The 57,671-nt window shown below is 34.8% G+C and carries 52 protein-coding genes, 4 tRNA genes and 2 pseudogenes (2 of these 58 cut by a window edge); 45 read left to right on the top strand and 13 right to left on the bottom strand.

Annotated elements, in window-relative coordinates:
- Positions 1-584, bottom strand: the 5' portion of a protein-coding gene (gene yyaC / locus BLV40_RS19025; RefSeq protein ID WP_090692827.1) for a spore protease YyaC. The gene continues 13 nt to the left of window position 1, outside the view; the window shows 584 of its 597 coding nt (coding positions 1-584); its start codon is at positions 582-584; its stop codon lies off the left edge, out of view.
- Between the two features lie 326 nt (positions 585-910).
- Between yyaC and BLV40_RS19020 the strand changes: the two genes are divergently transcribed.
- The 25 genes from BLV40_RS19020 to BLV40_RS18900 all read left to right on the top strand — a co-directional run bounded on the left by BLV40_RS19020 (position 911) and on the right by BLV40_RS18900 (position 21,501).
- Positions 911-1,768 (top strand): mechanosensitive ion channel family protein, encoded by an 858-nt coding sequence (locus BLV40_RS19020; RefSeq protein ID WP_026592160.1) that lies wholly within the window; start codon positions 911-913, stop codon positions 1,766-1,768.
- 20 nt (positions 1,769-1,788) lie between these two features.
- The gene (locus tag BLV40_RS19015) at positions 1,789-1,986 is read left to right on the top strand and encodes a DUF951 domain-containing protein (protein ID WP_090692824.1); all 198 of its coding nucleotides are present in this window, start codon (positions 1,789-1,791) and stop codon (positions 1,984-1,986) included.
- Between the two features lie 115 nt (positions 1,987-2,101).
- Complete coding sequence (ychF, locus tag BLV40_RS19010) at positions 2,102-3,202, top strand: redox-regulated ATPase YchF (protein WP_026592159.1); 1,101 nt, start codon at positions 2,102-2,104, stop codon at positions 3,200-3,202.
- Positions 3,203-3,394: 192 nt separating this feature from the next.
- Entirely contained in the window at positions 3,395-3,685 is a 291-nt protein-coding gene (rpsF, locus tag BLV40_RS19005; RefSeq protein WP_026592158.1) for a 30S ribosomal protein S6, read from the top strand.
- 27 nt (positions 3,686-3,712) lie between these two features.
- Positions 3,713-4,216, top strand: coding sequence for a single-stranded DNA-binding protein (gene ssb, locus BLV40_RS19000; RefSeq protein ID WP_026592157.1), 504 nt, complete (start codon positions 3,713-3,715; stop codon positions 4,214-4,216).
- Between the two features lie 45 nt (positions 4,217-4,261).
- On the top strand, positions 4,262-4,495 hold the full coding sequence (rpsR, locus tag BLV40_RS18995; RefSeq protein WP_000918874.1) for a 30S ribosomal protein S18: 234 nt from the start codon (positions 4,262-4,264) through the stop codon (positions 4,493-4,495).
- 80 nt (positions 4,496-4,575) lie between these two features.
- The gene (locus tag BLV40_RS18990) at positions 4,576-5,514 is read left to right on the top strand and encodes a YybS family protein (RefSeq protein ID WP_090692820.1); all 939 of its coding nucleotides are present in this window, start codon (positions 4,576-4,578) and stop codon (positions 5,512-5,514) included.
- A gap of 362 nt (positions 5,515-5,876) precedes the next feature.
- A complete protein-coding gene (locus BLV40_RS18985; RefSeq protein ID WP_026592155.1) occupies positions 5,877-7,850 on the top strand; it encodes a DHH family phosphoesterase in 1,974 nt (657 codons plus the stop codon).
- Positions 7,847-8,293, top strand: a complete 447-nt coding sequence (gene rplI / locus BLV40_RS18980; RefSeq protein ID WP_026592154.1) for a 50S ribosomal protein L9 — start codon at positions 7,847-7,849, stop codon at positions 8,291-8,293. The genes BLV40_RS18985 and rplI overlap by 4 nt, the downstream gene beginning before the upstream one ends.
- A 27-nt stretch (positions 8,294-8,320) precedes the next feature.
- Positions 8,321-9,682 (top strand): replicative DNA helicase, encoded by a 1,362-nt coding sequence (gene dnaB / locus BLV40_RS18975; protein WP_026592153.1) that lies wholly within the window; start codon positions 8,321-8,323, stop codon positions 9,680-9,682.
- Positions 9,683-9,897: 215 nt separating this feature from the next.
- Complete coding sequence (locus BLV40_RS18970) at positions 9,898-11,187, top strand: adenylosuccinate synthase (protein ID WP_026592152.1); 1,290 nt, start codon at positions 9,898-9,900, stop codon at positions 11,185-11,187.
- Positions 11,188-11,340: 153 nt separating this feature from the next.
- A tRNA-Lys gene (locus BLV40_RS18965) sits at positions 11,341-11,416 on the top strand.
- Positions 11,417-11,429: 13 nt separating this feature from the next.
- Positions 11,430-11,501 (top strand) — tRNA-Glu (locus BLV40_RS18960).
- A gap of 21 nt (positions 11,502-11,522) precedes the next feature.
- A tRNA-Asp gene (locus BLV40_RS18955) sits at positions 11,523-11,598 on the top strand.
- Positions 11,599-11,640: 42 nt separating this feature from the next.
- Positions 11,641-11,713: transfer RNA gene (locus BLV40_RS18950), tRNA-Phe, on the top strand.
- 285 nt (positions 11,714-11,998) lie between these two features.
- Positions 11,999-12,706, top strand: a complete 708-nt coding sequence (walR, locus tag BLV40_RS18945) for a cell wall metabolism DNA-binding response regulator WalR (RefSeq protein ID WP_026592151.1) — start codon at positions 11,999-12,001, stop codon at positions 12,704-12,706.
- A 3-nt stretch (positions 12,707-12,709) separates the two neighbouring features.
- Entirely contained in the window at positions 12,710-14,545 is a 1,836-nt protein-coding gene (walK, locus tag BLV40_RS18940) for a cell wall metabolism sensor histidine kinase WalK (RefSeq protein WP_026592150.1), read from the top strand.
- Entirely contained in the window at positions 14,542-15,888 is a 1,347-nt protein-coding gene (gene yycH / locus BLV40_RS18935; protein ID WP_090692817.1) for a YycH family regulatory protein, read from the top strand. The genes walK and yycH overlap by 4 nt, the downstream gene beginning before the upstream one ends.
- On the top strand, positions 15,869-16,684 hold the full coding sequence (locus BLV40_RS18930; RefSeq protein WP_026592148.1) for a two-component system regulatory protein YycI: 816 nt from the start codon (positions 15,869-15,871) through the stop codon (positions 16,682-16,684). The genes yycH and BLV40_RS18930 overlap by 20 nt, the downstream gene beginning before the upstream one ends.
- A 6-nt stretch (positions 16,685-16,690) precedes the next feature.
- Complete coding sequence (locus tag BLV40_RS18925; protein WP_026592147.1) at positions 16,691-17,485, top strand: MBL fold metallo-hydrolase; 795 nt, start codon at positions 16,691-16,693, stop codon at positions 17,483-17,485.
- A 63-nt stretch (positions 17,486-17,548) separates the two neighbouring features.
- Entirely contained in the window at positions 17,549-18,733 is a 1,185-nt protein-coding gene (locus BLV40_RS18920) for a S1C family serine protease (protein ID WP_090692814.1), read from the top strand.
- Positions 18,734-18,787: 54 nt separating this feature from the next.
- Complete coding sequence (locus BLV40_RS18915) at positions 18,788-18,973, top strand: CxxH/CxxC protein (RefSeq protein ID WP_090692843.1); 186 nt, start codon at positions 18,788-18,790, stop codon at positions 18,971-18,973.
- A 59-nt stretch (positions 18,974-19,032) separates the two neighbouring features.
- Positions 19,033-19,512, top strand: coding sequence for a 23S rRNA (pseudouridine(1915)-N(3))-methyltransferase RlmH (gene rlmH, locus BLV40_RS18910; protein ID WP_090692810.1), 480 nt, complete (start codon positions 19,033-19,035; stop codon positions 19,510-19,512).
- A 566-nt stretch (positions 19,513-20,078) separates the two neighbouring features.
- Positions 20,079-20,282, top strand: a complete 204-nt coding sequence (locus BLV40_RS18905) for a DUF3955 domain-containing protein (RefSeq protein ID WP_026592143.1) — start codon at positions 20,079-20,081, stop codon at positions 20,280-20,282.
- Positions 20,283-20,613: 331 nt separating this feature from the next.
- Positions 20,614-21,501 carry a radical SAM/SPASM domain-containing protein gene (locus BLV40_RS18900; RefSeq protein ID WP_090692807.1) on the top strand — a complete coding sequence of 296 codons (888 nt, stop codon included), beginning with the start codon at positions 20,614-20,616 and terminating at the stop codon, positions 21,499-21,501.
- 103 nt (positions 21,502-21,604) lie between these two features.
- Here BLV40_RS18900 and guaC read toward each other — a convergent pair whose 3' ends face one another.
- The gene (gene guaC, locus BLV40_RS18895) at positions 21,605-22,588 is read right to left on the bottom strand and encodes a GMP reductase (protein ID WP_090692803.1); all 984 of its coding nucleotides are present in this window, start codon (positions 22,586-22,588) and stop codon (positions 21,605-21,607) included.
- A gap of 298 nt (positions 22,589-22,886) precedes the next feature.
- Complete coding sequence (locus BLV40_RS18890; RefSeq protein WP_090692800.1) at positions 22,887-23,960, bottom strand: DctP family TRAP transporter solute-binding subunit; 1,074 nt, start codon at positions 23,958-23,960, stop codon at positions 22,887-22,889.
- Between the two features lie 87 nt (positions 23,961-24,047).
- Here BLV40_RS18890 and BLV40_RS18885 point away from each other — a divergent pair, with 87 nt between their 5' ends.
- The 6 genes from BLV40_RS18885 to BLV40_RS18860 all read left to right on the top strand — a co-directional run bounded on the left by BLV40_RS18885 (position 24,048) and on the right by BLV40_RS18860 (position 30,609).
- Positions 24,048-25,649 (top strand): ATP-binding protein, encoded by a 1,602-nt coding sequence (locus BLV40_RS18885; protein ID WP_090692796.1) that lies wholly within the window; start codon positions 24,048-24,050, stop codon positions 25,647-25,649.
- Positions 25,639-26,337 (top strand): response regulator, encoded by a 699-nt coding sequence (locus tag BLV40_RS18880; RefSeq protein ID WP_026592138.1) that lies wholly within the window; start codon positions 25,639-25,641, stop codon positions 26,335-26,337. Before BLV40_RS18885 ends, BLV40_RS18880 begins: the two co-directional genes overlap by 11 nt.
- Positions 26,338-26,462: 125 nt before the next feature.
- Positions 26,463-27,740, top strand: coding sequence for a C4-dicarboxylate transporter DctP (gene dctP, locus BLV40_RS18875; protein ID WP_026592137.1), 1,278 nt, complete (start codon positions 26,463-26,465; stop codon positions 27,738-27,740).
- Between the two features lie 161 nt (positions 27,741-27,901).
- Complete coding sequence (locus BLV40_RS18870; protein ID WP_026592136.1) at positions 27,902-29,347, top strand: DEAD/DEAH box helicase; 1,446 nt, start codon at positions 27,902-27,904, stop codon at positions 29,345-29,347.
- A gap of 106 nt (positions 29,348-29,453) precedes the next feature.
- Positions 29,454-30,005, top strand: a complete 552-nt coding sequence (locus BLV40_RS18865) for a sigma-70 family RNA polymerase sigma factor (protein ID WP_090692793.1) — start codon at positions 29,454-29,456, stop codon at positions 30,003-30,005.
- Positions 29,995-30,609, top strand: a complete 615-nt coding sequence (locus tag BLV40_RS18860) for a hypothetical protein (protein WP_090692791.1) — start codon at positions 29,995-29,997, stop codon at positions 30,607-30,609. The genes BLV40_RS18865 and BLV40_RS18860 overlap by 11 nt, the downstream gene beginning before the upstream one ends.
- Positions 30,610-30,731: 122 nt before the next feature.
- On the opposite strand, the gene BLV40_RS18855 is transcribed toward BLV40_RS18860, so the two are convergent.
- Positions 30,732-31,292 (bottom strand): DUF1836 domain-containing protein, encoded by a 561-nt coding sequence (locus BLV40_RS18855; protein WP_026592133.1) that lies wholly within the window; start codon positions 31,290-31,292, stop codon positions 30,732-30,734.
- Positions 31,293-31,446: 154 nt separating this feature from the next.
- On the opposite strand from BLV40_RS18855, the gene BLV40_RS18850 reads away from it, so the two are divergent.
- On the top strand, positions 31,447-32,094 hold the full coding sequence (locus tag BLV40_RS18850) for a PAQR family membrane homeostasis protein TrhA (protein WP_090692787.1): 648 nt from the start codon (positions 31,447-31,449) through the stop codon (positions 32,092-32,094).
- Positions 32,095-32,237: 143 nt separating this feature from the next.
- On the opposite strand, the gene BLV40_RS18845 is transcribed toward BLV40_RS18850, so the two are convergent.
- Positions 32,238-32,651, bottom strand: coding sequence for a hypothetical protein (locus tag BLV40_RS18845; RefSeq protein ID WP_090692784.1), 414 nt, complete (start codon positions 32,649-32,651; stop codon positions 32,238-32,240).
- Between the two features lie 481 nt (positions 32,652-33,132).
- Here BLV40_RS18845 and BLV40_RS18840 point away from each other — a divergent pair, with 481 nt between their 5' ends.
- The 3 genes and pseudogenes from BLV40_RS18840 (at position 33,133) to BLV40_RS18835 (ending at position 35,145) form a co-directional block, all read left to right on the top strand.
- Entirely contained in the window at positions 33,133-33,723 is a 591-nt protein-coding gene (locus BLV40_RS18840) for an AmiS/UreI family transporter (protein ID WP_026592130.1), read from the top strand.
- 120 nt (positions 33,724-33,843) lie between these two features.
- Positions 33,844-33,977, top strand: a pseudogene (locus BLV40_RS28935) (epimerase); the annotation flags it as partial.
- A 97-nt stretch (positions 33,978-34,074) separates the two neighbouring features.
- The gene (locus BLV40_RS18835) at positions 34,075-35,145 is read left to right on the top strand and encodes a nitric oxide synthase oxygenase (protein WP_090692780.1); all 1,071 of its coding nucleotides are present in this window, start codon (positions 34,075-34,077) and stop codon (positions 35,143-35,145) included.
- A 105-nt stretch (positions 35,146-35,250) separates the two neighbouring features.
- Here BLV40_RS18835 and BLV40_RS18830 read toward each other — a convergent pair.
- Positions 35,251-35,421, bottom strand: a pseudogene (locus BLV40_RS18830) (MFS transporter); the annotation flags it as partial.
- 207 nt (positions 35,422-35,628) lie between these two features.
- Here BLV40_RS18830 and BLV40_RS18825 point away from each other — a divergent pair.
- The 4 genes from BLV40_RS18825 (at position 35,629) to msrB (ending at position 40,815) form a co-directional block, all read left to right on the top strand.
- Entirely contained in the window at positions 35,629-37,404 is a 1,776-nt protein-coding gene (locus BLV40_RS18825) for a sensor histidine kinase (RefSeq protein WP_090692777.1), read from the top strand.
- Positions 37,379-38,119, top strand: coding sequence for a LytR/AlgR family response regulator transcription factor (locus BLV40_RS18820; protein WP_026592127.1), 741 nt, complete (start codon positions 37,379-37,381; stop codon positions 38,117-38,119). The genes BLV40_RS18825 and BLV40_RS18820 overlap by 26 nt, the downstream gene beginning before the upstream one ends.
- Before the next feature lie 448 nt (positions 38,120-38,567).
- Positions 38,568-39,599 (top strand): AI-2E family transporter, encoded by a 1,032-nt coding sequence (locus tag BLV40_RS18815; protein WP_026592126.1) that lies wholly within the window; start codon positions 38,568-38,570, stop codon positions 39,597-39,599.
- Between the two features lie 250 nt (positions 39,600-39,849).
- Entirely contained in the window at positions 39,850-40,815 is a 966-nt protein-coding gene (gene msrB / locus BLV40_RS18810; RefSeq protein ID WP_090692775.1) for a peptide-methionine (R)-S-oxide reductase MsrB, read from the top strand.
- A gap of 25 nt (positions 40,816-40,840) precedes the next feature.
- Here msrB and BLV40_RS18805 read toward each other — a convergent pair whose 3' ends face one another.
- Complete coding sequence (locus BLV40_RS18805) at positions 40,841-43,957, bottom strand: efflux RND transporter permease subunit (RefSeq protein ID WP_090692771.1); 3,117 nt, start codon at positions 43,955-43,957, stop codon at positions 40,841-40,843.
- Positions 43,958-44,106: 149 nt separating this feature from the next.
- On the opposite strand from BLV40_RS18805, the gene BLV40_RS18800 reads away from it, so the two are divergent.
- A complete protein-coding gene (locus BLV40_RS18800) occupies positions 44,107-44,982 on the top strand; it encodes a TetR/AcrR family transcriptional regulator (protein ID WP_090692767.1) in 876 nt (291 codons plus the stop codon).
- 57 nt (positions 44,983-45,039) lie between these two features.
- On the opposite strand, the gene abc-f is transcribed toward BLV40_RS18800, so the two are convergent.
- The gene (gene abc-f / locus BLV40_RS18795) at positions 45,040-46,632 is read right to left on the bottom strand and encodes a ribosomal protection-like ABC-F family protein (RefSeq protein WP_081811029.1); all 1,593 of its coding nucleotides are present in this window, start codon (positions 46,630-46,632) and stop codon (positions 45,040-45,042) included.
- A 129-nt stretch (positions 46,633-46,761) separates the two neighbouring features.
- On the opposite strand from abc-f, the gene BLV40_RS18790 reads away from it, so the two are divergent.
- Both BLV40_RS18790 and BLV40_RS18785 read left to right on the top strand, forming a co-directional pair.
- Positions 46,762-47,334: a TetR/AcrR family transcriptional regulator gene (locus BLV40_RS18790; protein ID WP_026592121.1), complete on the top strand. Its 573-nt coding sequence runs from the start codon at positions 46,762-46,764 to the stop codon at positions 47,332-47,334.
- Between the two features lie 56 nt (positions 47,335-47,390).
- Positions 47,391-48,329, top strand: a complete 939-nt coding sequence (locus BLV40_RS18785) for an SDR family NAD(P)-dependent oxidoreductase (RefSeq protein WP_090692763.1) — start codon at positions 47,391-47,393, stop codon at positions 48,327-48,329.
- A 49-nt stretch (positions 48,330-48,378) separates the two neighbouring features.
- On the opposite strand, the gene BLV40_RS18780 is transcribed toward BLV40_RS18785, so the two are convergent.
- The 4 genes from BLV40_RS18780 to BLV40_RS18765 all read right to left on the bottom strand — a co-directional run bounded on the left by BLV40_RS18780 (position 48,379) and on the right by BLV40_RS18765 (position 52,253).
- Positions 48,379-49,200, bottom strand: coding sequence for a glycosyltransferase family 2 protein (locus tag BLV40_RS18780; RefSeq protein ID WP_026592119.1), 822 nt, complete (start codon positions 49,198-49,200; stop codon positions 48,379-48,381).
- 73 nt (positions 49,201-49,273) lie between these two features.
- Positions 49,274-50,728 (bottom strand): oligosaccharide flippase family protein, encoded by a 1,455-nt coding sequence (locus tag BLV40_RS18775; protein ID WP_026592118.1) that lies wholly within the window; start codon positions 50,726-50,728, stop codon positions 49,274-49,276.
- A 57-nt stretch (positions 50,729-50,785) separates the two neighbouring features.
- Positions 50,786-51,508, bottom strand: a complete 723-nt coding sequence (locus BLV40_RS18770; protein WP_090692760.1) for a LicD family protein — start codon at positions 51,506-51,508, stop codon at positions 50,786-50,788.
- Between the two features lie 232 nt (positions 51,509-51,740).
- The gene (locus BLV40_RS18765) at positions 51,741-52,253 is read right to left on the bottom strand and encodes an acyl-CoA thioesterase (RefSeq protein WP_026592116.1); all 513 of its coding nucleotides are present in this window, start codon (positions 52,251-52,253) and stop codon (positions 51,741-51,743) included.
- A 486-nt stretch (positions 52,254-52,739) separates the two neighbouring features.
- Between BLV40_RS18765 and BLV40_RS18760 the strand changes: the two genes are divergently transcribed.
- The gene (locus BLV40_RS18760) at positions 52,740-54,044 is read left to right on the top strand and encodes a glycosyltransferase family 39 protein (protein WP_090692758.1); all 1,305 of its coding nucleotides are present in this window, start codon (positions 52,740-52,742) and stop codon (positions 54,042-54,044) included.
- A gap of 143 nt (positions 54,045-54,187) precedes the next feature.
- On the opposite strand, the gene BLV40_RS18755 is transcribed toward BLV40_RS18760, so the two are convergent.
- The gene (locus tag BLV40_RS18755) at positions 54,188-54,826 is read right to left on the bottom strand and encodes a trimeric intracellular cation channel family protein (protein ID WP_026592114.1); all 639 of its coding nucleotides are present in this window, start codon (positions 54,824-54,826) and stop codon (positions 54,188-54,190) included.
- A 293-nt stretch (positions 54,827-55,119) separates the two neighbouring features.
- On the opposite strand from BLV40_RS18755, the gene BLV40_RS18750 reads away from it, so the two are divergent.
- Together BLV40_RS18750 and BLV40_RS18745 are read left to right on the top strand one after the other, a co-directional pair.
- Entirely contained in the window at positions 55,120-56,502 is a 1,383-nt protein-coding gene (locus BLV40_RS18750) for an O-antigen ligase family protein (protein WP_090692756.1), read from the top strand.
- A gap of 86 nt (positions 56,503-56,588) precedes the next feature.
- Positions 56,589-57,671, top strand: partial view of a glycosyltransferase family 4 protein gene (locus BLV40_RS18745; RefSeq protein ID WP_090692753.1) — the 5' portion only. The gene runs 21 nt beyond the window's last position; the window shows 1,083 of its 1,104 coding nt (coding positions 1-1,083); it begins with the start codon at positions 56,589-56,591; the stop codon falls past the right edge of the window.

Here is a 57,671-nt window from a genome sequence, read left to right as displayed (position 1 = left end):
GCTTTTTTCAATACGGATAATTTTTGGTCTGTTTCCTTTATGCTCTGGGCAATAACGCCTGCCATTTTCATAACTAGATTTAATCTCGTATTCTGTAAGACAAAAAATTCCATAAAACCGTTTAAATTTACGATACCATGTATGTGTAGCTCACCGATTGCTGGTAACTTTTTATTCATCGCTGCACCAGGTTTACTAGGTCCTTCACCAACAGTTATGGAACCGATGTTTTGGGATTTTCCAAGACAAGCATCGATTGCAATAATAAAAGAATCTGGTATAGAATTTTGTATATTCTGAATATTATCTTCGAGATTTAGGGCGTGAATAGGTTCGTCAAGTGTGCCGAATACGTGGAAGTTTTGAATGTTCATTTGTTCTAGTTTAGATCCGACTAATGGGCCAAGTGCGTCACCGGTTGAGCGATCTGTTCCAATGCAAATTATGCTGAGGGGTGTATTTTCATGAGTAGGTATGTGTGAGAGAAGAAAATCACTGATTATTGTACAAGCTTCTAAATCATGATGCATGACATTTTGCGATTTTTTTTCAAAAAAAGGTAAGCGAAAACTTCCGATATTCATGAAGCATCCATCCTTTTGATAAATTTTATAATTCGTTGTAAAAGTTTTTGGCTTTAGAATTTATTTTATAAAGCTTTAGTAATTGGGAGGTTAATTCTCAGGAATTCAATAAAAATTAATATGGAAAATTATAAGTTCTTTATTTTTGTAAGCCGTTTATAAAATCGGAAATAATAGTACTAGTATATATATATCACTACTATTTTATACCTGGATAGAAGTAAACAAGCACAAATAAGATAATAAATTTTTTTCAGAAATAGGGAAAACTTCTGATACAATAAAGGGGATAGAAACAGAAATTTTTGCTGGAGAGGTAGAGGTATATGGATTTATTAGAGAAATGGTTTCATGCTATAAATTGGGCTCATATAGGAATGGGCGCACTAAAAATAATAATTATTTTAGTACTTGGTGCAATAGTTGTTCGTCTTGCTAGAGCGATTGTTCGAAAGGCATTTCATATGGGAAGCCGCTCACCGATTCAAATTTCGGAGCGTCGTACAGTTACTGTAGCTAAATTACTTGAAAATATTGTAGCATACGTTGTTATATTTATTATGTTAATTGCGATTTTAGGGGTATTTGGGATTAATGCAGCAGGTTTATTGGCCGGTGCTGGGGTCATTGGTTTAGCAATCGGTTTTGGTGCTCAAAGTTTAGTGAAAGATGTTATTACAGGATTATTTATTTTGTTAGAAGATCAATTTTCAGTTGGTGATTATGTTCGTATCGGCCAATTTGAAGGTGTCGTTTTAGAAATTGGATTACGTACAACGAAGATGAAAAGTTGGACAGGGGAAATCCATATTCTTCCTAATGGGAGCATTATACAGGTAACAAACTTTTCCATTAGTAATAGTGTTGCATTTGTTGATGTATCGATTTCCTATGATAGTGATATCGTGCGTGCAGAGCAGATAATTGAAGAGTTACTAGAAGAATTACCAGAAAAATATGAGCAAATGGTAGCAACACCTCAATTATTAGGTATTCAAACACTTGGTGCATCTGACGTTGTGCTCCGTGTAATTGCTGAAGTGGAACCGATGCAGCATGCACCTACTGCTAGAGCGCTTCGTAAAGAAATTAAAAATCGTCTTGATTTACACGGCATTGAGATTCCATATCCACATATGGTTTTATATAATCGTAAAGAGATGGTTAATCAAAAAGCAAATTAATGACGAGGGGAGTTTAGAGGGTGGAACAAAAGCGATATAACTTGTACGATGTTGTGGAAATGAAGAAGGCCCATCCGTGTGGTGCAAATCGTTGGAAAATTATTCGTATGGGAATGGATATCCGCATTAAGTGCGAGGGGTGTGGCCATTCGGTAATGATTCCTCGAAGAGAGTTTGATCGTAAGGTGAAAAAAATTCTTGTAAAGCACGAAGAATAGAGAAGAAGTAACAGTTGCTTTAAGCGGCTGTTACTTTTTTTGGCTTTTAGGGAACTTGTCATTTTATTCGTTACTATCTATAATGATGGAAGATTGAGACATAGGAGTGAAAAATATGGGATTAACGGCTGGGATTGTTGGTTTACCTAACGTAGGGAAATCAACATTATTTAATGCAATTACACAAGCGGGAGCAGAATCTGCAAACTATCCGTTTTGTACAATTGATCCGAACGTAGGGATTGTAGAGGTACCGGATGATCGCTTAAATAAACTAACGGAACTAGTAGAACCTAAGAAAACTGTTCCAACTGTATTTGAATTTACTGATATCGCAGGTATCGTAAAAGGCGCAAGTAAAGGTGAAGGACTAGGAAATAAATTTTTATCTCATATCCGTCAAGTAGATGCGATTTGCCAAGTTGTTCGTTGTTTTGAGGATGAAAATATTACACACGTTTCAGGAAAAGTAGATCCAATTGATGATATTGAAACGATTAACTTAGAGTTAATCTTAGCTGATTTAGAATCTGTTGATAAGCGTATTGAACGTGTAGCAAAATTAGCAAGACAAAAGGATAAAGAAGCCGTATATGAACATGAAATTTTAGTTCGTTTAAAAGAGGCGTTTGAAGAGGGAAAACCAGCTCGTACTGTTGAATTTACAGAAGAACAAATGAAAATTGTTAAAGGTCTTCATTTGCTTACAACGAAAGAAATGTTATATGTAGCGAACGTGAGTGAAGATGATATTATGGATCCATCTGAGAATAAATATGTGCAGATGGTAAAAGAATTTGCAGCGAATGAAAATTCACAAGTAATCGTTGTTTGTGCGAAAATTGAATCGGAAATTGCTGAGCTAGACGAGGAAGAGAAAAAGGTATTCCTCGAGGAGTTAGGTATTGAAGAATCAGGCTTAGACCAGTTAATTCGTGCCGCATACGATTTATTAGGATTAGCTACTTATTTCACAGCTGGTGTACAAGAAGTGCGTGCGTGGACATTCAAAAAAGGTATGAAGGCACCTCAATGTGCTGGTGTTATTCATACAGACTTTGAACGTGGATTTATTCGTGCTGAAACAGTTTCTTATGCTGATTTAATGGAGAACGGCTCTATGACAGCGGCTAAGGAAGCTGGAAAAGTACGTTTAGAAGGAAAAGAGTATATCGTAAAAGATGGAGATGTTATGCACTTCCGCTTTAACGTGTAATTCTATATTTCCTAGGAAAAATAGGGATATAAACTTGGTGAACATATCATATGTTTGCCAAGTTTTTTATTTATTGGTGAGTTGATTCATCTAACTTACTATGATATAATCTAAACTCGTGAGTAATTACTATATAATTAATTGCTCCTTGCCCATTATGGGCCGTTTAGACCAAAAGGAGGTGAAAGTGTAATGAAAAAGTACGAAATCATGTACATCATCCGTCCAAACATGGAGGAAGAAGCTCAAAAAGCTTTAGTTGAGCGCTTTGCAGGCGTTTTAACTAACAATGGTGCAGAAATCATTAACACGAAAGAGTGGGGTAAGCGTCGTTTAGCTTACGAAATCAACGACTTACGTGACGGTTTCTACATGATCTTAAACGTAAATTCTAACGCAGAAGCTGTTAAAGAATTCGATCGTTTAGCTAAGATCAACGAAGATATCCTTCGTCACATCGTTGTTAAAGAAGAAGAAAAATAATTAAGATATATAGGGAGAGTGGTTCGATTGATGAATCGTGTTATCCTCGTTGGTCGTTTAACTAAGGACCCTGACTTACGTTACACGCCCAATGGTGTTGCGGTAGCTACTTTCACGTTAGCTGTAAATCGCGCATTTGCGAATCAACAAGGTGAGCGTGAAGCTGACTTTATTAATTGTGTAATATGGCGTAAACAAGCAGAAAACGTGGCGAATTATTTGAAAAAAGGTAGCTTAGCAGGCGTAGATGGACGTCTTCAAACTCGTAATTATGAGGGACAAGATGGTAAACGTGTATATGTAACAGAGGTTCTTGCGGAGAGCGTACAATTTTTAGAGCCGCGTAATAGCGGCGGGGAGCAACGTGGTTCATTCAATCAGCAACCATCAGGAGCTGGTTACGGTAACCAAGGCTCTAACCCATTTGGTCAATCTAGTAATTCAGGTAACTCTGGATTTACGAAGAATGACGATCCATTTTCAAATGTAGGTCAACCGATTGATATTTCGGACGACGATTTACCATTTTAATGGTATGAATCGGTTATTTTTAACAAAGAATGGAGGGAAATAGACATGGCAGGACGCAAAGGTGGACGTGCGAAACGTCGTAAGGTGTGTTTCTTCACATCTAACGGTATTACTCGCATTGACTATAAAGATGTTGATTTATTAAAACGTTTCGTTTCTGAGCGTGGTAAAATTTTACCTCGTCGTGTAACAGGAACAAGCGCAAAATACCAACGCAAACTTACAGTTGCAATTAAACGTGCTCGTCAAATGGCACTTTTACCATATGTTGGTGAATAATAGCGTATGAAATGCACAGTAGAGTCGGACTCTACTGTGCATTTTGCTATGCTTTTCTTTTTAGAAAGAGGAGGTAAAAGATGAAACGTACAAGGCTTATTACAGAAGGGGCAGTTTTGTTAGCTGTATATGCAGTTTTACTTTTAACGTTCTTGTATGTACCCGTTATAAGTATGGTTGCAATATTTGCACTGCCATTACCTTTTTTATTGTTTATGGTAAGATACCCGTTTTCTAATACATGCATGCTTCTTGGGGCGGCAATTCTTATTACTATTATTGTTAGTTCACCACTTAGTCTTGTGAATACATTTATGTCAGGCATAATAGGCATCTCTTTAGGATATATGTATAAGAAGAAAAAAGAGCCAGCGGAGATATTATTGGTAGGGACGCTTGTATATTTGCTTAATTTTGTACTAGTCTATGTAGCGAGTATACAATTTTTTAACATAGATTTTCTTAAGGAAATGCAAGATATGTTCAAACAAGGAATGGAACAAAGTGAAGAAATAATGAAGGCAGCGGGTGCGCCAATTAGCCAAGAGCAAAAAGATTTGTTAGGGCAATTCAGTGATATGCTACGAATTCTTTTGCCAAGTTTGTTTGTAATGGTTTCTTTAATATATTCTTGGATTACAGTATTAATAGCAGGTAATGTTTTAAAGAGATTGAAGTATACTGTAGCACCGTGGCCTAAGTTTAAGGATATGCAATTGCCAAAAAGCATTGTTTGGTATTATGTTGTATTCATTTTACTTTCAACATTTATGAAGGTTGAATCAGATTCATATGTATATATGGCATTTTCTAATCTATATGCCATCTTTTCATTGCTACTTTTATTCCAAGGTTTTTCATTTATAGCCTTCTTCGCGCATGCAAAAGGTTATGCAAAAGCTATTCCTATTCTCAGCTTTATCGTATGTATGATTATTCCAATGTTGTTTCCTCTAGTCACAATCTTAGGTATAATTGATTTAGGCTTTTCGTTACGTTTTAAAATACAATCAAAATAAGCGAGAACGAGAAATGAAACCAGCTCGGTGAAACTCTCATTACCAATCGTGCTTTTCGTTTTTTTGCATATAAATCACTGCAATGAAATGAAAGGAGACCCGCACTGATTTTCTCACGCTGTTTTCACTTGGCATGGGTGGGAAGAGAATCTGACCGTTTCTATGCATAGTTGGAGGCTTTCTCATACCTAAAAAGTAAGGTTTTATATCGGTTTTTCAATTTGTATTTATATAAAGTTTATTATGTGACGTAAGCTTTTAGTGGAAGTTTAACTTAGGGCGTTTAATTTGTTCAACTAGCTACTGATGGAAATTGAATAATTTCCTATTTGTGTTAGTTTTACTTTATAGGAGTTGGGTACATGCCTGAATTTTATAAGAGCCAGCGGTTTTTATATCCTGTTTATGTATTGGCATTTTTTATGTTTGTGCTTATTACCATTCTAGGTTATTTTCACTGGATAATGGGAATGGCCGCTTTTTTTATTTTTTGTATTGTTCTCTTTTTGGTAATTCGATTTGAGTTGGCCTTTCAGAGGAGTTTCGAAAAGTACACAACAGAAATGATTACAAGAGTAAAGAAAGTGAGCAATGAAGCGTTTAATCAAATGCCAATTGGTATTTTGTTATACAATAAGGATTATGGAATTGATTGGGCAAATCCTTATTTGTCTTCTTGTTTGGGGCAACACTCTTTAGCAGGATGGCATTTGTATGATGTGTCAGAAACGTTACTTCTCTTTATTAAAGGAGAAACAGCTGATGATATTGTATCTTTAAATAAACGTAAGTTTCGTGTGTTTGTAAGAAAAGAAGAAAAGTTAATTTACTTCTTTGATGTAACAGAGCAAACGGAAATTGAAAAAATGTACGAGGATCAACGTACAGTTCTCGCAATTATTTATTTAGACAACTATGATGAAGTTACACAAGGATTGGATGATCAATTACGTACGAACATCACGAGCTTGGTGACATCACGCCTAAATGAGTGGGCTCTCAAATACGGCGCATATTTAAAACGAGCTTCTTCGGAGCGCTTCTTCGTTGTGTTAAATGAAAGTATTTTGGCACAAATGGAGAAAGGAAAGTTTGATATTTTAGATCAAGTACGTGAGGAAACATCAAAACGAAATATTTCACTTACACTAAGTGTTGGTGTGGGATCGGGCGACTTATCTTTATCAGAGCTTGGGGCTATGGCTCAATCTGGCTTAGATCTTGCTTTAGGACGAGGTGGAGATCAAGTTGTGATTAAACAGGCAACAGGAAAAGTGAAATTTTACGGTGGTAAAACAAATCCGGTTGAAAAACGCACACGTGTACGTGCGAGAGTTATCTCGCATGCGTTAAAAGATTTAGTGTTAGAGAGCAGTAATGTTATTATAATGGGTCATCGGGCTCCTGATATGGATGCGATTGGAGCAGCCATCGGAATTTTAAAAGTAGCACAGTTAAATGAGCGTGAAGGATACATTGTATTAGACGAGAATGATTCTGATAAAGGTATTAAACGCTTAATGGATAAAGTGAAGCAAAATGAGGAATTATGGTCTCATTTTATTACGCCACAGCAGGCTATGGAATTTGCAACGGATGATTCATTACTTGTTGTTGTTGACACTCACAAACCTTCAATGGTGATGGAGGAAAAACTTTTGCATAAGATTGAAAACGTAGTTGTAATCGACCATCATCGCCGTGGTGAAGAATTTATTGAGGGTCCTCTTCTTGTGTACATGGAGCCATATGCGTCTTCGACAGCTGAGCTTGTAACTGAGCTTCTTGAATATCAGCCAAAACGTTTGAAAATGACGATGTTAGAAGCAACAGCATTACTTGCAGGGATTATAGTGGATACGAAAAGCTTTACATTCCGGACAGGTGCCCGTACATTTGATGCAGCTTCTTATCTACGTTCGCACGGAGCGGATACAGTTCTTGTACAAGAATTATTAAAAGAAGACATGCAGCAGTATTTACGAGTTGCAAAAACGATTCAAAATGCTTACATTTATAAAAATGGAATTGCAATTGCAAAAGCAGAAGGCGATGAATATTATGATCAAATATTAATCGCACAATCAGCCGATACTTTGCTAACAATGACAGGAGTAATTGCTTCTTTTGTCATTGCGAAACGTGGGGAAACCTTCATTGGAATTAGTGGGCGTTCTTTAGGTGAAGTGAATGTGCAACTAATTATGGAAAACCTAGGTGGTGGTGGACATTTAACAAATGCTGCTACACAAATGCAAAATATAAAGGTCGATGAAGCTGAAGAAAAACTTCAAAGTGTTATTGATGATTATTTACAGGGAGGCACACAATCATGAAAGTAATTTTTCTAAAAGACGTAAAAGGTAAAGGTAAAAAAGGAGAAGTAAAAAACGTACCAGACGGTTATGCAAATAACTTCTTATTAAAACAAGGATTAGCTGCAGAAGCAACAAATAGTAGCATGAAAACATTAGAGGCGCAAAAGCGTAAAGAAGAAAAAGATGCAGCAGCTGAGCTTGAAAACGCGAAAAAACAAAAAGAAACTTTAGAAAAATTAACAGTAGAATTAAAAGCAAAATCAGGCGAAGGTGGCCGTTTGTTTGGTTCTATTACAAGTAAACAAATTGTAGATGCGTTGCAAAAGGCACACAATATTAAACTTGATAAACGCAAGTTCGAAATGGATGATGCAATTCGTGCATTAGGATATACAAATGTAACTGTGAAATTACATCCACAAGTAACAGCAACAGTAAAAGTTCATGTTCGTGAACAATAAAAATAAGTTAGGCAAGGAGGATTGCGTATGAGTGACGTGCTTGCTGATCGTACCCCTCCGCATAATATAGAGGCCGAGCAAGCGGTTTTAGGGGCGATTTTCCTCGATCAAGATGCGTTAACGTCGGCTTCAGAACTGCTGCTATCTGAATCTTTTTATCGGACAGCACACCAAAAGATTTTTGGAGTTATGCTTGAACTATCTGATAAAGGAGAACCAATTGATTTAGTTACTGCAACAGCAGCACTTGCTGACCAAGGTTTGCTAGAAGAGGTTGGTGGTGTTTCCTATTTAGCTGAATTAGCAGAGGCTGTTCCGACAGCTGCTAACGTAGAGTATTATGCACGTATTATTGCAGAAAAAGCACTTTTGCGTCGTTTGATCCGAACAGCAACTCACATTGTATCAGATGGTTATGAACGTGAAGATGATGTAGAGGGCTTGCTAAATGAAGCAGAGAAAAAAATATTAGAAGTATCACATCAAACAAATGCAAAAGCATTCCAAAATATTAAGGATGTTCTTGTAGATGCTTATGATAAAATTGAACTTTTGCATAATCAAAAAGGTGAAGTTACAGGGATACCAACTGGGTTTACTGAATTAGATAAGATGACAGCAGGATTTCAGCGTAACGATTTAATCATTGTGGCAGCCCGCCCTTCGGTGGGAAAAACGGCATTTTCACTGAATATCGCACAGAATGTGGCAACTAAAACAGATGAAAATGTAGCAATTTTTAGTTTAGAGATGGGTGCTGATCAACTTGTTATGCGTATGCTTTGTGCAGAAGGAAATATTGATGCGCAAAGACTTCGTACTGGCTCGTTAACTTCGGATGATTGGGCAAAGTTGACAATGGCAATGGGAAGTCTTTCGAATGCAGGGATATATATTGATGATACGCCAGGAATTCGAGTTAGTGAAATTCGTGCGAAATGCCGCAGATTAAAGCAAGAACAGGGACTTGGAATGATTTTAATCGATTACTTACAGCTTATTCAAGGTAGTGGGAAATCTGGTGAAAACCGTCAGCAGGAAGTGTCTGAAATTTCCCGTACATTAAAAGGAATTGCGCGTGAGCTACAAGTTCCTGTTATTGCCTTATCTCAGCTTTCTCGTGGTGTTGAATCTCGTCAAGATAAACGTCCGATGATGTCTGATATTCGTGAATCAGGAAGTATTGAGCAGGATGCCGATATTGTGGCCTTCTTGTATCGTGAGGATTACTATGATCGTGAAACGGAAAATAAAAACACGATTGAAATTATTATTGCCAAGCAACGTAATGGTCCGGTAGGATCTGTAGAGCTTGCATTCGTGAAGGAATTTAACAAATTCGTAAACTTAGAGCGACGTTTCGATGATGGACATGCGCCACCGGCATAGTAGAAGTATAAAAAAGAAACGCATTTCTTATAATAAGATGTGTTTCTTTTTTTTTTTATATAAGATAGGGCTTTTATCGTGTGAATAAAGAATTCTTACGAACGAAACCGATAAAAGGTAAAAAAATGTTCGTTTTTAAATTGACTTCTTTTTTCATTTTGGTACAATTATATTGTTTGAAAAGTTCGTTTGAAAATTGCGGAGGTGCTTTAATAATGTCTTCAGTAGTAGTTGTAGGAACACAGTGGGGCGATGAAGGAAAAGGTAAAATTACTGATTTTCTTTCTGAGCATGCGGAAGTAGTTGCAAGATATCAAGGTGGAAATAACGCTGGGCATACAATTGTTTTTGGCGGAGTTAAATATAAATTACACTTAATTCCATCTGGTATTTTCTATAAAGAAAAAATTTGTGTAATCGGAAACGGTATGGTAGTAGATCCGAAAGCATTACTTGTAGAGTTAAAATACTTACACGATCGTGGTGTAAGCACTGATAACTTACGTATTAGTAACCGTGCACACGTTATCTTACCTTATCACTTAAAACAAGATGAGTTAGAAGAAGAGAGTAAAGGCGATAACAAAATCGGTACTACGAAAAAAGGTATCGGTCCTGCATATATGGATAAAGCTGCTCGTATTGGTATCCGTATGGCTGATTTATTAGATCGTGAAGCATTTAAAGAAAAGCTTGAACGCAGTTTAGCAGAGAAAAATCGTTTATTTGAAAAAATGTACGATACAGAAGGTTTCAGTGTAGAAGAAATCTTTGAGGAGTACTTCGAATATGGACAACAAATCGCACAATATGTATGCGATACATCTGTCGTATTAAATGATGCATTAGATGACAACCGTCGCGTATTATTTGAAGGTGCACAAGGTGTTATGCTTGATATTGACCATGGTACGTACCCATTCGTTACATCTTCTAACCCAGTTGCTGGTGGTGTGACAATCGGATCTGGTGTTGGTCCTTCAAAAGTTAATCGTGTAGTAGGTGTGTGTAAAGCATATACAAGCCGTGTTGGTGACGGTCCATTCCCTACTGAACTTCATGATGAAATTGGTCATCAAATTCGTGAAGTTGGTCGTGAATATGGTACAACAACAGGTCGTCCACGCCGCGTAGGTTGGTTTGATAGTGTTGTTGTAAGACATGCACGTCGTGTTAGTGGTTTAACGGATTTATCATTAAACTCTATCGATGTATTAACGGGTATTCCAACTGTTAAAATCTGTGTTGCTTACAAATACAACGGAGAAGTTTTAGATGAAGTTCCAGCAAACTTAAACATTTTAGCAAAATGTGAGCCTGTTTACGAAGAGCTTCCAGGTTGGACGGAAGATATTACTGGTGTAAGATCATTAGATGAGCTTCCTGAAAATGCAAGAAAATATGTAGAGCGTGTTTCTGAATTAACAGGAATTCAATTATCTATGTTCTCAGTTGGTCCAGATCGTAATCAAACAAACATCGTTCGTAACGTATACGGTGGTTAATTAGGATAAAATGGATTTATTTAAGAAAAAACTCATGCTTACATGAGTTTTTTCTTATCTTTTGTAAAAAAAATATAAAAAAGTATTGCAAACATAAAAGTTCTTATGGTAAGATAACTCTTGTCGTCACGAAAATATGACGTTGGTGAGTATGAGCCATTAGCTCAGTTGGTAGAGCATCTGACTTTTAATCAGAGGGTCGAAGGTTCGAGTCCTTCATGGCTCACCATTTTATTTTTCGTGGCCCGTTGGTCAAGTGGTTAAGACACCGCCCTTTCACGGCGGTAACACGGGTTCGAATCCCGTACGGGTCATGTTATATATATATGTTTTGTGGTCCCGTGGTGTAGTGGTTAACATGCCTGCCTGTCACGCAGGAGATCGCCGGTTCGACCCCGGTCGGGACCGCCACTTTTGTTTATACCACCATTAGTGGTTTTATATATATGTTTTGGCTCGGTAGCTCAGTCGGTAGAGCAGAGGACTGAAAATCCTCGTGTCGGCGGTTCGATTCCGTCCCGAGCCACTCTCAGGATATTAAGTGGACCCACTTAATATCCTTTTTATATTGTTCAATTTTACAAATGAGAGTAGTTATTTTACAATAGAATGAGAAGCCTCTAGCAGTTGAAGCTAGAGGTTTTTCTATAGATTATACAGCGTTCCATATGTAAGGGAACCATACATGATTCTAGGAGAATAGAGGATAAAATACTCAAACAAGGGATAAAGTTGTATAGATATATACTATGTAAAGAATTGTGCATGTTTGAGGATGAATGACCATATTTTTATTAGGAGGAACTACACAATGATGGGAAAGAAAATCTTAGTCGTTGATGATGAGAAACCAATTGCGGATATTTTAAAATTCAATTTAGAAAAAGAAGGTTTTGAAATTGTCATGGCACATGATGGTGACGAAGCTATTGAAAAGGCAAACGAAGAACAACCAGATATGGTTTTACTGGATATTATGTTACCGGGGAAAGATGGATTAGAAGTTTGTCGTGAAATACGAAAAAGTTCTGAAATGCCAATTATTATGTTAACTGCAAAAGACTCTGAAATCGATAAAGTGTTGGGATTAGAGCTTGGTGCAGATGATTATGTAACAAAACCATTTAGTACACGTGAATTATTGGCACGTGTAAAAGCAAACTTGCGTCGACATCAACAAGGTGGCTCAGCCGAAAAAGAAGAAAATACAGAAATGGTTATTGGACCAATTATAATTAATCCAAATGCGTACAGCGTAACAAAAAGAGATGAAAGCATCGAACTTACGCATCGTGAATTTGAATTACTTCACTATTTGGCGAAGCATTTAGGACAAGTTATGACACGTGAACATTTATTACAAACAGTTTGGGGATACGATTATTTTGGAGATGTACGTACAGTAGATGTAACAGTACGTCGTTTACGTGAAAAAATCGAAGATAACCCAAGTCATCCAACTTTAATTGTAACAAGACGTGGAGTAGGGTATTACTTGCGTGATCCAGAGCAGGAATAGTATATGAAGAAAGTTGGTTTTTTTCAATCGATTCATTTAAAGTTTGTGCTCATATATATGCTATTAATTTTGATAGCAATGCAGGTTATTGGTGTATATTTTGTTCGTGAACTGGAGAAAAGTCTCGTACAAAGTTTTAAGGATTCATTAACGCAGCAAACCAACTTACTGTCTTATAATTTGAAGCAAGAGTTTGCAAAAGAGCGTGAAAAAACAGATCCAACTTTAGAAGAGGCGCTTAAAACATCAATCACTGAATTTACTGCAGACCGTAAAAAAGATATCCAAGAAGTACGTGTTATTGATCCAAATAGGCGTCTATTAGCAATATCTAATCAATCTAAGCAAGGTATGGTAGGTAAAACAATAACAGACATAACAGTGCAAAGGGCTATTGTACAAAAAAAGGCTGAAGGTAAGATTGAGAAAGATGGAAATACGGGCCATCGTGTTCAAGTTATGGCTACCCCAATTGAAAACGATAAGGGGAAAATAATTGGTGTCATTCATATCGTTGCTTCGATGGAAGATGTCTATAAACAGATGAAGGATATCAATCAAATTTTTGCGACTGGGACAGTGATTGCTTTATTAGTAACAGCGGTTCTAGGTATTTTATTAGCCCAAACAATTACACGACCAATTTCAGATATGCGAAGACAAGCAATTGAAATGGCGAAGGGAAATTATTCCCGTAAAGTAAAGGTAAATAGTCATGATGAAATTGGTCAATTAGCATTAGCATTTAATAATTTATCTAAAAAATTACAACAAGCACGTTCTTCAACTGAAAGTGAGAGACGTAAACTTTCGTCCGTTTTATCTCATATGACAGATGGTGTAATTGCTACTGATCGAAAAGGGGATATTATCTTACTAAATGACCCTGCAGAGAAGATGCTAAATGTTTCGCGTGAGACGGCGTTAGATCAGTCAGTTTTAGACGTATTAGGTATTCAAGAGGAATTTACGCTCGATCATCTATATGAAGAGCCAGATTCTGTTTTATTAGATTTTAGTACACGAAATGAACCATACATCTTGCGAGCTAGTTTTTCCGTTATTCAAAAGGAGACGGGTAAACCAAATGGTTTAATCGCTGTATTATATGATGTGACCGAACAAGAGCGTATTGACCGTGAGCGCCGTGAGTTTGTGGCGAATGTATCACATGAACTGCGGACACCATTAACAACGATGCGGAGCTATTTAGAGGCACTTAGTGATGGTGCATGGCAAGATCCGAATATTGCACCGCAATTTTTAACAGTTACACAAGAAGAAACAGAAAGAATGATTCGACTTGTGAATGCCTTGTTGCAATTATCAAAGTTAGATAGTACAGAACATCGTTTAATGAAAGAGTGGGTAGACTTTACGGATTTCTTTAATAATGTTATTGATCGTTTTGAAATGTCAAAAGAACAAAATGTAATCTTTAAACGTTCATTCTCTAAGAAATCTAGATTTATTGATATGGATGCTGATAAAATTACACAAGTTTTATATAACATTATTTCGAATGCTTTAAAATATTCTCCTGAAGGTGGAACAGTAACGTATCGCCTGCGTGATCGAGAGGATATGTTAGAAATTAGTGTAAGTGACCAAGGAATGGGTATTCCAAAAGAAAATGTAGAGAAGATTTTCGAACGTTTTTATCGTGTAGATAAGGCTCGTTCAAGACAGATGGGTGGAACAGGCTTAGGTTTAGCTATTGCTAAGGAAATGATTGAGGCGCATGGTGGATCTATTTGGGCAAAAAGTGAGGAAGGAAAAGGGACAACGATTTACTTCACACTTCCAATGGCGAAGGAAGAAGAGGACGATTGGGAATGAATATGGAAAACTTTAAAACTATTGTCCTTATTAACTTAGTTGTCATTAGTCTGTTTCTTACTTTTAATTTATGGACGTATGTACCTGATTCTAATTCGATGCAAAGCACAAAGTTTGTCCAAGGAAATGCAGATGCATTAAAACAAGATGTTTCAAATGTAATTGTGCCATCTTCTATAATTGTTCATAAGGATAAGAAGCATTTTGTAAGTGAAAAGAAAGATAATATCGACTTGTTATATACAATTATCGAGAGAGGGGAATTGCACGATTTTAAGGATATTACGAACTCTATCCCTAAAGGTGATTTCCTCTCTTATGTGCACGAGGAAGGCAAAATTGAAATTGTCTTTCCAACAGAAGTTCCGTTTGATGCGATTAGGGGCGTATTAACAATTAAAGATAAGAAATTAGATATGTTTAATTTTGATCGTATTATTGTTGATCCTTCTAAAAGTGGTGATCAAAATATTGATGTGAATTTTGTTTCTTATAACAATCATAAAGTGTATAAAATGACATTAACAGGTGTGAATCTAAGAGACGTTATAAATGCACAAAATCAATTTTTAGCTTTGGCAAGACCATATTTTGCGTATGACATAAGTGATACGAAAAGAATATTCTTACCAGATGGTTCAACAGAAATGCAAGATTTAATGTATTTTGCGACAGACATGGGAGTAGAATCATTCAAAAATGCACTATTTAGTGATCCGCGTTATGTAACCCCTATGTCTAATGAATTAGAGGAAACTTATACAGATGGTATTCGCCTTATGCAAGTGAATAAGCAGAACCGAATGCTAACGTATACGAATCCATCTGTGGCTAGCGGTGCGCGCATGTATGGAAATCTCCTTATGCAAAAAAGTTTCGAATTTGTTAATAGTCATAGCGGCTTAACAGATGCATATAGATTTGATTATCTAAATTCCAAGGGGAAAACAAAGTTCCGTTTATATGAAGAAGATTTACCCGTATTTAATAGCGAAGGAATGACTACATTAACACAAGTATGGGGATCGGAAGAATTAATTAGCTATAAGCGACCATTATTTAATTTGTTAATCGATAAGGGTGAGGATAAAAAGACGGTACTTCCATCTGGATGGACTGTTATAGAATCATTACAAAAAAAATCGAATCTAGATAAAAAGTTAATTCAAGATATAGGAATTGGTTATAAATTAGTAACAGAAAATGGACCAAATGGGCCAAATGGACAAGTTGCAAATGGAAACTTAAAGCCGATTTGGTATGTCGTTTATGGTGAAAATCATCAAGTGCTTGAGTGGAGTGAAGAAAAGGAGGGAGAGCTAATTGGACTGGAATCGGATTAAAACAATATTTATTGTTACCTTTTTTATTTTAGACCTCTTTCTCGTTTTTCAATTCATTTCAAAGCAGGATAGTAATCAATTAGACTTAATGGCAGAAACAAGGGTAGATCAACAATTAAAAGATGATAACATTACAGTTGGTGATTTGCCAAAAGAACCAAAGAAAGATTCTTTTATTACAGCGAAAAATAAGGAATTTAAAGAAGAGGATATACGTTCCTTAAAAAATCAAACAGTTACTTTACAAGATGCCAATACAATTGTAAGTAAATTAAAGGAACCATTGTTAAACGCAAAAACACTGTCTAAAGATAAATATAGTGAGTTTTTGAAAAGCTATGTATTAGATGGTCAGAAATATGAGTTTGGTAAAGCAGAAGCAACGAAAATCTATTTCTTTCAAAAGTATAAAGATAAGCCTATTTTCTATAATGATCATGGGATGATTGTTGTGGATATAAATGAGAAAGGTGAATTTGTTTCATATACACAAACAATGCTAACTGATTTGAAAGAGATGGGTGAGAATGAGAAAGCAAAAGAGCAAGAGATTATTACAGCTCAAACAGCTTTAGAAAATTTATTCTTTAAGAATGAAATAAAACAAAATACGCATTTTAAAGAAGCGCAGATTGGATATGCGACTCTCGTTACATCTTCTGCTTCTAATATGCAAGTGCTTGCTCCAACATGGAATTTAAAAACAGATCGAAAAGTAGATTATTTTGTGAATGCTATTGAAGGACAAGTTATTAAGTTAGGGAAAGAAAAGGAAAATGAAAAAATAATGGAGTGAGCAGAAATGAGTTTGCATTTTAGTGTGCTTGCAAGCGGCAGTACAGGAAATGCGCTATATGTAGGGACCGAGAAACAAAAATTGCTCATTGACGCAGGCTTGAGTGGAAAAGCGACAGAAGCTTTATTTAGGCAAGCTGAACTAGACATACAAGATATATCGGGTATTCTTGTCACGCATGAGCATAGTGACCATATTAAAGGTCTCGGCGTTTTAGCACGTAAATATCAGTTACCTGTGTATGCAAATGAAAAAACGTGGAGTGCTATGGAGCATTTAATTGGTAACATTCCAACCGATCAAAAATTTGTTTTCTCAATTGGTGATGTAAAAACATTTGGAGATATTGAAGTGGAATCATTTGGCGTTTCTCATGACGCTGCAGAGCCAATGTTTTATGCATTTCATCATAATGGTAGAAAACTGGCTCTTATTACAGATACGGGTTATGTGAGTGATCGTATGAAAGGTATCATTAAAGGAGCAAATGCATTTGTGTTTGAAAGTAATCATGATGTGGAAATGCTTCGTATGGGACGTTATCCATGGAGTATAAAACGACGCATTTTAAGCGATGTGGGTCACGTTTCTAATGAAGATGCCGCGCTTGCAATGACGGATGTTATCACAGATGAAACGAAACACATTTATTTAGCCCATTTGAGTTTAGATAATAATATGAAAGAATTAGCACGTATGTCTGTTGCGCAGGTGTTAGAGGAAAAAGGTTTCGCAGTTGGAGAAGCATTTGAGATACATGATACAGATCCAAAGGCACCAACGAAAATTCAATACGTATAATTCTTGGTTTTAGTAAACAATAAAGGAGAATATAGTTGTTTTCGGAAGGATTGGTGAACAAGTATGTCCTTTATTGATGAAGAAGAATTCCGTATGAAACGAACAGGGAAAAAGAAGCGCAAAAGTATCGTTATTTCTAGTATAGCGGGAACAATTGTAGGGGCTTCATTGTTTGCATTTGGAGCCCCTTTATTTTCTGAATCTGAAACCGGTCCCTTAGAGCAAGCTGAGGCCAGTGAAGGGAACATGGTAGGAAAGCAATCACAAACAGTGAGCCACTCTGGTTTTGTAGATGCTGTTGATCGTGCATCGGAAGCTGTTGTTGGTGTTATTAATATACAACGTGATAATTTTTCAGAAGCAGATGCGGAAGCTGGGACAGGATCAGGTGTAATTTATAAGAAAACAAATGGTCATGCTTACATTGTGACAAATCATCATGTTGTCGCAGGGGCGAATCGTATTGAAGTGAGCTTAAGCGATGGTAAAAAGGTTCCTGGTAAAGTATTAGGTAGTGATGTAGTTACAGATTTAGCGGTTTTAGAGATAGATGCAAAACCTGTAAAGAAAGTTATTGAAATAGGGGATTCTAATACGGTTCGTCGTGGAGAAGCAGTAATTGCAATTGGAAACCCACTTGGATTACAGTTTTCTGGAACAGTAACGCAAGGGATTATTTCTGCAAATGAGCGAATTGTTCCTGTAGACTTAGATCAAGATGGGCATTATGATTGGCAAGTAGAAGTATTGCAAACAGATGCAGCTATCAACCCAGGGAATAGTGGTGGTGCACTTGTAAATGCGGCAGGGCAACTAATTGGAATCAACTCGATGAAAATTGCAGCAAAAGAAGTAGAAGGGATCGGACTTGCCATCCCAGTTACAAGAGCAGTTCCTGTTATGAATGAGCTTGAAAAGCATGGGAAAGTAAGGAGACCTTATGTTGGGGTTGAACTTAGATCTTTAAATGAAATTCCGAATTATTACTGGTCTGAAACATTGCATTTACCAAGTAGTGTAACGGAGGGTGTTTGTATTTTGGATGTGAAAAGCCCATCGCCTGGTGCAAATGCAGGACTCAGGGAACATGATGTAATTGTGGCTGTTGATGGAAAGACAATACATGATATTATCGGTTTCCGAACGGTATTATATAATAAAAAGATTGACGATAAGATGACTCTGACGTTTTATCGTGGTACAAAACGAGCAACAACAACGGTTAAATTAGGCAGTCAAAACTATTAAGAAAACAGGAGGGCGTCCTCCTGTTTTCTATTGTGAAATAGTGAGGTGAAAAATATGAAGCTACCTTGTTGTTTAGAACATGTAGAATTAGCGTTAGATATCATTGTGGATGAATGTGAAGTAGCGCCAGTTATCAACAGTGTGGATAACTCAGGAAAAGATCAAAAAACATGTGAATTTTGTCAAAACAAGGCGACATATGTTGTATCGAACACAGATTCTCACACAATATGTGGGTAACGGGTGTGGATATGTGGATAAGTTTTGTGGATAACGTGTTTGTAAGGTGGGGAATACGTGTGAATATCTCGATTATTTTAATCGGAAAATTAAAAGAAAAATATTTAAAACAAGGTATTGCAGAATACCTAAAACGACTCTCTGCGTACGCAAAAGTAGAAGTTATTGAATTGCCGGATGAAAAAGCGCCAGAAAACTTAAGTGAAGCAGAAATGTTAATTGTAAAAGAAAAAGAAGGGATACGTATACTAGATAAAATTTCAGATGATACACATGTTATTGCATTAGCAATTGAAGGAAAACAAAAGTCATCAGAAGAATTTGCAGCGAATCTGGATCGTCTTGCTACATATGGAAAAAGTAAAGTAGCATTTGTCATTGGGGGATCACTTGGACTTAGTTCAGAAGTGATGAAGCGTTCTAATGAATCACTTTCATTTTCGAAAATGACATTGCCGCATCAGCTGATGAGATTGGTACTTTTAGAGCAAGTGTATCGGGCATTTCGGATTAATCGTGGAGAACCATATCATAAATAAGCACATAGTTATTTGAGGAAGAAGTATCAAAGAATAAAACAATATCTTCGGTGCTTCTTTTTTCTATTTTGTCAGAATGATATACGAATGTATGTGTGAAATATTTGTGTTTTTCTACAGGCAGTGTAGGTGGAAATTTTGAAAAAGCAGAAAGAGTATCAAAAACTTTATTAAACAAAACTTCTTTAATAGCAGGTTCTTGTAATTTTTGTTCTATATATTGTTTTCTATCGTTTATTTAAAGTATTTGGGTTGCTTTATAAATCCTTAAAAATTCCAATGTTTTATCTACGTGTGATACCAGCGAAGAATGTTCGTAAGTGAACAGTACATTCTCAATCTCGTTGAATGACCTTTCATTGTGACTATACTTTTTATATTTCTGTTGGATTATATTGTGCGGCTTATGATGACTCTGTCACGCCCCTCGCATAAACCTCCTTGCTTACAAATTTGTAAGCTTTTTGTCATGTTTTTAAATAGTACTAACTGTATGTGAAGATTATAATTCTAACCATAAAGTACTTATTTTATATCAAACAATTCTTACCCAAGGAGGTTTCACAATGAAAAAATATATTGTAACTTTAATACCACTGATCTTAGGAATGGGATGTTTAATTAGTTATAACATTCTTAGTGCTGAATCTACAGTTGCAGCAAATGGTGTTCTTGTAGAACCGTTTTATTTACTACCAATGGGTTATGCATTTTTAACTATCAGTATCATTAGTTTTGTTATATCTAAATTTAAAAAAGTTAAACAATAGTTTAAAAAAGAGCCTGAATCCAGACTCTTTTTTTGTGCCCATTATATTTCGTGCTCACATCGTAAATGTTCAACAAATAAAAGCTAGATTCCCCAAAGGAACCTTCCTAATTAAAAATCCCAGATGGCCTTTTTAATGTTTTATAATAATTAGAAGAATTATTTGTTTAGATTATAGTAAGATAAGTAAAATCATATGCTTTCAAACAGAGAAAATGGTAAAATTAGTTTCCTTGAATAAGTATGTTTCTATTTATAAAAAATTGTGCTGTAATATTGATAGAACAATTTTTTATTTTGTTCTAAGTAGTTAAAGAAGTGGGGAATTGAGGTTGAAAAAGTTCAAGAAGTTCAAGAAGTTTTACTTAGAGATTACAAGTGTATGTAATCTTGCATGTAGCTTTTGTCCGCCAACAGAACGGCAGAAGCAATTTCTTTCTGTGGAGGATTTTTCTAAGAGATTAGACCAAATTAAACCTCACACAGACTACATTTATTTACATGTAAAGGGAGAGCCATTGCTCCATCCTAAAATAGACCAATTGCTGGACTTAAGTCATGAAAAAGGGTTTAAAGTTAATATTACAACAAATGGAACGTTAATTCATAAAAAGAGACATAAATTATTAAATAAACCTGCATTAAGACAAATGAATTTTTCACTTCATAGTTTTGATGGGCATCCAGGATCTGAAGATAAAGAAGGATATGTAAGAAGCATCCTTTCCTTTATTAAAGAAGCAACAAGTCAATCAGAATTAATTGTTTCGCTGAGACTATGGAACCTGACACAAGACAATAAGACGAATCTTGAAATACAAAGAAACAGACAATTGTTGGAAATTATTGAGAAAGAATTTGATTTACCATACAAAATTGAAGAGAAGATCACACCAGGAAGTGGCGTGAAAATTGCAGATCGCATTTTTATTAATCAAGATTACGAATTTCAATGGCCGGCCTTGCATGAAGAAGAGGATGATGGAAAGGGCTTCTGTCATGGTCTTCGAAATCAAGCTGGTATTTTAGCAAACGGAACTGTCATTCCTTGTTGCTTAGATGGTGAGGGAATCATTAATCTTGGAAATATTAATGAGGCCTCATTCTCTGAGATTATCGAAGGGGATAGAGCAAAAAATATTGTAGATGGATTTTCGCGTAGAGTGGCTGTAGAGGAATTATGTAGAAAATGTGGATATCGTAAAAGGTTTGGAAAATAAGAAATGAGATCGCATAAGAAAAATGAGCAAGTACGAAATAAGGTACTTGCTCATTTTTTTCTATAATAATCAATATTTATTCCCCTTAAAGGGCAAATAGAGCTTAATATACTTTATCACCATTAAAGATTGAGTTTTTTACGACAACATAATCTACAGTACGGATTGCATCTAATTTCGTTCCACCAGCATAAGAAATAGACGACTGAAGATCTTGTTCCATTTCAATCAATGTAGCTTCTAAAGATCCTTTATGCTCGACAAACATTTTTTTACCTTCTACGTTTTTCTTTTCACCTTTTTGGAATTCTGAAGCTGAACCAAAGTATTCTTTGTAGAGCTTCCCATCCTTTTCAATTGTTTCCCCTGGAGATTCTTCATGTCCAGCAAATAATGAACCAATCATAACCATAGTTGCACCAAATTTAATTGATTTAGCTATATCACCATGAGTACGAATACCGCCGTCAGCAATAATTGGTTTGCTAGCTGCTTTTGCACACCAGCGAAGTGCAGCCAATTGCCAGCCACCAGTTCCAAAGCCTGTTTTAATTTTTGTAATACATACTTTACCAGGTCCGATTCCTACTTTTGTTGCATCAGCACCAGCGTTTTCTAGTTCTCTTACTGCTTCTGGAGTCCCCACATTTCCTGCGATAACAAAGCTTTCAGGTAAATGTGTTTTAATGTGTTGAATCATTTTTATTACCGCATTGGAATGCCCATGTGCGATATCGATTGTAATATATTCAGGAGAAAGCTGTTCAGTTGCTAATTGTTGTACAAATTCGTACTCTTCTTCCTTAACGCCAACACTAATAGATGCGATTAATCCACGAGAGTGCATATCTTTAATGAAAGAGATACGCTTCTCTGGCTCAAAACGATGCATGATATAGAAATATCTATTTTCCGCTAAATATACAGCGATTTTTTCATCTATAATTGTTTGCATATTTGCAGGTACGACAGGTAATTTAAATGTATGTTTTCCTAAAGTCACACTTGTATCACACTCAGAACGGCTATTTACTATGCATTTTGCAGGAATTAATTGAATATCTTCATAGTCGAATACTTTTTCCATAGATTACACCCCTAAATACGAATATTTTATTCTTTAGTAAAAGAAAATGTTCGTCCAAAAAATAATGTACATTATTTTTTTTATTAAGTCAAAGATTTTAGTGTTTATTTATCAAATATAGGGGTGGAATTTTAAAATATCATAAATAATACCGAATTAATCTGTTGTTTTATCTTTATATTGTTCGTTTTTGAAAGATATATGACTAAAGTTTAATTGATAATGTCAAATAATATTTTGAAATATAATAATGGAATAACAAAAAAAGAAAGGTGCTTAAAATCTCCTTCTTTTTTTGTTATTTATTATCTTCAAGGACTTGATATTTCTCTTTTAATTCTTTTAAATCATTTACCAATTGCTCTCCAATTGTAGGAGTAAGATCTTCGTATATAGGAGATAATGCTTTTTCCCATTCTTTTCTTTCTACATCAGTTAGTGTATGAATTTGGATGGATGAGTTTTGTTTAATAAGTTCAAGTTGTTTTTCATTCATTCGGATGGATTGATGGTTGTTCCATTCGGTTGTTTCTTTCATTGCTTCAAGTAATATTTGCTTCGTTTTTTCCGTTTGTTGATTCCACGTTTTTTGATCCATCATTACAACATAGCCTAAATAACCATGATTACTAATTGTCAAATAGTTTTGAACGTTATAAAATTTTTTAGAGTAGATATTTGAAATTGTATTTTCTTCACCATCAACTTTACCAGTTTCAATTAATTTATATGTAGAATTAAATGAATCTTGATGTGCATCAACTTTTAATAAATCAAATTGAGATTGGATAACATCACTTTGCATAATGCGAAAGGATTGTCCTTGTATATCTTTAGGGGTATAAATAGGTCCTTTATTTGAAGTAATTTGTTTAAAGCCATTCGACCAATGGGCAAGCCCCTTAATCTTATCTTTTTGTAAGGATTGAAGTAATTGCTCTCCAATTTTTCCGTTTAAGCCTTCTTGAATGGCCTCATAACTTGGAAAGGCAAATGGCAAGTCTAGCACGCCCCATTCGTGAGATAACATTCCAAGTTTTGAGGTAGAAGGGGCAATAAAATGAACTTGTCCAGCTTTTAAAGCGCGAATTTCTTCTATATCAGAATAGAGACTCCCGTTTGGAAAAATTTCTATTTTTATATTACCATTTGATTTTTCGTTAACAAGCTCAGCAAATTTACTAGCTGCAAGTCCTTTAGGTGTATTTTCTGCTACAACATGACTAAATTTGAAAACAATTTGTTTGTTTAGTCCTTCTTGGTCATCATCATATGCAAGTTTCCCTTGGGAAAAAGGACTTTGAAACTTTACAAATAACGCGCTAGTAATTAAAACAATAAAAAGGAGTATAAAAGTAGCTATTTTTTTCATTTTAAACCTCCTCGTGGGTCGTTATTGTAAGCATACCGAGAAGATTTTTATTCGTAAAGGTGCTTTTAGGGGAAAGGGGAACGAACAGTGAAACAATTGCCTATCCGCTGGAAAATTACAATTTTATCCTATGCAGTAGTTATTTTTTCATTACTCATTGGTGGAATTGTTATCATCGCAAATATTCAACAAAAGGAAGAGAAAGAATTAAGAATTAGATCAATGAATACGGCGCGGACAGTGGCGGAATTATCAGATGTAAAGAAATCACTTCAGGAAGCAACGGGGTGGTTTACACTGAACCCGGCTATTGAAAATATACGAGTAATTAATGAAACAGACTATATAGTAGTAATGAATATGGAGCGAATTCGATATTCGCATCCTGTAAAAGAAATGATTGGAAGGCCATCAAAAGGGACGGATGAAGAAGCGGCATTTGCGGAGCATATTTACTTTTCAAAAGCAAAAGGAGAGATAGGTACTGTAATTCGTGCTTTTATGCCTATTAAGGATCAAAATTTAAATCAAATTGGTGTTGTTGTTGTTGGAAATAAAATACCGAATTTCTGGGAGATTATGCTGGGATTAGCAGAAGAAATTACTTTTATTGTCATATTAACTTTAATATTTGGATTGATGGGTTCATTGATGCTTGCTAATCATATTAAAAAACAGATGTTTCAGTTAGAGCCTTATGAAATTAAACGGATGTTAGAAGAACGAACAGCAACCTTTCATTCGATTAATGAGGGTGTGATTGCAATTGATAATCAAGAGATTATTACTATTTTTAATGAAAAAGCAAAGCAGGTTTTTCATGTAGATGGAAATGTTGTAGGGAAGCCCATTCGTACAGTCTTAAAGGATACAAGACTTCCAGAAATCGTTGAGAGGAATCAGGCAGTATACAATGAAGAGATAAAAGTAAGTGGAAAGGTAATTCTAAGTAATCGCATACCAATCAAGAAAGATAATGAACTGATTGGGGCTGTGGCAATCTTTCAAGATCGCACTGAAGTTACGAAGCTTGCAGAGGAATTAACAGGAGTGAAAACCTTTGTTGAGGCACTTCGAGTACAAAGTCATGAGCATATGAATAAGCTTCATACAATAGCAGGTTTAATTCAACTTGGCAAAGCCGATAAGGCATTACAACTTGCTTTCCACACTTCAGAAGAACAAGGAAGTGTAACAAACTTTTTAAATGAAACGATTAAAAATGATGCTATTGCTGGTCTCCTCTTGAGCAAAGTAAGTCGGGGAAAGGAATTAGGGATACAGGTCGTAATTGACCAAAATAGTTATTTAGAAGTATTTCCTTATCAACTGGATCAACATGATTTCGTTGTATTACTAGGTAACTTAATCGAAAATGCCTTTGGATCATTTGAGCAAACTGAGGTAGAGAATAAAAGAATTGATATTAGTATTGAACAGTCTGAAGATGTATGTGCAATATTAATTGAGGACAATGGATGTGGAATAAAAGAGGAGCATTTACCAAAAGTGTATGAGAAAGGATTTACTGTGAATAAGATTGCTGGAACAGGCTATGGGCTTTTTCTAGTAAAGCAAATTGTTGAAAAGGGAAGAGGAGAGATTAACATTTCATCTTTTCAAGATGAAGGAACTTCTTTTATCATTACTTTTCCAATGGAGATGGGGGCGGAATTGTATGAAATATAAAGAGGAAATCAAAGTACTATTGGTTGAAGACGATCCGATGGTTCAGGAAGTAAATAAAGAATTTATTAGAAGTGTAAAGGGGTTTCAAGTGGTGGCTGTTGCTAATAATGGCGAGGAGGGGATTAACATCGTTCAAAAAGTGAATCCAGATCTCGTTATTTTAGATATTTTTATGCCGAAAAAGGATGGTATTAAGGTATTACAGGAATTTAGAAAACTTGAGTTAGAAACAGATGTAATCGTTGTTTCTGCTGCAAAAGATAGGGAAACGATTAAACTTATGCTTCAAAATGGGGCAATGGATTATATTATTAAGCCTTTTAAGCTATACCGAATTCAACAAGCATTAGAAAAATATCGACGATATAGAATGAGTTTGAAGGAAACTGGGGCGATTTCGCAGGAACAGCTGGATTTATTATTATATTCTGGACGTTCTAAGAAAACAGCAAGTAATTTGCCAAAGGGATTAAACGAGTTTACATTGAATGAAATCGAAGAATATGTAAAAAAACAAGATGAACCTCGTTCTGCAGAGGAGGTAGCAAGTGCAATTGGAATAGCTAGAGTTACCGCTCGGCGCTACTTGGATTATTTAGAAAAAAGAGGTTTGATTCATTTAGCAGTTCAATATGGAGGGATTGGGAGACCAGTCAATCGTTATGTGTATCGTGATGTAGAAAAGTGAGACCAAAATGACCAAAATATTCGTTATGACCATAAACTTCTCACCTTTTATTGGAAACGCTATCATTATGTAAAACATAAGGATGGGAAAGTTTTTAAACGTGAAGAAGGGGAGGAGAGTTAAAGGTGAAACGACTATTTAAAAATTTAACATTTCAAGTATTAACAGCGATTGCACTCGGTGTATTAGTTGGGCTTATATGGCCAAGTGTTGGGAAGGAAATGAAGCCGATAGGCGATACGTTTATTAATGCTGTAAAAATGGTAATTGCGCCAATTATTTTCTTAACAATTGTACTTGGTATTGCCAAAATGGGAGATATGAAGAAGGTTGGTAAGGTTGGGGGAAAAGCTTTTATTTATTTTGAGGTTGTGACAACATTTGCACTTATTGTTGGATTAATCGTTGTAAATGTTATGAAGCCAGGTTCAGGTCTTAACTTTAATGAACTTGCAAAAGGAGACGTATCTAAATATACACAAGGCGGGGGACAGGGTATTAATTGGATTGATTTTATTACTCATATTGTTCCTTCGAATATGGTTGATGCGTTTGCTAAGGGTGATATTTTACAGGTATTATTCTTTTCGATTTTATTTGGTGTTGGGCTAGCTGCACTTGGAGAAAAGGGAAAATCGGTGATTGATTTCCTAGACAAGCTTTCACACGTATTTTTTAACATTATTGGCTATGTAATGAAGGCAGCACCAATTGGGGCATTTGGTGCTATGGCATATACAATCGGTCACTTTGGGCTAGCTTCGCTTGTGCCACTGGGGAAATTAATGATGTCAGTATATATAACGATGTTTCTATTCGTGTTTGTTGTCTTAAATATTATTTGTAAGATATATGGTTTTAGCTTATGGAATTATTTGAAATTTATTCGAGATGAAATATTAATTGTATTAGGAACAAGTTCTTCGGAATCTGTACTTCCTAGAATGATGAATAAGATGGAGCGATATGGCTGTTCAAAATCTGTTGTTGGCCTTGTTATTCCGACTGGTTATTCTTTTAACTTGGATGGTACGTCTATTTATTTATCCATGGCAGTTGTCTTTTTAGCACAAGTATTTGGTGTCGATTTAACAATTGGACAGCAAATCACTATTATTTTAGTACTTATGTTAACGTCTAAAGGCGCTGCTGGTGTAACAGGAAGTGGATTTATTGTGTTAGCATCTACTTTAGCGGCACTAAAGGTTATTCCTTTAGAAGGATTGGCATTACTTCTTGGTGTCGATCGTTTTATGAGTGAGGGAAGAGCGATTGTAAACCTAATTGGGAATGGAATTGCTACAATCGTTGTTGCAAAAAGTGAAAATGAATTCGATGAAACAAGGCATGCAGAGGCAATTTCTGATATGAAAGTATTGAAGGAGACGAAGGAAGCTGTATAGGATAGGAAGGCAGACTTAATGATAAGTCTGCTTTTTATTTTGAAATATATTAATCCCGATTTGAGGGCGGATTCAAGTATAATGAAATAATGCATATGATATTTACACAATGGTGAAAAATACATAAAAGAATATACTATATAACAAAATGAGGTTAGTACATGAGTAAAAGAAGTTTTAAAGATTACCCATTAAGTAAGGAAATTGTAAGAGCACTTACTAGCTTGAAATATGAGCAACCAACAGAAGTTCAAGGGAAAGTCATCCCAGTTGCACTAGAAAAGAAAGATCTTGTTGTGAAATCACAAACGGGAAGCGGAAAGACAGCTTCTTTTGGTATTCCACTTTGTGAAATGGTCAAATGGGAAGAAAATAAGCCGCAAGCATTAATACTTACACCAACGAGGGAACTTGCTGTGCAAGTAAAAGAGGATATAACGAATATAGGAAGGTTTAAAAGGATTAAGGCAACAGCTGTTTATGGAAAATCACCTTTTGCACGTCAAAAATTAGAATTAAAGCAGAAAACACATATTGTTGTTGGAACTCCTGGACGTGTGTTAGATCATATTGAAAAGGGAACTTTTTCTTTAGAGCGTCTGAAATATTTAGTGATTGATGAGGCAGATGAGATGCTAAATATGGGATTTATCGATCAAGTAGAAGCAATCATTGATGAATTACCTATAAATCGAATGACAATGCTATTTTCTGCTACATTACCAGAAGACGTTGAAAATTTATCTCGTACATATATGAAGTCGCCAATTAACATTGAGATTAAAGCATCTGGTATTACGACAGATAAAATTGAACATAGTCTTTTGAATGTGAGAGAGGAAGAAAAGTTTTCACTTTTAAAAGATATAACTACAGTTGAAAATCCAGATAGCTGTATTATTTTCTGTCGTACACAAGAAAATGTAGACCATGTATTTAGACAGTTAAAACGCTCTGGATACCCTTGTGATAAGATTCATGGCGGCATGGTACAAGAAGATCGCTTTGCAGTAATGGATGATTTTAAAAGAGGGAAATTCCGTTATTTAGTTGCGACAGATGTAGCGGCGCGAGGAATTGATATTGAGAATATTACTCATGTTATTAATTATGATATTCCATTAGAAAAAGAAAGTTATGTACACCGGACAGGAAGAACAGGACGTGCTGGTAATAGTGGAAAAGCAATTACATTCGTAACGCCTTATGAAGATAGATTCTTGACTGAAATTGAAGAATATATTGGTTTTGAGATTCTACAAATAGATGCTCCATCAAAAGAGGATGTTACAAAAGGAAAGATAGCTTTTGAAGAAAAAATAAACGCTAAACCAATTATGAAAAAAGAGAAAAATGTAGGGTTAAATAAAGATATTATGAAGCTGTACTTTAACGGTGGGAAGAAAAAGAAGATTCGAGCGGTAGATTTTGTCGGTACAATTGCTAAAATCCCAGGTGTCACAGCAGATGATATAGGAATTATTACAATACAAGATAATGTTTCTTATGTTGATATATTAAATGGTAAAGGTCCTCTTGTCTTAAAAGTGATGAAGAATACGACGATAAAAGGTAAGCAGTTAAAAGTTCACGAGGCGATTAAGTAAATGGAACTACCCATCTAACAGGTGGGTAGTTTTTTTATGAAAAATAAGGAAATCATGTAAGAATATATTTATTACATTCGTATATATAAGTGAAGGGGGAGCGAATATGGATGATAGGGAATTAGTAGATGAAATAAAAAAACAAAATACAGAAGCATTGGATCAATTGATTCTTCAATATAGTAAGTTGATTTATGGAGTAATTGGAAGTGTATTAGGGGAGCGCCATGAAAGAGTAGAAATTGAAGAGTGTTATAACGATGTTCTCCTCATACTTTGGTATAAAATAGACAGCTTTCAAATTAAAAAAGGACAGCTTAAGAACTGGATTATTTCTATTGCAAAGTTTAAGGCGCTAGATTATAAAAGGAAACTTAAGCAAAAGCATATTGAACAAACAATAGAGCAACTGATTCTACAAGATGATGGAGATGTAGAAAAAGTATTACTCAAAGAAGAGGAAAAAGAGTTTGTTTTACAAGCAATTCATCAGCTAGATGATGTAGACCATAATATTTTTTATCGAAGGTATATTGCTGATGAGAGTATAGAGGATATTTCAAACGGACTACATATGAGTACAAGTGCAGTGTATACAAGATTATCAAGGGGAAAGCAAAAATTAAAAAGAGTAATGGAGGGGTATTATGAATTGTGAAAACTATAGTATCGATCAAATTGTTTTCGAGCAGTGGGATGAACAAGAAATATCCCAATTTGAAGCAATAGGGGAGCGCCTTATTGGAAATTTGGAGAATAAGAAAAAAGATATTAGAAAACGAATTGCTAGAGAAAATTTTAAAGAGATAGAAGAAAAGGCAAATAATGAATTAGAAGAAAACGAATTTATCGAATTACAATTTCAAGCACAAGCTACAGGCGGCCATCATTTGGGCGCAATTATGTGTTCAGCAGACTATGCTGTAATGCCATTAGCGCTTATGGATGTAGGAAGTCGATTCGTCGTTTTTGGAACAAGACATAAAATTATGATTTATGAAGTAAAGGAGCTTTATCAAATTCAAAGGGCATATATTATTGATTATGATGATATCTTTAAATACTATTACAAAATAAGAAAAGACTATACGGTATTATGTTTTAAAGCTAAAAAGGACAAGTATAATCAATTAAGAGAGTGTTCGAGTTGGATGTTGTATGGGTATTTACAAGGAAGAATTAATATGGTTATTAATAACTCAGATAGAGATGTTATAGCTAAGTATTTTGATAGAGAGATCCATTCGAAAAGAGACCATTAAAAAGGATTTACAAAGAAAGAAAATGAAATGTATGTGCATCGTCGTATATCTGAATTTTTAGGTCGCTATCAGTAAAAATTCTATGAAGAAGAGCCATCGAAATAGATGGCTCTTCTTTATGCTTAAGAGTTCTTTAAATCATCAACTAATTTCTCTGCTAAGCGTCTATACATATTGCTCATTGTTACAAATGAGGTTAGCAGTAAGAATTTTTCCAACTCTTTATCTTCAAATGGAGTAGTAGCTTTTAACTCAGCCAATCGGTTATCTACGTCTTTTTTAAAGTTTTCAACATTTATTTTTGTAAGTTCAAGATAATCTTTATAGAGGGTGTCTAGTTCAAAAGTATCTTCGTTTATTATTTTCTCGTTGAGATTTGCCAAAGCACTTTTAATATCATTAATTGAGAGGGCGCCTTTTAATTGATAAATTAAACTAATTAAAATCATATGTTCTTTTGAGTATTTTTTATTTTTTATGGGGATGAACAATTTTCCTTTTGCGTAGTTATTAATCATCGTTTTTGTAAGCACTTTTTCATCTTCTGTTCGTGTTGTATTACCGTAGCTGTTTTCAAATAGTTGAACCACTTGATCTACATATAAATCCACATTAGGGATATCTTCAAGCGTAATGTTTTTTTCTAAATGTAATGTTTCGAGTAAGTTCTTTATGTTTTCCATATAAACCCTCACCTTTGTAGGAATAATGTACACTTTATCTTTTAATATGGTATTACGAAACAAATGAATTGTAAATGTTGACCTTTATATGCATTGTGTATATAATTACATGTAGTTATCAAAACTACATGTAATTATATGAGGAGTTGTTAATGTGAATGCTTATGTGAGGGAGCCGATTAATGCGTTTACCCATCTAGGGGGTGCCGTTTTATCATTTGTTGCTTTACTAGCTATGCTTGTAAAAGTCTCTGTAAAAATGCCATCTGTTTCTACAATTTCAGCGGTGATTCTATTTGGAGTAGGGATGATGATTCTTTACGCAGCTTCGACCGTGTATCACAGTGTTGTAGCAAGTGAACGTGTTATTTATTTCTTTAGAAAACTGGATCATTCTATGATTTTCATCTTAATTGCAGGCACATATGCACCTTTTTGTTTAATTACATTAGAAACTGCAAATGGTTTGCTATTATTCGTCTTAGTTTATGTAACCGCTGTGTGTGGTATCGTTTTTAAAATGTTTTGGTTTAGTTGTCCAAGGTGGTTATCAACAGCAATTTATCTTATGATGGGATGGTTAATCGTTTTATTCTTTGCACCGCTATCGGAAAATCTAAGTATAGAGGGTATGTTGTTTTTAGTAATTGGTGGCGTTTTTTATACGATTGGTGGATTTATTTACGGAGCAAAACCAAAATGGCTAGAATTTAAATATATGGGGCATCATGAAATTTTTCATGTTTTTGTGCTATTAGGTAGTCTTGCCCACTTTATATGTGTATATTGTTATGTTATTTAGTTGAATTAATAAATTTTATTTATGTAAAGGTTACATATCGAGAGGTATGTGGCCTTTTTAGTAGGAAGGGTATGGGGGACGGCAAACTTAGAATCAACCGAAGATAAGGTGATGCCAAGTTTGCTCAATTAAGTGCGCGTTCATTACAGGATTTGATGAGGGATATATCCTTGATGAACTCGAACGAGTTGCTTATGATATACTTTATCACCTTCTTGAGCTGTAGATGAAGATGAGCTGCGTCCGAAGCAATTTGTAATAATATTGGAATGATCGAAGTGAGTGATACGAATTTCATAAAGATTAATTTTATCATCTAAATCTGCATATAAAACTGCTGAATTTCCACTATCCAAGTAGTATGGGAAAGTTACCACTTTATTTTCTCCAACTAGAATTGGTAGTTGTACTGGATTAGAATGGTTGGACCAATCTAATATCTCTACATTAATAGAATGTGCATAATTTCTATCCAAGTTTACAATATTTATTTGGATAGAAGCTGTTTGTGGTTCACGTGTTAATACACCTGTTGAGTGGACTACTTGTTTAGGCATATGATCTCCCCTTTCATAAAACATAAATTTTTAGCTTACGATATTTTATGATAGAGATGTTAGTTTGCTATAAGGAAAATGATTGATTCTACTTATTTCTAAAAGAAATGGGCGGAGAATAATATAGGTTTTTGAATTTTATTCCAGTGTCTTTGACATTTATTTTTAGAGGTAATGCTGTTATGATGATGTTATTGTTTTCAGAGTGTGTTATATGAAATGGATTTTATTTATTGTTAGAAAGAAATATACTATTTTGAAAACGTTTTAATTATATGATACAGTGATTGCATTCCTTGGCTTTCTTTCTGTTTTAAGGTAGGAAGTCTGACTTATTTTTAGATAAAAAATGTTAGTACACATGAAATAATAGTTGTGCCCTGTGTATGCAATTTGAAATGGGTAGGACAATATCACTAGTAGGATTTTACGTTATAAGGAGGTTAAGGTGTGGAAAAATATGATTTTCACACGAATATATATGGGGTACGTTGGATTATTACTTTCAGGTGCGGTGTTGTTTTTAAATAGTCTCGTTATATTAGGAAAAGCAGAGGAAAAAAGTGCAGGGGTTTTTAATTTATTTGTAGGAGTGCTACAAATTGTAATTCCGTTTTATCTTATTATGATCTCTGATCAAAGTAATTGGACTGTGTATTCATATGCAGCCACTTTCTTATTTGGATTGACTTATTTATATGTAGGTATCACATTTATTACAGGTATGAGTGGTAATGGGCTAGGATGGTTTTCCTTATGGGTAGCAATTGTTGCATTATTCTATATGGTTGTATCGTTTGTTCAATTTCAAGACATCGTTAATGCACTAACTTGGTTTATGTGGGCACTTCTTTGGTATTTATTTTTTGTATTAAACGTACAAAAAAAGAATATAAATCAATACCTTGGAAGAATAGCATTTGTACAATCTTGGGTAACACTTACGTTTCCGTCTCTTCTTTATTTTATGGGAGTATGGGGAACGCAACTTGTATATCAGGTATGGATTTATGTTTCAGTGCTTTCCATTTTATATTTTTGTTATTGCATTTTTAAATATCGAGTACAATAATTGTTTTACACTAAGAGGAGAATTTATACGGATTCTCTTCTTTTTTTATGTGGTAATAAATTTAAGTATAATCATTTATTCAGTCGCCATAGAAATAAAAATAACTGGGGAATGATGAATGTGAAAAAGATATTAGTATTAGGCGAAACAAGGAATTTTGGAAAAGATTAGTAGAAACCCTCTTGCGAGCTGGATATGATGTGACAATTGTAACGCGGGGACTTACGAAAGATTCATTTAATAGTGCTGTTAAATCTTCTAGAGGTGTAGCTTGATTTGGTTTGTTACTACACTTCTTTTTGCTTATACTGTAAAGTAATAGTGTCTTGTTGAAATAGAAGGAGATTGCTTATGAATAAAGTGAAAGAATTAATAGATGAGGCAAGGAAGTTTATTACGACTTGTTATGAAGAGTTAGGTAGAGAGCGGCAAATAGAAGAACGTCTCACTCAAATTGCATCGGAAGTAGAAGCGACAGGAACGTATGAGCATACTTTTGAGGAACTTGTCCATGGTGCACGTATGGCATGGAGAAATAGTAATCGATGTATTGGAAGATTGTTTTGGAATAAAATGCATATATTAGATGCCCGTGAAGTGAATGATGAGGAAGGTGTATATAATGCACTTATTCATCATATTCGATATGCAACGAATAACGGGAAAATTAAACCAACGATTACAATTTTTAAGCAGTATAATGGCGAACAAAATAATATTCGAATTTATAATCATCAGTTGATTCGTTATGCGGGATATGAAACAGAAATGGGAGTGATTGGTGATTCCCATTCAGTTCCATTTACTGCGTTTTGTCAGGAGCTGGGTTGGCATGGGGAAGATACAGGTTTTGATGTATTGCCACTCGTATTTTCTATTGATGGACGAGAACCTGTATATAGAGGAATTCCTAAAGAAGAGGTCAAAGAGGTTGAGATTGAGCATCCGGAATATCCATTTGCATCTTTAGGGGCAAAATGGTATGGAGTACCAATGATTTCAGATATGCGTCTAGAGATTGGGGGTATTTCTTATACCGCTGCTCCTTTTAATGGCTGGTATATGGGAACAGAAGTTGGTGCACGTAATTTAGCAGATCATGATCGCTATAATTTACTACCTGCTGTTGCAGAAATGATGAACCTGGATACATCTAGAAACGGTACACTATGGAAAGATAAAGCGTTAGTAGAGTTAAATATAGCTGTTTTACATTCATTCAAGAAACAGGGAGTAAGTATTGTTGATCACCATACAGCAGCGCAGCAATTTGCACAATTTGAAAAGCAAGAAGCTGCTTGTGGACGCGTTGTGACGGGAAACTGGGTCTGGCTCATTCCACCATTATCGCCGGCTACAACTCATATTTATCACAAACCTTATCCCAATGATATTCTAACTCCAAATTTTTTTCATAAATAATAAAAAAGCATTGAAATGAAGAATTTCAATGCTTTTTTGATTAGGTTTAGTCTAGTACTTTTCCTTTTGTCTCCGGTACACATACTAGCATTGTGATAAGCCCAATTGAATAAATGACATAATAATGAGCCCGAATGTTGTCATTGTTACTTTATTATTTGAAAATAATTTGCAAAGTGGGAACTTTTTTATATGCTTCAGTGTTTCAAATTCAGCAACTGTTAAAGTGCCCTTTCGTTCCTTTTGGAGTAGTTCTTTCTTATATTCCGACTTCCTTCTCAACCTCACGGGGCTGTGTTAAAGGACTGTAATTATATTGCTTTAGTTTTAGTATTCTTGAGTTTTGTTGTCAGATAAATAATATGTGTTATTTTAAATGCCTTATATTATAAAATTACATGAAATATACGGTGTTCTCCTTGACGGTACCTTCACTATTTTCCGATAATAAAACTAACTAAACAAACAGAGGATGAATCACGGATGCTAGATTTAGTACTTATGATGATTGAGCGCGTTGGATTAATTGTTATATTGGGTTTTTTACTTTCACATATTAAAACATTTCGGCGCATTCTTCATAAACAGGATGGATATAAAGACAAGCTGATGCTTATTTGTATTTTTTCGTTATTTGCAATTCTAAGCAATTACACGGGAATTGAGATTGCAGGGAATACAATTATGAATGAAAATTGGCTGCAAGGTGTTTCTTCATCAAGTACGATTGCCAATACGCGTATTATGGGTGTTGGAATTAGTGGATTATTAGGTGGCCCGATTATCGGAATAGGCGTCGGATTTATTGCTGGTATTCATCGTTATATGCTTGGGGGAACGACAGCTCTTAGCTGTGCAATTTCATCTATTTTGGCAGGAATTATTACTGGCTATATTGGGTATATTTTCCGAAAGTATAATCGTGTCATTACACCTAAAATGTCAGCTATTTTAAGTGTTTTTATTGTTACTTTAGAAATGGTTATGATTTTGTTTATTGTAGAAGATGGTTTTAATGTTGTGAAAACGATTGCATTACCTATGATTCTTGTAAACAGTTTCGGTAGTTATATTTTACTTTCGATGGTACAAGCTATTTTGCGCCAAGAAGAAAATGCGAGAGCGTTGCAAACACATAAAGTACTACGTATCGCAGATAAGACCCTTCCTTATTTTCGGCAAGGCTTAACGGAGGAATCGTGTAAATATGTGGCACAAATTATCCATCGCTTTACAGGGACAGATGCGGTATCTTTAACCGATACTGAAAAAATATTAGCGCATATTGGGCTAGCATCCGATCATCATATTCCTTCTCATAGTCTAATTACAGGACTATCAAAAGAAGTGTTAAACACAGGGAAAATAATGAAAGCGAAATCGAGGGTGGCTATTAAGTGTCAGCATGAAGGTTGCCCATTACAAGCAGCGGTGGTTATTCCGTTAACGTCACATGGGAATACAATTGGGACATTAAAGCTGTATTTTAAAAACCCGAACCGATTAAGTCGTGTAGAAGAGGAATTAGCAGAAGGATTAGCAAAGATTTTCTCTACACAGCTTGAGTTAGGCGAGGCAGAACTACAAAGTAAATTACTTCAAGATGCAGAAATAAAGGCATTGCAAGCACAAATCAATCCGCACTTTTTATTTAATGCGATTAATACAGTATCAGCTTTATGCCGCACAGATGTAGAAAAGGCAAGGAAGCTGCTATTACAACTTAGCGTTTATTTTCGCTGTAATTTACAGGGAGCACGTCAGTTACTTATTCCATTAGAGCAAGAGCTGAATCATGTACATGCATATTTATCATTAGAACAAGCACGGTTCCCAAATAAATATGAGGTGAAAACGTATATTGAAGAAGGATTACAGACAGTTTTGTTGCCACCATTTGTATTACAGTTATTAGTGGAAAATGCACTTCGTCACGCCTTTCCGAAAAAACAACCTATTTGTCAGGTAGAGATTTATGCTCATGCTAAAGGGAACATGGTTCACTTTAAAGTGAAAGATAATGGTCAGGGAATTGAACAAGAGCGCTTAGAGCAATTAGGAAAAGCTGTTGTACCATCAAAAAAAGGAACGGGAACAGCTTTATATAACATTAATGAGCGATTAATAGGGTTATTTGGGAAGGGAACAATACTTCATATTAAGAGTGAACTAGAAAAAGGAACAGAGATCTTCTTTGCAATTCCGATTCAAAGTGTAAGGGAGGAAGGAAGTCGTGTTAAAGGTATTAGTAGTAGATGATGAGATGTTAGCAAGAGATGAGTTGAAGTATCTATTACAACGAACAAAGGAAGTTGACGTAATTGAGGAAGCAGATTGTGTAGAAGATGCATTAGAACAGCTGATGGGTAGCAAACCGGACCTTGTTTTTTTAGATATTCAGCTTTCAGATGATAATGGATTTGAGATTGCAAATATATTAAAGAAAATGAAGAACCCGCCGGCCATTGTTTTTGCAACAGCGTATGATCAATATGCGCTGCAAGCATTCGAAGTGGATGCGTTAGACTATATTTTAAAACCATTTGATGAAGAGCGAATTGCACAGACGCTGAAAAAATATAAGAAACGAAAGCAAAGTGAAACAGAGAAAAAGCAAGACGTGAAGGTACCAGACGTAACTGCTGAGATGCATAAGCTTGCGTTGCCAATAGAGGAATCTATTGTACTTGTGAATATTGAAGACATCGTTTATGTAGGGCTCGTTGATGGGAAAGTAACTGTAAAGACGATTCGAGAAACATATGTAACACATGATACACTTGTTATTTTAGAAAAAAAATTACCACAAACAAGTTTTATGCGCGTTCATCGTAGTTTTATTGCGAATATCAATCATATTTCAGAAATACAGCCTTGGTTTAATTCCACTTATAATCTGATTATGAAAGATACTTCCAAAGTACCGGTAAGTCGGACATATGCAAAGGAACTCAAAAAGCTGCTTCGTATTTAAGAAGCAGTGATGGCAAGCATTGCTGTAACAGTAGTTGTTATTCCGATAGTTATGCCATTTATCGGTTAACGGAATATAATTTATAAAAAGTATAAAAGCGAGCTGTTAGTAGAACAGATTTCTATTGATAGCTCGCTTTTTGTGTTACAGTAATGGTAAGACCTATTTTTATACGAGAAAAAAAGAATTTTCCTTAAATCTTCATTAATACTTTATAGAATGCGTTCTGAAAAGGATGATTGTATTGTAAAATAGAAAGTAACAGGATTTATTACACGTTAACAGGCAGTAATATCTAGAGCTTAAATCTAGCGTCAGCAAAAAATTTAAGTAGAGAATAAGTTGCCTGGGAAAGCCCGATTTATGAGGGAGGATAATAGGGGGAAGATAGAGAAAACCCACTTTTTAAAGTTTCACTTTATAGGACAGGAGAGATCACTCGTCGATTATGCAAATGAAAAACCTGTTTCAAAGCAAAGGATTTCAGAGGTTACTTGTATTACTCTTACTAGCCCTTATGTTATACGGGCTAAAAAGTATGTTTAATTTAATTTTAATTACGTTTATTTTTACGTATTTAATGGATCGATTCCAAAAGTTTATTTCTCGGAAATTAAATAACTTTATGCCGATTAATCGGAAAATTATTATAGCATTCTTATATGTACTGTTAGTTGGTGGGATCTCCATTACATTATTTAAATATCTACCGGTATTAACGGTACAAATTTCACAATTGATCTACCAGTTCAATGTGTTCCTTAAAAATCCACCTGATAATGAGATTATAAAGGCTTCAATTAATGCTATTAACCATATGGAGCTTTCCAAATATGTGGGGCAAGGTGTAGATATTCTTTATAAGTCTATTGCCAATGTCGGGAAATTTGGTTTGCAATTTTTACTTTCACTCATTTTAAGTTTGTTCTTCTTACTTGAAAAAGCTCGTATTGTAGCTTTTACTGCGAAATTTAAAGAGAGTAGACTTGCAATTTTTTATAACGAAATTGAATATTTTGGAAAGAAGTTTGCTCGTTCATTTGGAAAAGTAATTGAAGCGCAATTTCTAATTGCAATTGTTAATTGTATCTTATCAGTGATTGCGTTATGGATTTTAGGATTTCCACAATTACTCGGATTAGCGCTAATGATTTTCTTACTTGGTTTAATTCCGGTAGCTGGTGTAATCATTTCGCTCGTTCCACTTTGTATGATTGCTTATAATATTGGTAGCATTACTTATGTAGTGTATATTTTAATAATTGTTGGTGTTATTCATGCACTTGAAAGTTATGTCTTAAATCCTAAATTTATGTCGCAAAAAACTAATTTACCGATTTTCTATACATTTATGGTATTAATTTTCTCAGAACACTTTTTAGGTGTATGGGGACTGATTATCGGTATCCCAATCTTTATGTTTTTATTAGATGTGTTGGATGTAACGAGTGATGAAAAAGAAATGGATCTTGCTGAATAATAAAGTAGAAAAAGCATCGGGCGCCGATGCTTTTTCTTTCATATTGTCTACCTTTATATGCCATACTGTAGAAAGAATAAAGTGAAACTTTAATCAGTGGGGATTTTCTTCATCCCCCACTGATTATTAGTTGAACCAATCAGACCTTAACGGGCAGTTGATCAGCCACCTACCTTCCTTATTTCTATCTGAACCTTGAGGTGGGGGCTTACTGCCCGTTAAGGCGGGATAAATAGTGAGGTGATGCAAATTGACTATAAATAAAAAAGTAGAGCTTGCTACATTTGCTGGAGGGTGTTTCTGGTGTATGGTTTCACCATTTGAAGAGATGGAAGGAATCATTAAGGTTGTTTCAGGTTATACGGGCGGGCATAAAGAGAATCCAACATATAAAGAAGTATGCTCAGAAACGACAGGGCACTATGAAGCGGTACAAATTACATTCGATGCAAATAAAATGCCATATGAAAAATTACTAGACATATATTGGAGACAGATTGATCCAACAGATGTCGGCGGTCAATTTCATGATCGCGGACATTCTTATGAAACTGTAATTTTTTATCATAGTGAGAAGCAACGTGAACAAGCAGAAGATTCAAAAACGGCACTTGCTGAGAGCGGTCGTTTTTCTAAACCAATTGTTACAAAAATTCTTCCGGCTACTACGTTCTTCTCAGCTGAAGAGTATCATCAAGATTATCACAAGAAGAATGCTTTCCGTTATGAATTATACCGTCAAGGATCAGGTCGGGATGCTTTTATTAAAAAACATTGGCCAAAAGATAATGCGCACTTAAAAGAACGATTAACAGATATGCAATTTTATGTAACGCAAGAAAATGGTACAGAACCGCCTTTTCAAAATGAATATTGGGATCATAAAGAGGAAGGCATTTATGTAGATATTGTTTCCGGTGAACCACTATTTACTTCTTTAGATAAATTTGATAGCGGATGCGGATGGCCAAGTTTTACAAAGCCGGTTATGTCAGCTAGTGTAAAAGAGAAACTGGATGTTAGTCACAATATGACGCGTACGGAAGTAAGAAGTAAGGAAGGAGATTCTCATCTTGGTCATGTATTCCCAGATGGACCAGGTCCAAATGGTCTCCGTTATTGTATTAATTCAGCGGCAATTCTCTTTATTTCGAAAGAGGAATTAGAAAAAGAAGGCTATGGAGATTTTCTCATTTTGTTTGGAAATAAAAAATAACCTCGCTGCGCGCGAGGTTATTTTTTTATTCTACAGTTTTCTTTTTAAATTTGCTGAGTACTTCATATACAATTGGAACGATAAGGAGTGTTAATAATGTTGAACTTGTTAATCCACCAATTACCGTTACTCCAAGGCCTTTAGAAATTAATCCACTGCCCTCAAATCCTAGTGCAAGTGGGATAAGAGCGCCAATTGTTGCGATTGCAGTCATTAGAATTGGACGTAAGCGTGTTGCTCCAGCTTCTAATAATGCTTCGCGCGTTGATAGGCCTTCGCGCTCTTTATGAATAACACGGTCGATAAGCACGATAGCATTCGTTACAACGATACCGATTAACATAAGGGCACCAATCATCGCTGATACGCTTAATGTCTCACCAGAGATTAAGAGTGCAACAAGGGCACCGATAATTGTAAATGGTAGCGAGAATAGAATTGCGAGTGGTGCAAGGGCACCGCCAAATGTAACGACAAGAACGAAGTATACAATGGCAATCGCAGCTAACATCGCTAAACCAAGTTGCTGGAATGATTCTTGGATATCCTTTGTAACGCCGCCCATGGTAACATCTACACCAGAGGGAAGATCCATTTTATCGACTTCTTTCTGAATGGCAGCAGATGCTTTTGAAACGTCATCGGATGTTAATTTTGCACTTACTTCAGCATAAACACGTCCATCGCGATGTTTTACTGTATTGGAAGTTTCACCTTCTTTTACAGTCATAACATCTTTAACGGCTACTTCGTTGCCAAGTGGTGTTGTAATTTTGCGGTCTGTTAAATCATTAATTGTTTCATAATCATGTTTTTCTGCTTCTACATAAACGTTAATATCTTTACCATCTTTTTTAATTGTTGTAAGAACAGGGCGATCATGTTGATTAGAAAGTCCCATTCCAATTTGGGCAGCGGTTAGCCCCATTTTACTTAGTTTTTCTTGATCTGCGACTAATGTGTATTCTGCGTATGTTTTTGCAATACTAGAGTCGACATCTTTCAAGTCTTTTTCTTTCTTCATGATACTTTGAATATCTTTAACGACAGGTTTGATGTCTTCTGAACTATTTCCGTATACGTATAGCTTAATTTCATTGCTACCGCCACTAGTCCCGAAGTCTTGGCTTTTCCATTCACCTTTTCCTGTCATCTTTTTCAAGTCTTTAATGACTTGTTCTTTCTCTTTTTCAAAGTTCTTCGTGTCATTATCATACTGGACGAAGAACATAGCTTGATTTGTTTTACCAGGACTCATTGGGTTTTCTCCGCCTAATGAGAATTGAATTGTTTTTACATCCTTTTTATCTTGGAAGTGTTTTTCAGCTTTTGTTGCTATCTTTTCAACGTCTTCTAATGTTTGTCCTGGTTCAGGATTATACGTTGCAATAATCATTTTTTCTTCTTCAGATGGTAAGAAACTTACACCGATAATTGGTACAAGTGCAAGGCTACCTACTAATAAAAGAACAGCGATGCTAGATGTAATGATTTTATGGTTTAATGCCCAACCAAGCACACGTTTATAGCCGTTTGCTAATTTGCTTGGTTTTTCTTCATGATGTGCTTGTTTTTCTTTCATGCTTTCCTTTTTAAATAAGGAATGAGCTAACATCGGCACAATTGTAATCGCTACAAGTAATGAAGCTAACAAGGCAAACACAATTGTTAAAGCGAATGGTAGGAACATTTCACCGATCATACCTTTTACAAGTCCAAGTGGTAAGAAGACAGCAATTGTTACAATTGTTGAAGACATAATTGGAACAAACATCTCTTTTGTTGCTTCACGAATTAAGTCTTTTCCTCGTAATTTCTCCTCTGATAGGGACATACGTCGGTAAATATTTTCAATAACAACGATTGAATCATCGACAACGCGTCCAATGGCAACGGTCATTGCTCCAAGCGTCATCATATTAAGTGTAATATCCAGCTGTTTTAGTACTAAAATAGCCATTAATAAAGAAAGTGGTATAGAAATGACAGAAATCAATGTTGTTCGGATGTTTCGTAAGAACAACATAATAATGACAATAGCAAAGATGGCACCAAAGATTGCTTTGCTCAGCATTGTATCAACTGATTTCTCAATCGGTGCACCTTGGTCAAATGTTGAGATAATTTCTAAGTCTTTATATTTCTTTTCAAAATCTTTTACTTTGTTTTTTACGGCATTTACGACATCAACTGTATTTGCATCAGCTGCTTTGACAATTTGAATGCCGATGGCTTCCTTACCATTTGTACGCGAAATAGATTCGGCTTTTCCGACTTCCTTAATATCAGCAATTTCTTCTAATGCAACAGTAGGGATCCCATTAGCTGCAGCTGGATTCATCTGTGGTGCTTGAGATCTAGCCCCTGGATTACCATTACCCTGACCACTTGCCGCTGAAGGGACGGCAGGAATCTTCATTTCTTTTAAAGCTTTAATTGTTGTAATATTACCATCTACAACAACGGATTTCTCCGTATCTTTAAATGTATAGAGTCCAAGTGGTAGAGATACATCAGAGCCTTTAATGATATTCTTAACGGTATCTTCACTTAACCCTAATTCTTTCATTTTATCTGTTTTAAAGACAAGTTGTACTTCATTTACTTGTTGTCCCGAAGTTTGAACAGATGCAACGCCATCAAGTCCTTTTAATCCTGGAACAATATTTTTTTCAACCTTTTCAGTTAAGGAAGCTAAAGATTCATCTTTACTTGCTACGCTTAATGAAATAACAGGAAAGGCATTAAAGTTTACTCGGGAAACTTTTGGATCTTGCACGCCTTCTGGTAATTTTATATTCGCAAGTGCTTCTTTAATTTCGGTTTCAGCTTTCTCCATATTCTTATCAAAGTCATATTCTACTTGAATAGAAGAGGCATTTTGATAAGAGGAAGAACTGACAACATTGACGCCGCTTAAATTCTGCAGTTGCTGTTCCATCGGTTTCGATACCTTATCGGCTACTTCCGCTGGTGTAGCACCAGGATAAACCGTTGTTACTGTTACAACAGGTGTTGTAATGTCAGGGATTGTTTCTAGTTTCATATTAAGTCCAGAATAAATCCCTGTCACGGTAACGAGAATGGTTAATAGCCAAACTGCGAACTTGTTTTTTAACGAAAAGTTAATAATCTTGTTCATGTTTGCGCTCCCTTTTTAACGTGTGTTGACCGAATGGTCAGTCTAATACATAATATAACTGACCATATGGTCAGTCGTCAATGAAAAGGGATGGTATAATAAATTTAAGTTAAAACTTTAAGATGCGAGATTAAATTAGGAGAGAAATTATGAAAGAAAAAGAACGCTTAATTATAGAGATGGCAATGAAGTTATTTGCAACTAAAGGTGTAAACGCAACTTCAGTACAAGAGATCGTAACAGCTTGTGGCATATCAAAAGGAGCTTTTTATTTATATTTCAAGTCGAAAGATGAATTGTTATTAGCGACACTTAGATATTACTATGACAAAATCCACAACAAGATGATGGCTATTGATGGAGAATCGTTACTACCACGTGAAAAGTTTGAAAAACAACTACACTGTCAATTTAATGATGTACAAAAACATAAGGAATTCATTATTATGCACGCGAGGGAAAATGCAATTCCTTTTAATAAAGAAGTAGAAGCGTTTATGATGAGAGTGAAGCTCGAGTCACATGCATTTTATCGAAATAGTTTATTATCGATTTATGGTGAACAGGTTACCCCATATCTTTTAGACCTAGTTATTATGGTAGAAGGGATATGCAGGGGTTATTTAGAGTTGATTGTTTTAAATGCAACTGAAATAGATTTATTTCATGTTTCATCATTTATTTTAAAGAGAATGGATAATCTTGTAACAGGACTTATAGACTCTTCAGATGCACCTGTTTTGAATGAGGAAAAGTTAGAACAATTCTTTTGTAACTCGGAACTTATTAAAGAGCAAGCAAAGGAACATTTTTTACAGGAAATTATTATGTTTAAACGCACATTGGCAGATCAGTTAGAAAATGATGAATTGTTAGTTACACTAGATGTTTTGGAAGCCGAAATGAGGTTGCCAAATCCAAGAATACCAGTGATTCAAGGAATGCTAGCGAACTTGAAATCATATGCTAATTTCAAAGATTTTCGGTTGAGATTAGCAGGGTATTATCATATAAAAATCACATGAAATGGATAAATCCATCCATAGTAATAAAAAGGTGAACCACTGTGGTTCACCTTTTTATTAATTACTAGCTTGCGCCCATTCTTCTACGTTCCAAACTTTCGTTATCCAATCTTGGTAAAAGTCTGGTTCGTGGCATACAAGAAGGATTGTTCCTTTGTATGCTTTCATTGCTTTTTTCAATTCTTCTTTCGCTGTAACATCAAGGTGGTTTGTCGGCTCATCAAATAATAGCCAGTTACTTTCTTCACCCATTAATTTACATAAACGAACTTTGGCTTGTTCTCCACCACTTAATTGGTTTAGTGGACGAGTAATATGTTCATTTTTTAAACCACATTTCGCTAACATAGCACGAATTTGATGTTGGTCTAAACTTGGGAATGTATTCCATACGGCGTCAATAGGCGTTATGTTATCAGCTTTTACTTCCTGTTCAAAGTAGGCTGGTGTTAAGAAGTCACCAAGGCTTGTTTTCCCACTTAATGGATTAATTTTACCTAAGATTGTTTTTAGTAATGTTGATTTACCAACACCATTACATCCAACAATTGCAATTTTCTCACCACGTTCAATTGTCATTGTTAATTTTGGTAATAACGGATGTGTGTAACCAATTTCTACGTTCTCTCCTTCAAAGACAAAGCGGCTGCTTGCACGAGATTCTTTGAAAGAGAACTCTGGTTTAATCGCTGTTTCTGGGCGATCAATACGCTCCATACGATCAAGCTGTTTTTGACGGCTTTTTGCGCGGCCTGTCGTAGAATAACGAGCTTTGTTTTTCGCAATGAAATCTTCTTGCTTTTTGATGAATTCTTGTTGTTTTTGATAAGCGTTTAAATGTTGATTTTTATTGATTTCTGCAAGCTCTAAAAACTTCTCATACGTCGCTGTATAACGCGTCATTTTTGAGAATTCTAGATGGAAAATAACATCAACACATTTGTTCATAAATTCCGTATCATGAGAAATTAAAAGGAATGCATGTGGATATTCTTTTAAATAATTTGTTAACCATTGAATGTGTTCAACGTCTAAATAGTTAGTCGGCTCATCCAGTAATAATACTTCTGGCTGCTCAAGTAAAAGTTTTGCAAGCAATACCTTTGTACGTTGTCCACCACTTAGTGCAGAAACATCACGATCTAAACCAATTGCATCAATTCCAAGGCCTCGTGCTGCTTCTTCGATTTTAATATCTAGTAAATAGAAACCGCCTGCTTCAAGTGCATCTTGAATTTCTGCCATTTGATCAAGAAGTTCTTCTAATTCTTCTGGTGTAGCTGTCCCCATTTTTTCTGTAACGATATTGAGTTCTTTTTCTTTCTCAAATAAAGGTAGGAATGCATCTGTTAAAACATCACGAATTGTTCTGCCAGGTGTTAAGATTGTATGCTGGTCTAAATATCCGTAATCTGTACCAGGTGTCCACTCTACGCGTCCTTGGTCATGGATAAGTTGTCCAGTAATAATATTCATAAATGTTGATTTACCAACGCCATTTGCGCCAACTAATCCAACATGTTCACCTGCTAATAAACGCATTGATACGTCTTTAAATAGTGTGCGATCACCAAATGTATGACCTAAATTTTCAACTGTTAATAAGCTCATATTGTCCCCCGTCCATTTCAAAATAGTATCTTGAATCATGATACTAAATTCTTGTATATAATGCTATCCTTTCGAAATGTATATTTTTACAAGAATAGGGTTGCATATTTTTAAAAAAGGAATATAATGTAATTGAACAGTGGTTAATTAAAGTGTGAGGTATAAAAAATGTCACCAAGAAGAGCGGTTAAACAAGAGTTAACAAGAGAAATGATTATAAATGCAGCGAGAGATTTATTTATAAAACAAGGGTATCAGCATACTTCAATGCGTAAGATTGCGGGAGAACTAGGGTATAGCCATGGTTCAATTTATTATCATTTTAAAAATAAAGCAGAACTTTTTTATGCGATGGTTGAGCAAGATTTTCAATTATTGGATCAAAAATTGGATGAAACGATTGCTCAAAATTTACAGAGAGAAGAACAATTAAAAGCCGTTTTATTGGGTTTTATTGAATTTGGTCTACGAAATCAAAGTCATTATGAAATTATGTTTTTGATTAAAGATGAAGAATTAAAAGAATGTCTAGCAAATGAGCCAAATGCCAGTTATAACAAGTTTGCTAATGTTGTATCTTCCTTATGTAATGAGAAGGTAAGTATAATGACTATATGGTCTGTTTTTTTATCATTACATGGGTTTGTTTCACATTATTGTAGAAATGTTCAAACATTTGAAGATGTACGAAATTTGGCTAATGCACATGTGGACTTCATTGTAAAATCGCTTCTTATGTAAGTGATTTTCTTTTTAACATTAATTGAACAGTGGTTAATTAAAAGGAGGATATGATGATGAAAAAGGCGCTAGTATTGGGGGCATCTGGAGCAATGGGGTATGCAATTACAAAGGAGTTATGTAGGAGAGGGATTGATGTAGTTGCTTTTGCGAGAAATAAGGAGAAACTAGAAAAGCTATTTTACGATGAGGAAAGAGTACACATAATAGCGGGAGATGTATTTAAGCGAGCAAATATAATGGAAGCTGCAAAAGGTGTAAATGTTATATTTCATGCTGTAAATATTCCATATTTAGACTGGGAGACCAAACAACCGGAGTTACTAAAGAATATATTAGAAACAACGAAATATTACGGTGCTAAATTAGCGATGGTAGATAACATTTATGGGTATGGAAGGCAGGGGCGAGAGAAGGTAACGGAAGAGGATGAAAAGAATCCACATACAAAGAAGGGGAAAATTCGTTTGCAACTTGAATTGATGGCGAAACAGGCTGGGGTACCAGTACTTATTGCTCATTTTCCAGATTTTTATGGCCCGAATGCGGAAAGTACACTTGTTCATCATACACTACAAGGTGTTCTTAAAAATAAAATATCTAGCTTTGTTGGGGATAAAGGGATTGCAAGGGAATATATTTATACGCCAGATGGAGCTAATGCTATTGTTGAACTAGCATTATGTGATGATGCATACGGACAAAACTGGAATATACCAGGATGTGGCGTAATTACAGGAGAAGAGATGATTGGGTATATAAGAGAATTAACTGGATACACAAAGCCTATAATGACTGTAAAAAAACGTATGATTAGAATGCTTGGCCTATTTGATAAACAAATGAAGGAGTTTGTAGAAATGCTGTATTTGATAGAAGAGCCAGTTATATTGAGTGGAGAAAAATATGAGAACTATATTGGTAAAATACCAATGACACCTTATTGCGATGGATTAAAGGAGACTATTTCGTTTTTGAAGAGGGAAACTAGATAAAAAAAGAAGAGTAAACTGTTCTAATATTGAACGGCGCTCTTCTTTTTTTCTATTTAAAATATCCTCGAACGATTCCTTTTAAGCGATTTGCATGGAATTTACGTTTATCGTTTGAAATGTTTTGTGTTATACGGAATGCAGCAGCTGCAACTGCACGTAAAAAGTAAGGGAAGCCATAATGTAAACGAATAACTCTCCCGAAACCGCCGGCATAGGAAATGGCTCTTTTTAATGATTGCTCATTAATCACTTCTTCTTTTACGGGATGGTATACGAATAAGTCTTTTCTAAATAGTCCGGTATATCCATTTTTCATACCGCGCAGTACGAAGTCGGTTTCTTCACCAGCTCCATAAATTGTTCCAGATCCAACACCTAAGTCTTCATCAAATGTACCAACATCTTGTACAAATTGTTTCGTAAAGAATAGTGCAAAAGAAGGACCTATGAATCCATATTTATTATTTAACATAATATTTGTTTTTGGAGCATGTATTAATGATCCGGTTTTTTCAACATTTGTAGTGTTTGTCGAGACAAACTGAATATTTTTATTAGCATCAAATGTTTCGAGTATACTTTCTAACACGTTTGTTTCATAAACACAGTCATCATCTGGAAAAGCAATAATATCGCCATCAGTCACTTTTAACCCTGTATTACGGGCACGAGATAATCCTTTAATAGGCGTGTAAATATAATTGATTGCGAACTTTTCCTTATAATCTTCAAAGAGATCAGAAATTGGTGTATCGTTTTGGTCAACTACAATGAGCTCGAAGTTTTTATAAGTTTGTTTTTCTAACGATTTTAGTAAGTCAAGAATATCATCACGTCTGCCACAAGTGGCCATGATTAAAGAGAATTTCAATTATAACAGCTCCTTCAAGAAGGTTCATTTGTTCATATGAAGAAAAATAGTTTGTTTTCTTATTTCATCTACATTAAGCTCTTTTAAATCTTGTCTTCATTTTGTTTAATAGCATATAGAGAATTTCATCTTTCACTATGAATAGGATAAGTGCATAAGCTAATGCACATCCTAATATTGTAATGATAACTTGTAGAATTTGTTCCGAAATTACCGTATCAACTAAGAACGCTATTGGTAAAAATGTCAGTGAATAGAACATGTATTTTAGTTTCTGTATATCGAACAATGTGTAATTGACTTTTAATTTCTTTTTCACATAAATATACTCAAGTGTAATTAACAAACAGTTAGCGATTGTTGTTGTGAAAATTGCTGTTGCTGGTGTGAGTACGTGGAAATATATAAGTGCGATATTGGATGCAAGGTTTATGAACCCGCAAATGAATAAAAAGCGCACTAAAATGCTTTCTTTCTTTTTTACGTAAATAATTTGGTTTGATAAAATTGATTCGATCCCTACTGAAATCATATAAAATGCAAAAATAATTAATGTGTTACCAGCTCCAGCATATTCCTTTCCACCGTAAATGACAACAGCTTCATGAGCAATAAGCATTAATCCAATTGCTGCAGGAAATAGCGTAATAAAATATACTTTTGAAATTTTATTTAGTAGCGATTCATATGCTTCTTCAGTTGCGTTTCCTGACAAATACGAAAGTCTTGGAATTGTAACTTGTACAACACTTAACATAAGTGTATTAATAATGGTCATAATTTGAAAGGCCATTACATAGAAAGCCACTTCAGCTTTTCCAGCATATTCTCCTAAAACAAAGCGGTCTAGTTGTGTGTATAGAATATTAGCATTTGAAAAAATGACAACTAAAAATAAGGGCTTTAAATGTGGAATAATTGTTAAATTGGAAAAATCAAACTTAACTTGGCGCTTCACATATATAAAACTAATAGTATGGTTTAAAAATGTTGATAGAACTAATAAACCGGCAAATTGCTTATAGTCATCTGCTCCATGAATAAAAATAAAAAGAAGCACAACATAAATCAAGCGAACAACAACGGTTTTCTTCGTAATGAAATCATAATTTTCATGTGCTTCATTAAACCATTCTACATAAAATAAATTTGAGATAAAGTTGAATCCGAAAATGAGAAGTACAGGGAATAAATCCTGGTTCCCGTATCCAATATAACTAAATAATAAAAAGGCTGTTAAAGCCAAGATACTGGTTGTAAAGTTAATCACATATAGACTCGTGAACAATTGTGAAACTTTCTTCTTATCGTTTTTCACTAAACTGATTTCACGTAATCCATATTGATATACACCAAATACAGCAAAAATGAAAAAGTAATTAAAAATAGTTTCAGAGAAATTAACCGTTCCCATTGAATCGACTCCGAGCGTTCGATATGCGTATGGACCAACTAAAATGGGAAGTATGATATTAAAGGTATTGAGCAATATTTTATAGAAAATATTTGAGACAAGTGACTTTTGCATGATTTCACCTTTCTACATACATGAAAGTTACGTCAGTATCTTTCATAATAAATTATATTAGTTATTAAAATAGATTCCTTTTGCATGTTCTATTGGAAGTAATTCAATGTTGGAAGCAGCGTTAGAAGAATCCCAATTTGCATTTTTAATCATATAATTTGGACCATAGTTGTCTATTAAATATTCTTCATAATTACTAGGAACAGTAAACGTTTCACCTTTGAACGGAATTGTTCTCATGCCTGTAAATGTAGAGATGGCTTTTTTTGTTTTCCAACCAGTTGAAATACGAGTAGTTCCTGAATTTCCAAACTTTACATTTTTACCACCTTCAAAGAAATAACACCATATTTTATGGCTTTCTTCTTTAAAGTAATAGAAGATATCAATGTATACGCCGTTATAGACATATGTTTCCTCTACAGTCTTGTCGTCGATTACAAATGCTCTTTCTTTTATAAAACCTCTTTTTTTCATTTGATCCTCAATAGCTTGTTTCATTTGTTCATCTACGTAAAAAGTTCCAACATCAATATCATCGTCGTGTCCAATAAAGTCTTTTTCACGTACAGCACCTAGTAAAGTCCCATAATCTAACCAAAATGTATGCCCTGCCGATTTAAATGCTTCTTGCATTAGAATGAGTGATTTTAATCCATGCTGCTCCATGTTTGCTCTTCTAATACGAAGTGTTTTATTCTGAGAATAATTTTGAATAACAGGGATTGATTTTACTTTTCTATAAAGTGAATGATTTTTAATACATTGTATAAGTTTCAAGAAATGTCCCCCATATTGAATAAATTAATATTGGTAATTCATAACGTCGGATATAAGTGTACCGCACATAAACTTTGTAAATCAACTATTGGCTAGGAAGATATATGATGTAGATTAGGGGGAATTATATGTTTTTTTGTAAGACAGAACGTTTATAGATATAGTTAAAAAAAATAGCGAATATAGTGGAACTATATTCGCTAAGGGAGTCATGGTCTTTTGGGAAGAAGTTTTATACATTCCAAGGTTTATTCAATGTTAATACGGCAGCCATTTCCTTACTTTTTAAACGATTATTTTTTCTGTTTTGTGCACGTTCTTTGCCTGTTTTATATAACCAATGTTCTTCTTCTGTTTCTGGTAGCACCTGAGGAACAGAAGAGGGTTTTTCATTTTCTAGTGCTACGAATGTGATGAAGCAAGTTGCAGCAATACGACGCTCTCCTTCTAATAAATTTTCTGCAACGACTTTCACAAACACTTCCATAGAGGATTTTCCAGTATAGCAAACGAATGCCTCATAACAAACGGAATCCGTTTGATGGATTGGAGTTAAAAAGTCAACAGAATCAATGGAAGCTGTTACGCAATGTTTTCTGCTATGTCTTGCTGCTGCAATAGATGCAATGCTATCAATTTCTGCTAATAATTTTCCGCCAAATAAGGTGTGATGATTGTTTAAATCATTTGGGAAAACACGCGTTGTTTTAATTGCTTTTGATTCTCTCATAAATTTCTTATCCATATAATCTACTCCTATTTACGTTTTCAATCAGAGTGGTACGCTCATTTCCTGTATAAAAAAGATTGATCTCTTCTATTGAATACTATTTGTTATTTAGACAATCGATATTCGATAAGAAGTTGATCTTATTAAAATAGAATAATGTTGCATTTCTATGCGGGTAACTGAAAGAAAATTTGTTTTGTATAGATTGTAGTGTAAAAGAGGTTTCGCTTACATTGCAAGTAAAAAAAAGAGTGTGCTATTTTTGTCATATATAGTGAAATTTTAATCAGTGAGGATTTTTTCATTCTCAATTGATTATGAATCCTTTTCAATTGGGTTTTTAAGGACAGTTTATCTCTCATTTAATCCCTCTATTTCCATTTAAATTTTAGGGTGGGGGTATTACTGCCCGCGAATAGAGAGATAAATTTTTTAACTGTCATGTGTCTATTCGTGATAGAATCGTTGTGTTATAAATGGAAATAGAGGTGCAATATACATATGAATCACATACAAACAGGATTTAGTAAAATGATTATTGGAACTATGCTTGCCTTTTTTGCTTATTCTTGCTGGAACGCTTTTGAGGGGAGCAAGCAATTATTAGGAGGAAGTGCCACGAGCGTAACGATTGTACTATCCATTTTCGTTATACTCTTTTTACTTCTCGCTTCTATTTTGCAATATCGATTTACGGATAAACAGTTTCTCATTTTTCTAATGAGTATGACAGTACTCGTTAGACTTGGGGCAGTTCTCTTTTTGGATACCCCAGTTATAGGTGATGTGAGAGCCATGTATGAGACTGCAAAACAAGTTGCGCTAGGAAGCAGTAATATAACGGTGATTAGTCAATTACCTTTCATTATATATGAGTCAATATTGATTCGTGTGTTTGGCGATGCTACATTTGTTTTACGATTATGTAATATTTTATATTGCATGGGTACGGCGTTTTTCATTTATCGAATTGCTACCATTTTATTTCAAGAGGAATGTGGTCGGATTGCTGCAGTATTTTACGCGTTATATTTGCCTAATATTCTCTCTTGCTCATTGTTAACAGGAGAATCACTCTCTGTATTTTTATTTTACTGTGCGAGTTATATATTACTACATAAAGGATTGAGTCATTCTTACATATGGGTGTGTGCTGCGGTATTATTTGCTTTTAGTAATATAATTAATCCAGTAGGAGTATTTATACTTATTTTAGTACTTACGTATATTTTACTAGTAGAAATATTCCAAAGTGCAGATAAACAAAATATATTGTTAAAGGCAATAGGGATTTTAGTTGTATTTTATACGACACATTTTAGTGTGAATTATGGGATTCAAGCAATGGGAATAAAACAGTATACGATTTCTAACAATGCATATGTGCAATCGGTTTTAATTGGGGAACAGCACAATAAACAAGAAACGGTTCAAACGCAAAGTTGGAAAGAACGTATGGATCAAACATTAAAGGCGTTTGAAACAGAAAGGTTAGCTTCTCTTAAGTTAAACATAGATCAACTATCATCAGAAGGAATGAATGGAGCACTGTTAAAGGGTGAAAATCTTCTCTTTATGGTTGTAACTTTATTTATGATAATTGCACTTTTACATTTTCCTATTCAAAAACAAAAGAGCGAAGGCTATATGTTATTCCTATTACTTATAACAGGATACATTGGAATGAAACTTTTGAATAAGGATATTGTATACGGTAGTTTAATCATACCGAGCATTTTTATTTTACAAAGTTTAGGTGTTTATATGCTGTCTTTCTATTGTCAAAAGCTATTTTTCAAAAAATAAAGCCATTCGTAACAGGATCGTTTTATCCTATATCTTCCGGGAGCATAATGAGGTATATATGAAAAGAAAACTCATCATAAAAATGGTGAGTTTTTTTATTTAGGCAATGAGTATAAAATAAAGAGAATTCGCTTTGAATTCTCTTAATGACTTTTATTAGCATTTGCCTTTGAATGTGTTTTAAAGAAAACTGGAAAATGTACATTATATATAACAGTGACTACACGTATGGTGAACGTTACTAGTAAACAAATATAAAAGGCTAATACGTGTGCACCCATTTCATGCGTAATAAGAAAACTAATTGCACCCAAAATAGAAGCAATGGCATAAATTTCTTTACGGAATACGTAGGGAATATCTTGAGCGCAAATATCACGCAAAATTCCTCCGCCAATACCTGTAATAACACCCATTGAAACAACTAAAAATGAAGCATCAACGTGATGCGACATTGCTGCGTTTGCACCAATAGCAGTAAAAACGCCTAAACCGACAGCATCTGAAAGCATAATTACAACTTGAAGTTTGTTAATACGTTCAAAAAACATACAAGTAAAAAGAGCAGCTAATACGCTGACAAAAAAGTAAATTGGTTGTACAAATGCAACGGGAGGGAGGTTACCAATCATAACATCACGAATAATTCCGCCACCGAGTGCAGTAGCTACAGCTAAACAAAGGACACCAAATAAATCTAAATCTTTCTTTAAACCCACTAATGTACCAGAAATGGCAGCGGCAACAATGCCAAGAAACGTAAATATTTCGATTAATAACATAGCTCTAATTCCTTCCCTTTAAAGATGTTCCAGAGCAAAATATACACTAAAGTTTTAGAAATAACAATTACTTTTCGTTACATGTAGAAAAAAAGAAAAAATGGGGAAAGAAAGCGTTTGAAGATACGAAATATCTGACATATAAGAAGGGGATTTGTTATCTTTTCTCTATATAAATTGAAAGAGCTTAACTCAAAAATTATGTTATAATGAATATTTGAGATGAGTTAGAGTTTCATTGTAAATTGTATAAAGTGAGATAAGGTAATGATAGTTATTTATGGGGGTTTGAGATGGTAAAAAATAATAGTTTAAGTAATAAATTTGAAAACTTTTTATTGATTTTCATTATGTTACAGCCGATTTTAGACTTACTCACATCATTCTGTATTATGGTTTTAAAAATTGATACAACAATTGGAGTTATTACGCGTTTATTTGTAATGGCTCTTGGTGGAATCTATATTTTGCTGCAAGCAAAAGAAAAAGGAAATCGTAAATATATCATATATTTAATAGTAGTCGGGATTGTTTGTGCGGCAGGTTTTGTAAATAATAAATTCGTTAAAAGTCCTATCATGTTGGGAGAAGAAATTAAATTTATAGCAAAATCTTTATACCCAATCATTATGCTGACTTGTTACATCTTTGTATTTAAATCATTAAAAAATAAAGTAAATACATATTCAAAAATGCGTAATTATATCGTATATTCAACATTAATTATAAATGCCATCATGGTTATTTCGATTGCGACAGGAACGGATTATAATAGTTATACGTCTATAAAAACCGGTTCACGTGGTTGGTTCTATGCAGGAAATGAATTAGGTTCCATTTTAGCAGTGATATGTCCAATTGTTTTTCTATATTCAATTGAAAAAACAACAAGTATAGCAAAGAGTTATTTTTGGATTCCTTCTCTTTTAATGATTTTTTCATTATTTGCTATTGGTACAAAGGTAGGATTTGGAGCCATTGTTGGTACAATGATTGTTGCTGTGTTTATGTGTTATGTTCAAGCATTTTTACAGCGTAAAGATAGACAAAAGAAAGCATATTTACTGAACGGTATCATTGCAACGGTTGTTTTTGCTGGAGTAGTGGCGTATACACCGTTTTCTCCATTCCTCAAAAATATAGGATTTCATTTCCAATTTCTTGAGAATAAACAAGAGATGAAAGAGGCAGAGGAAAAGAAAGAAGATAAACCACAACATAAACCTCCTGTGACACAAGAGGAAAAAGAAGTAAAGAAACAAGAGGAAACACAAGCGCTTATTTTCAGCGGACGTGAGCTGTTTGAGAAAGTGTATAAAGATTACTATGCAGAAGCTCCAACATCTCAAAAATTATTGGGTATGGGATATTCTGGGAATTTCAAAGAGGATCCGAAGCTAATTGAAAGAGATTTCCATGATTGGTTCTATGCATTTGGAATTATCGGTTTTGCTTTGCTTTTAATTCCATTTTTATACTTTGGTATAAAGATTCTCCTCATACTAATAACTAGGTTTAGAGAGGTATTTACAGTAAAATACGGATTATTAGCAACCTCGCTAGCATTAGGTTTAGGTATTGCGTTTATAGCAGGTCATGTATTAACTGCTCCTGGAGTAAGTATTTATTTTGTTGTAATTTTTGCATATTTAATTGTGGATTTAGAAATTGAATGATAGAAAAATAAAAGCTAGCGCCACGTTAGCTTTTATTTTTTGCTATAGTAAACGATAAGAGAACATAAAGATGGAGGAGGAAAGAGATGAAAGTGTTGCATATGAATGCTGGAGCAGAAGAAGGTGGCGGGAAAACTCACATTATTTCACTTTTGTCACAATTTCCAAAAGATGAAGTTGAACTAGCTGTATTTGAAGAAGGTGCGATCGCTAGAGAAGCAAGAGAGCTCGGAATTAAGGTCCATGTTTTTTCCCAATCATCTCGTTATGACATATCGATTCTTTCCAAAATACGTACGTTTATTAATGAAGGATACTTTGATATTGTACATACACATGGTGCACGCGCAAACTTTTATCTATCTCTTCTAAAAAGGAAAATACGTGCAAAATGGGTTACAACGGTTCATAGTGATCCAACCCTTGATTTTATGAAGCGTGGATTAAAAGGTTGGGTTTTTACAAAATTAAATTTACATTCTTATAAGAAAGTGGATTTGTTTTTTGCGATTACAGAACGTTTTAAGAAAAATACTGTAGCACTCGGGGTGCCAGAAGATAAAATTTGTACTGTTTATAACGGGATTGAGTATGATGGTATCCCAGCGAAATCTTATAATTTGAAAGATAAATTTGGTATACAAGAAGAGTCATTTATAGCTATTCAAGTGGCCCGTCTTCACCCTGTAAAGGGACATAATATTTTATTTGATGCCTTGCAAAAAATAACGATCCCAAATATAAAAGTGTTGTTAGTTGGCGATGGTCCAATTGAAGCAGAGTTGAAAGAGGTAGTAAGGAAGAAAAATTTAGAAGATAAAGTACTATTTTTAGGACATCGTTCGGATGTAAAAGAATTATATGCATCCGCTCATATAAATTTATTAACTTCTTATAGTGAAAGTTTCCCACTTGTACTATTAGAAGCCGCAAATCAGCGTTTAACGTCTATTGCAACAAATGTTGGTGATATGGAACAGTTGATTGTTAATCCTACATATGGATGGATTGTACCGACTGGTGACACACATGCATTAGTAAGTGCACTAGAGGAAGGATATAAGAAATGGGAGAATGGTGAATTAGCATCGATGGGTGAACGCTTGTATGAGCATGCTTCTTCGCGTTTCTCATTACGAAATCTATATGAAGATACTCATAAAGCATAT

The organism is Bacillus sp. 166amftsu, from assembly GCF_900107445.1.
Taxonomy (GTDB): Bacteria; Bacillota; Bacilli; order Bacillales; family Bacillaceae_G; genus Bacillus_A; species Bacillus_A arachidis.
Note: the sequence above shows the minus strand (reverse complement) of the source record. Positions and strands in the feature narration are given on the sequence as shown.

What these genes read in the sequence shown, in the direction of transcription:
- BLV40_RS19020 (WP_026592160.1), top strand. Translation starts at nt 911, where the DNA reads ATGGATTTATTAGAGAAATGGTTTCATGCTATAAATTGGGCTCATATA.
- ychF (WP_026592159.1), top strand. Translation starts at nt 2,102, where the DNA reads ATGGGATTAACGGCTGGGATTGTTGGTTTACCTAACGTAGGGAAATCA.
- rpsF (WP_026592158.1), top strand. Translation starts at nt 3,395, where the DNA reads ATGAAAAAGTACGAAATCATGTACATCATCCGTCCAAACATGGAGGAA.
- rpsR (WP_000918874.1), top strand. Translation starts at nt 4,262, where the DNA reads ATGGCAGGACGCAAAGGTGGACGTGCGAAACGTCGTAAGGTGTGTTTC.
- BLV40_RS18990 (WP_090692820.1), top strand. Translation starts at nt 4,576, where the DNA reads ATGAAACGTACAAGGCTTATTACAGAAGGGGCAGTTTTGTTAGCTGTA.
- BLV40_RS18985 (WP_026592155.1), top strand. Translation starts at nt 5,877, where the DNA reads ATGCCTGAATTTTATAAGAGCCAGCGGTTTTTATATCCTGTTTATGTA.
- rplI (WP_026592154.1), top strand. Translation starts at nt 7,847, where the DNA reads ATGAAAGTAATTTTTCTAAAAGACGTAAAAGGTAAAGGTAAAAAAGGA.
- dnaB (WP_026592153.1), top strand. Translation starts at nt 8,321, where the DNA reads ATGAGTGACGTGCTTGCTGATCGTACCCCTCCGCATAATATAGAGGCC.
- BLV40_RS18970 (WP_026592152.1), top strand. Translation starts at nt 9,898, where the DNA reads ATGTCTTCAGTAGTAGTTGTAGGAACACAGTGGGGCGATGAAGGAAAA.
- walR (WP_026592151.1), top strand. Translation starts at nt 11,999, where the DNA reads ATGATGGGAAAGAAAATCTTAGTCGTTGATGATGAGAAACCAATTGCG.
- walK (WP_026592150.1), top strand. Translation starts at nt 12,710, where the DNA reads ATGAAGAAAGTTGGTTTTTTTCAATCGATTCATTTAAAGTTTGTGCTC.
- yycH (WP_090692817.1), top strand. Translation starts at nt 14,542, where the DNA reads ATGAATATGGAAAACTTTAAAACTATTGTCCTTATTAACTTAGTTGTC.
- BLV40_RS18925 (WP_026592147.1), top strand. Translation starts at nt 16,691, where the DNA reads ATGAGTTTGCATTTTAGTGTGCTTGCAAGCGGCAGTACAGGAAATGCG.
- BLV40_RS18920 (WP_090692814.1), top strand. Translation starts at nt 17,549, where the DNA reads ATGTCCTTTATTGATGAAGAAGAATTCCGTATGAAACGAACAGGGAAA.
- BLV40_RS18915 (WP_090692843.1), top strand. Translation starts at nt 18,788, where the DNA reads ATGAAGCTACCTTGTTGTTTAGAACATGTAGAATTAGCGTTAGATATC.
- BLV40_RS18905 (WP_026592143.1), top strand. Translation starts at nt 20,079, where the DNA reads ATGAAAAAATATATTGTAACTTTAATACCACTGATCTTAGGAATGGGA.
- guaC (WP_090692803.1), bottom strand. Translation starts at nt 22,588, where the DNA reads ATGGAAAAAGTATTCGACTATGAAGATATTCAATTAATTCCTGCAAAA.
- BLV40_RS18890 (WP_090692800.1), bottom strand. Translation starts at nt 23,960, where the DNA reads ATGAAAAAAATAGCTACTTTTATACTCCTTTTTATTGTTTTAATTACT.
- BLV40_RS18880 (WP_026592138.1), top strand. Translation starts at nt 25,639, where the DNA reads ATGAAATATAAAGAGGAAATCAAAGTACTATTGGTTGAAGACGATCCG.
- BLV40_RS18870 (WP_026592136.1), top strand. Translation starts at nt 27,902, where the DNA reads ATGAGTAAAAGAAGTTTTAAAGATTACCCATTAAGTAAGGAAATTGTA.
- BLV40_RS18865 (WP_090692793.1), top strand. Translation starts at nt 29,454, where the DNA reads ATGGATGATAGGGAATTAGTAGATGAAATAAAAAAACAAAATACAGAA.
- BLV40_RS18860 (WP_090692791.1), top strand. Translation starts at nt 29,995, where the DNA reads ATGAATTGTGAAAACTATAGTATCGATCAAATTGTTTTCGAGCAGTGG.
- BLV40_RS18855 (WP_026592133.1), bottom strand. Translation starts at nt 31,292, where the DNA reads ATGGAAAACATAAAGAACTTACTCGAAACATTACATTTAGAAAAAAAC.
- BLV40_RS18845 (WP_090692784.1), bottom strand. Translation starts at nt 32,651, where the DNA reads ATGCCTAAACAAGTAGTCCACTCAACAGGTGTATTAACACGTGAACCA.
- BLV40_RS18840 (WP_026592130.1), top strand. Translation starts at nt 33,133, where the DNA reads ATGGGGTACGTTGGATTATTACTTTCAGGTGCGGTGTTGTTTTTAAAT.
- BLV40_RS18835 (WP_090692780.1), top strand. Translation starts at nt 34,075, where the DNA reads ATGAATAAAGTGAAAGAATTAATAGATGAGGCAAGGAAGTTTATTACG.
- BLV40_RS18825 (WP_090692777.1), top strand. Translation starts at nt 35,629, where the DNA reads ATGCTAGATTTAGTACTTATGATGATTGAGCGCGTTGGATTAATTGTT.
- BLV40_RS18815 (WP_026592126.1), top strand. Translation starts at nt 38,568, where the DNA reads ATGCAAATGAAAAACCTGTTTCAAAGCAAAGGATTTCAGAGGTTACTT.
- BLV40_RS18805 (WP_090692771.1), bottom strand. Translation starts at nt 43,957, where the DNA reads ATGAACAAGATTATTAACTTTTCGTTAAAAAACAAGTTCGCAGTTTGG.
- BLV40_RS18800 (WP_090692767.1), top strand. Translation starts at nt 44,107, where the DNA reads ATGAAAGAAAAAGAACGCTTAATTATAGAGATGGCAATGAAGTTATTT.
- abc-f (WP_081811029.1), bottom strand. Translation starts at nt 46,632, where the DNA reads ATGATTCAAGATACTATTTTGAAATGGACGGGGGACAATATGAGCTTA.
- BLV40_RS18790 (WP_026592121.1), top strand. Translation starts at nt 46,762, where the DNA reads ATGTCACCAAGAAGAGCGGTTAAACAAGAGTTAACAAGAGAAATGATT.
- BLV40_RS18785 (WP_090692763.1), top strand. Translation starts at nt 47,391, where the DNA reads ATGAAAAAGGCGCTAGTATTGGGGGCATCTGGAGCAATGGGGTATGCA.
- BLV40_RS18775 (WP_026592118.1), bottom strand. Translation starts at nt 50,728, where the DNA reads ATGCAAAAGTCACTTGTCTCAAATATTTTCTATAAAATATTGCTCAAT.
- BLV40_RS18765 (WP_026592116.1), bottom strand. Translation starts at nt 52,253, where the DNA reads ATGGATAAGAAATTTATGAGAGAATCAAAAGCAATTAAAACAACGCGT.
- BLV40_RS18760 (WP_090692758.1), top strand. Translation starts at nt 52,740, where the DNA reads ATGAATCACATACAAACAGGATTTAGTAAAATGATTATTGGAACTATG.
- BLV40_RS18755 (WP_026592114.1), bottom strand. Translation starts at nt 54,826, where the DNA reads ATGTTATTAATCGAAATATTTACGTTTCTTGGCATTGTTGCCGCTGCC.
- BLV40_RS18750 (WP_090692756.1), top strand. Translation starts at nt 55,120, where the DNA reads ATGGTAAAAAATAATAGTTTAAGTAATAAATTTGAAAACTTTTTATTG.